Origin of the sequence: Roseobacter sp. GAI101, from assembly GCF_000156335.1 — a bacterium.
GTDB lineage: Bacteria > Pseudomonadota > Alphaproteobacteria > Rhodobacterales > Rhodobacteraceae > Sulfitobacter.
Window position 1 is genome coordinate 3,623,811 of the sequence record NZ_DS999213.1, and the last position, 57,671, is coordinate 3,681,481.

At 59.1% G+C, this 57,671-nt stretch carries 47 protein-coding genes and 1 pseudogene (1 of these 48 only partly in view); 25 read left to right on the forward strand and 23 right to left on the reverse strand.

Annotated elements, in window-relative coordinates:
- Positions 1 to 40: 40 nt before the first annotated feature.
- The 3 genes and pseudogenes from RGAI101_RS17215 to RGAI101_RS21310 form a co-directional block, all read right to left on the reverse strand.
- Positions 41 to 268: pseudogene (locus tag RGAI101_RS17215) on the reverse strand (IS3 family transposase); the annotation flags it as partial.
- On the reverse strand, positions 264 to 401 hold the full coding sequence (locus RGAI101_RS21955) for a hypothetical protein (protein WP_008226600.1): 138 nt from the start codon (positions 399 to 401) through the stop codon (positions 264 to 266). The gene RGAI101_RS21955 and the pseudogene RGAI101_RS17215, both read right to left, overlap by 5 nt.
- A gap of 288 nt (positions 402 to 689) precedes the next feature.
- Entirely contained in the window at positions 690 to 3,143 is a 2,454-nt protein-coding gene (locus RGAI101_RS21310; protein WP_050763226.1) for a methyl-accepting chemotaxis protein, read from the reverse strand.
- Positions 3,144 to 3,639: 496 nt separating this feature from the next.
- Between RGAI101_RS21310 and RGAI101_RS21315 the strand changes: the two genes are divergently transcribed.
- The 10 genes from RGAI101_RS21315 (at position 3,640) to RGAI101_RS17270 (ending at position 16,737) form a co-directional block, all read left to right on the forward strand.
- The gene (locus tag RGAI101_RS21315; protein ID WP_050763227.1) at positions 3,640 to 4,863 is read left to right on the forward strand and encodes a glycosyltransferase family 4 protein; all 1,224 of its coding nucleotides are present in this window, start codon (positions 3,640 to 3,642) and stop codon (positions 4,861 to 4,863) included.
- Between the two features lie 78 nt (positions 4,864 to 4,941).
- Positions 4,942 to 6,222 (forward strand): hypothetical protein, encoded by a 1,281-nt coding sequence (locus RGAI101_RS17230; protein WP_008225809.1) that lies wholly within the window; start codon positions 4,942 to 4,944, stop codon positions 6,220 to 6,222.
- The gene (gene wecB, locus RGAI101_RS17235) at positions 6,222 to 7,430 is read left to right on the forward strand and encodes a non-hydrolyzing UDP-N-acetylglucosamine 2-epimerase (RefSeq protein ID WP_008229365.1); all 1,209 of its coding nucleotides are present in this window, start codon (positions 6,222 to 6,224) and stop codon (positions 7,428 to 7,430) included. Before RGAI101_RS17230 ends, wecB begins: the two co-directional genes overlap by 1 nt.
- Before the next feature lie 120 nt (positions 7,431 to 7,550).
- Entirely contained in the window at positions 7,551 to 8,387 is an 837-nt protein-coding gene (locus RGAI101_RS17240; RefSeq protein ID WP_008225804.1) for a WecB/TagA/CpsF family glycosyltransferase, read from the forward strand.
- 415 nt (positions 8,388 to 8,802) lie between these two features.
- Positions 8,803 to 11,661, forward strand: a complete 2,859-nt coding sequence (locus RGAI101_RS21320; protein WP_008226315.1) for a DUF4082 domain-containing protein — start codon at positions 8,803 to 8,805, stop codon at positions 11,659 to 11,661.
- Between the two features lie 226 nt (positions 11,662 to 11,887).
- Positions 11,888 to 12,415 carry an acyltransferase gene (locus tag RGAI101_RS17250; protein ID WP_008227060.1) on the forward strand — a complete coding sequence of 176 codons (528 nt, stop codon included), beginning with the start codon at positions 11,888 to 11,890 and terminating at the stop codon, positions 12,413 to 12,415.
- Positions 12,412 to 13,431 (forward strand): Gfo/Idh/MocA family protein, encoded by a 1,020-nt coding sequence (locus tag RGAI101_RS17255; protein WP_008228959.1) that lies wholly within the window; start codon positions 12,412 to 12,414, stop codon positions 13,429 to 13,431. Before RGAI101_RS17250 ends, RGAI101_RS17255 begins: the two co-directional genes overlap by 4 nt.
- On the forward strand, positions 13,428 to 14,564 hold the full coding sequence (locus tag RGAI101_RS17260) for a DegT/DnrJ/EryC1/StrS family aminotransferase (RefSeq protein WP_008227810.1): 1,137 nt from the start codon (positions 13,428 to 13,430) through the stop codon (positions 14,562 to 14,564). The genes RGAI101_RS17255 and RGAI101_RS17260 overlap by 4 nt, the downstream gene beginning before the upstream one ends.
- Complete coding sequence (locus RGAI101_RS17265; protein WP_008228130.1) at positions 14,561 to 15,562, forward strand: NAD-dependent epimerase/dehydratase family protein; 1,002 nt, start codon at positions 14,561 to 14,563, stop codon at positions 15,560 to 15,562. Before RGAI101_RS17260 ends, RGAI101_RS17265 begins: the two co-directional genes overlap by 4 nt.
- On the forward strand, positions 15,559 to 16,737 hold the full coding sequence (locus RGAI101_RS17270; RefSeq protein ID WP_008225652.1) for a DegT/DnrJ/EryC1/StrS family aminotransferase: 1,179 nt from the start codon (positions 15,559 to 15,561) through the stop codon (positions 16,735 to 16,737). The genes RGAI101_RS17265 and RGAI101_RS17270 overlap by 4 nt, the downstream gene beginning before the upstream one ends.
- 7 nt (positions 16,738 to 16,744) lie before the next feature.
- Here the strand turns inward: RGAI101_RS17270 and RGAI101_RS17275 are convergent, their stop codons facing one another.
- A complete protein-coding gene (locus RGAI101_RS17275; protein ID WP_037228653.1) occupies positions 16,745 to 17,380 on the reverse strand; it encodes a DapH/DapD/GlmU-related protein in 636 nt (211 codons plus the stop codon).
- 449 nt (positions 17,381 to 17,829) lie between these two features.
- Between RGAI101_RS17275 and RGAI101_RS17280 the strand changes: the two genes are divergently transcribed.
- Positions 17,830 to 18,591: a response regulator transcription factor gene (locus RGAI101_RS17280; RefSeq protein WP_254655287.1), complete on the forward strand. Its 762-nt coding sequence runs from the start codon at positions 17,830 to 17,832 to the stop codon at positions 18,589 to 18,591.
- A 10-nt stretch (positions 18,592 to 18,601) separates the two neighbouring features.
- Here RGAI101_RS17280 and RGAI101_RS17285 read toward each other — a convergent pair whose 3' ends face one another.
- The 5 genes from RGAI101_RS17285 to RGAI101_RS17305 all read right to left on the reverse strand — a co-directional run bounded on the left by RGAI101_RS17285 (position 18,602) and on the right by RGAI101_RS17305 (position 25,410).
- Entirely contained in the window at positions 18,602 to 20,050 is a 1,449-nt protein-coding gene (locus tag RGAI101_RS17285; protein WP_008224952.1) for a lipopolysaccharide biosynthesis protein, read from the reverse strand.
- Positions 20,047 to 21,309 carry a glycosyltransferase family 4 protein gene (locus RGAI101_RS17290; protein WP_050763228.1) on the reverse strand — a complete coding sequence of 421 codons (1,263 nt, stop codon included), beginning with the start codon at positions 21,307 to 21,309 and terminating at the stop codon, positions 20,047 to 20,049. Before RGAI101_RS17290 ends, RGAI101_RS17285 begins: the two co-directional genes overlap by 4 nt.
- Positions 21,310 to 21,383: 74 nt before the next feature.
- Positions 21,384 to 22,427, reverse strand: a complete 1,044-nt coding sequence (locus RGAI101_RS17295; protein WP_008227637.1) for a UDP-glucuronic acid decarboxylase family protein — start codon at positions 22,425 to 22,427, stop codon at positions 21,384 to 21,386.
- A gap of 60 nt (positions 22,428 to 22,487) precedes the next feature.
- Positions 22,488 to 23,939 (reverse strand): sugar transferase, encoded by a 1,452-nt coding sequence (locus RGAI101_RS17300; protein ID WP_008229119.1) that lies wholly within the window; start codon positions 23,937 to 23,939, stop codon positions 22,488 to 22,490.
- A 163-nt stretch (positions 23,940 to 24,102) separates the two neighbouring features.
- Complete coding sequence (locus tag RGAI101_RS17305) at positions 24,103 to 25,410, reverse strand: O-antigen ligase family protein (protein ID WP_008228248.1); 1,308 nt, start codon at positions 25,408 to 25,410, stop codon at positions 24,103 to 24,105.
- Between the two features lie 247 nt (positions 25,411 to 25,657).
- Between RGAI101_RS17305 and RGAI101_RS17310 the strand changes: the two genes are divergently transcribed.
- The 6 genes from RGAI101_RS17310 (at position 25,658) to RGAI101_RS17335 (ending at position 33,917) form a co-directional block, all read left to right on the forward strand.
- Entirely contained in the window at positions 25,658 to 26,968 is a 1,311-nt protein-coding gene (locus RGAI101_RS17310) for a polysaccharide biosynthesis/export family protein (protein WP_008228257.1), read from the forward strand.
- The gene (locus tag RGAI101_RS17315; RefSeq protein ID WP_008227064.1) at positions 26,965 to 27,927 is read left to right on the forward strand and encodes a glycosyltransferase; all 963 of its coding nucleotides are present in this window, start codon (positions 26,965 to 26,967) and stop codon (positions 27,925 to 27,927) included. Before RGAI101_RS17310 ends, RGAI101_RS17315 begins: the two co-directional genes overlap by 4 nt.
- Positions 27,928 to 28,195: 268 nt before the next feature.
- Positions 28,196 to 29,317, forward strand: coding sequence for a glycosyltransferase family 4 protein (locus RGAI101_RS17320; RefSeq protein WP_037228656.1), 1,122 nt, complete (start codon positions 28,196 to 28,198; stop codon positions 29,315 to 29,317).
- Positions 29,314 to 31,464: a GumC family protein gene (locus tag RGAI101_RS17325; protein WP_037228659.1), complete on the forward strand. Its 2,151-nt coding sequence runs from the start codon at positions 29,314 to 29,316 to the stop codon at positions 31,462 to 31,464. The genes RGAI101_RS17320 and RGAI101_RS17325 overlap by 4 nt, the downstream gene beginning before the upstream one ends.
- 329 nt (positions 31,465 to 31,793) lie before the next feature.
- Positions 31,794 to 32,912 (forward strand): GDP-mannose 4,6-dehydratase, encoded by a 1,119-nt coding sequence (gene gmd, locus RGAI101_RS17330; RefSeq protein WP_008225222.1) that lies wholly within the window; start codon positions 31,794 to 31,796, stop codon positions 32,910 to 32,912.
- A 33-nt stretch (positions 32,913 to 32,945) separates the two neighbouring features.
- Positions 32,946 to 33,917 carry a GDP-L-fucose synthase family protein gene (locus RGAI101_RS17335; RefSeq protein WP_008228967.1) on the forward strand — a complete coding sequence of 324 codons (972 nt, stop codon included), beginning with the start codon at positions 32,946 to 32,948 and terminating at the stop codon, positions 33,915 to 33,917.
- 84 nt (positions 33,918 to 34,001) lie between these two features.
- On the opposite strand, the gene RGAI101_RS17340 is transcribed toward RGAI101_RS17335, so the two are convergent.
- The 3 genes from RGAI101_RS17340 to RGAI101_RS17350 all read right to left on the reverse strand — a co-directional run bounded on the left by RGAI101_RS17340 (position 34,002) and on the right by RGAI101_RS17350 (position 40,021).
- Positions 34,002 to 34,823, reverse strand: a complete 822-nt coding sequence (locus RGAI101_RS17340; protein WP_037228662.1) for a glycosyltransferase family 25 protein — start codon at positions 34,821 to 34,823, stop codon at positions 34,002 to 34,004.
- Positions 34,824 to 37,070 (reverse strand): FkbM family methyltransferase, encoded by a 2,247-nt coding sequence (locus RGAI101_RS21325; RefSeq protein ID WP_008227943.1) that lies wholly within the window; start codon positions 37,068 to 37,070, stop codon positions 34,824 to 34,826.
- Between the two features lie 284 nt (positions 37,071 to 37,354).
- On the reverse strand, positions 37,355 to 40,021 hold the full coding sequence (locus RGAI101_RS17350; RefSeq protein WP_008226235.1) for a Hint domain-containing protein: 2,667 nt from the start codon (positions 40,019 to 40,021) through the stop codon (positions 37,355 to 37,357).
- 362 nt (positions 40,022 to 40,383) lie between these two features.
- On the opposite strand from RGAI101_RS17350, the gene RGAI101_RS17355 reads away from it, so the two are divergent.
- The 4 genes from RGAI101_RS17355 (at position 40,384) to RGAI101_RS17370 (ending at position 44,660) form a co-directional block, all read left to right on the forward strand.
- Positions 40,384 to 41,124, forward strand: a complete 741-nt coding sequence (locus RGAI101_RS17355) for an FkbM family methyltransferase (RefSeq protein ID WP_050763229.1) — start codon at positions 40,384 to 40,386, stop codon at positions 41,122 to 41,124.
- A gap of 172 nt (positions 41,125 to 41,296) precedes the next feature.
- Entirely contained in the window at positions 41,297 to 41,950 is a 654-nt protein-coding gene (locus tag RGAI101_RS17360) for a protein-L-isoaspartate O-methyltransferase family protein (protein WP_037228665.1), read from the forward strand.
- Positions 41,951 to 42,010: 60 nt separating this feature from the next.
- On the forward strand, positions 42,011 to 43,450 hold the full coding sequence (locus tag RGAI101_RS17365; RefSeq protein ID WP_008226788.1) for a TolC family outer membrane protein: 1,440 nt from the start codon (positions 42,011 to 42,013) through the stop codon (positions 43,448 to 43,450).
- A 73-nt stretch (positions 43,451 to 43,523) separates the two neighbouring features.
- Positions 43,524 to 44,660, forward strand: a complete 1,137-nt coding sequence (locus RGAI101_RS17370; RefSeq protein ID WP_008227299.1) for a hypothetical protein — start codon at positions 43,524 to 43,526, stop codon at positions 44,658 to 44,660.
- A gap of 133 nt (positions 44,661 to 44,793) precedes the next feature.
- Here RGAI101_RS17370 and RGAI101_RS17375 read toward each other — a convergent pair whose 3' ends face one another.
- Entirely contained in the window at positions 44,794 to 45,114 is a 321-nt protein-coding gene (locus tag RGAI101_RS17375) for a DUF6280 family protein (protein ID WP_008228933.1), read from the reverse strand.
- A 217-nt stretch (positions 45,115 to 45,331) separates the two neighbouring features.
- Here RGAI101_RS17375 and efp point away from each other — a divergent pair, with 217 nt between their 5' ends.
- Complete coding sequence (efp, locus tag RGAI101_RS17380) at positions 45,332 to 45,895, forward strand: elongation factor P (RefSeq protein WP_008228211.1); 564 nt, start codon at positions 45,332 to 45,334, stop codon at positions 45,893 to 45,895.
- A gap of 88 nt (positions 45,896 to 45,983) precedes the next feature.
- On the opposite strand, the gene RGAI101_RS17385 is transcribed toward efp, so the two are convergent.
- The 8 genes from RGAI101_RS17385 to RGAI101_RS17410 form a co-directional block, all read right to left on the reverse strand.
- On the reverse strand, positions 45,984 to 46,955 hold the full coding sequence (locus tag RGAI101_RS17385) for an ABC transporter ATP-binding protein (protein WP_008229361.1): 972 nt from the start codon (positions 46,953 to 46,955) through the stop codon (positions 45,984 to 45,986).
- Positions 46,952 to 47,926 carry an ABC transporter ATP-binding protein gene (locus RGAI101_RS17390; RefSeq protein ID WP_008226589.1) on the reverse strand — a complete coding sequence of 325 codons (975 nt, stop codon included), beginning with the start codon at positions 47,924 to 47,926 and terminating at the stop codon, positions 46,952 to 46,954. Before RGAI101_RS17390 ends, RGAI101_RS17385 begins: the two co-directional genes overlap by 4 nt.
- The gene (locus RGAI101_RS17395; RefSeq protein WP_008227191.1) at positions 47,923 to 48,801 is read right to left on the reverse strand and encodes an ABC transporter permease; all 879 of its coding nucleotides are present in this window, start codon (positions 48,799 to 48,801) and stop codon (positions 47,923 to 47,925) included. The genes RGAI101_RS17390 and RGAI101_RS17395 overlap by 4 nt, the downstream gene beginning before the upstream one ends.
- A 70-nt stretch (positions 48,802 to 48,871) precedes the next feature.
- Complete coding sequence (locus RGAI101_RS17400) at positions 48,872 to 49,849, reverse strand: ABC transporter permease (protein WP_008225988.1); 978 nt, start codon at positions 49,847 to 49,849, stop codon at positions 48,872 to 48,874.
- A gap of 72 nt (positions 49,850 to 49,921) precedes the next feature.
- Positions 49,922 to 50,176, reverse strand: coding sequence for a putative ABC transporter oligopeptide-binding protein (locus tag RGAI101_RS22455; RefSeq protein WP_008224909.1), 255 nt, complete (start codon positions 50,174 to 50,176; stop codon positions 49,922 to 49,924).
- The gene (locus tag RGAI101_RS22460) at positions 50,173 to 50,694 is read right to left on the reverse strand and encodes an ABC transporter substrate-binding protein (protein ID WP_008228717.1); all 522 of its coding nucleotides are present in this window, start codon (positions 50,692 to 50,694) and stop codon (positions 50,173 to 50,175) included. The genes RGAI101_RS22455 and RGAI101_RS22460 overlap by 4 nt, the downstream gene beginning before the upstream one ends.
- Positions 50,691 to 51,476: an ABC transporter substrate-binding protein gene (locus RGAI101_RS22465; RefSeq protein ID WP_008227244.1), complete on the reverse strand. Its 786-nt coding sequence runs from the start codon at positions 51,474 to 51,476 to the stop codon at positions 50,691 to 50,693. Before RGAI101_RS22465 ends, RGAI101_RS22460 begins: the two co-directional genes overlap by 4 nt.
- A 109-nt stretch (positions 51,477 to 51,585) precedes the next feature.
- On the reverse strand, positions 51,586 to 52,521 hold the full coding sequence (locus tag RGAI101_RS17410) for a LysR family transcriptional regulator (protein ID WP_008225427.1): 936 nt from the start codon (positions 52,519 to 52,521) through the stop codon (positions 51,586 to 51,588).
- A 98-nt stretch (positions 52,522 to 52,619) separates the two neighbouring features.
- On the opposite strand from RGAI101_RS17410, the gene RGAI101_RS17415 reads away from it, so the two are divergent.
- Positions 52,620 to 54,245, forward strand: a complete 1,626-nt coding sequence (locus tag RGAI101_RS17415; RefSeq protein WP_008225955.1) for an amidohydrolase — start codon at positions 52,620 to 52,622, stop codon at positions 54,243 to 54,245.
- A complete protein-coding gene (locus tag RGAI101_RS17420) occupies positions 54,242 to 55,117 on the forward strand; it encodes a CobW family GTP-binding protein (RefSeq protein ID WP_008225158.1) in 876 nt (291 codons plus the stop codon). Before RGAI101_RS17415 ends, RGAI101_RS17420 begins: the two co-directional genes overlap by 4 nt.
- A gap of 38 nt (positions 55,118 to 55,155) precedes the next feature.
- Here the strand turns inward: RGAI101_RS17420 and ygfZ are convergent, their stop codons facing one another.
- The gene (gene ygfZ / locus RGAI101_RS17425; RefSeq protein WP_008228018.1) at positions 55,156 to 55,899 is read right to left on the reverse strand and encodes a CAF17-like 4Fe-4S cluster assembly/insertion protein YgfZ; all 744 of its coding nucleotides are present in this window, start codon (positions 55,897 to 55,899) and stop codon (positions 55,156 to 55,158) included.
- 66 nt (positions 55,900 to 55,965) lie between these two features.
- Here ygfZ and RGAI101_RS17430 point away from each other — a divergent pair, with 66 nt between their 5' ends.
- Positions 55,966 to 56,640 (forward strand): TIGR04283 family arsenosugar biosynthesis glycosyltransferase, encoded by a 675-nt coding sequence (locus RGAI101_RS17430; protein ID WP_008226879.1) that lies wholly within the window; start codon positions 55,966 to 55,968, stop codon positions 56,638 to 56,640.
- A 12-nt stretch (positions 56,641 to 56,652) separates the two neighbouring features.
- Here RGAI101_RS17430 and RGAI101_RS17435 read toward each other — a convergent pair whose 3' ends face one another.
- On the reverse strand, positions 56,653 to 57,671 hold the 3' portion of the coding sequence (locus RGAI101_RS17435) for an ABC transporter ATP-binding protein (RefSeq protein WP_008225360.1). The gene runs 844 nt beyond the window's last position; the window shows 1,019 of its 1,863 coding nt (coding positions 845-1,863); the start codon falls outside the window, past its right edge — the gene reads right to left on this strand; it ends in the stop codon at positions 56,653 to 56,655.

Here is a 57,671-nt window from a genome sequence, read left to right on the forward strand (position 1 = left end):
AAAGAAACAGAGCGAAAATATCGCTTGTCCAAGATGGATACTTCTCCTTGAGAATGCGGTTCTCGCGTCGAAGCTGGCCATTCTTTTTGGCGATGCTCAAACCTTCTTTCGAAACAACATCGTTGGCCCGATGGACCGTGATCGACTTGTTCATCGCCGTCATGCCTATGTTAAGATCATCAGCCGCCTGTCTATGTACTAGCCCGCTGTTCAGAGCTATCCGCACGGCATCTTTGAGAAATTCGTCCACCTGTTTCGGTCGCCTAATCAGCTTCCTTCGTTGTTGCAGTCAGCGCTTTCAAAGGAACGGCATCAAACCGCGATAGATCCATCGGGCCTTCCAGATCGTGCAATCCCCCACAAGCCAGATAGGCACGCACATCAGTGCCCGGATCAATCATAAGGCTTCCAATGCACATGTCAGAAACATCCGCGCGGGCGGGTCAATGGCGCTGCGCCACCTGCGTCACACTCGCCGCGCAAATACCTGCCAACGTGACAATTACAAGCGTGTCTTCGCCATGGCAAAAAACCTGCGTTCCATACCGTATTTTTGACGACGCATAATGAACTCAATCTGAGATACGTCGCTAATGTCGTTAAACACCGATCTTGGATCAAAGGCAGAATTGCAGGCAAGCGTTGCCGATCATGCGGTTACGCAATGACACGTCCGAATCTACAACTGATCAAAACTCGTCCCAGCCGCTATTGTCGGAAATTCTGCCGCCAGCACCGACGGCAACCTTTTGTCTTGGGTCTTGCGATCTGCTGGCTGGCCCTTTCTGTGGAAAATTCTGGACTTCGGCTGATGTTTTGAAAAGGGACGTTGATTGTTGCAGCGCCTCGGCCTGACTTGCCAGCAGGCTGCCTGATGCAGTCACTTCTTGATATGATGCCGCCTGCCTTTGTGTGCTTTGATCAATCTTGCCAACTGCACTCGTGATTTCCTGGATGCCCAATGATTGCTGGGAAATCGCGACCGAAACTTCGTCCACGCCTTCGGAAATCTTGATAACCCTTTCGGCAATTGCCTCGAGTGAGGATTTCGCGGCGGTAACTTTTGTAACCCCTTCGGAAACTGCCTCGTCGCTTTGTGCTATTACTGTTGCAATTTCCTTGGATGCTTCGCCTGCGCGTTGCGCCAACTGCCGAACCTCTGACGCAACAACTGAGAATCCCCGTCCGGCATCGCCGGCACGGGCGGCTTCGACGCCAGCGTTGAGAGCCAGCAGGTTTATCTGGAATGCGATGTCATCAATAACGCCAACCACCCTTATGATTTCCTTGGATGCATCAGCAATGCGATCCATGGAGGATGCGGCATCGGTCGCAATTTTCTCACTCGATTGGGCGGTATCGCGTGCCGCTTTGGCATTATCTCTTGCGTCCGATACGTTTTCGCTTACCTGTCTGATGCTCGCCGAGAGTTCTTCAAGTGCGGCTGATGTCTCTTCAAGCGATGCCGCGTTCAGTTCAGACTGGCGGGAAAGTACGTCTGCGGTATCGCGAAGCTCGCCCGAGGATGATGCGAGTGTGACGCCGCTTTCCGAGATATTGCCGATCAGGGATGTCAGGGACACAATCATCTGGTTCACGTTCTCCTGGAGGTCGGCAAAATCCCCTACAAACGTGCCATTCATGTTCTTGGTTAAGTCGCCTTTCGCCAATTCGGTGATAACGCTGGCCATCGCGGCAATCCCCTTGTCGACTTCCGACATCAGGGTATTCGTGCCTTGCACAAGCGCATCAAGGTTTGGCTCTTGGAATTTTGTCTCAATGCGTTTGTCGAATTTGCCTGCGGATGCGCGCTCGACCACGGCACCAAACTCTCTCGCAAAGCGGTCGGCTGACGCTGCACGTGCCATCGTCTCCTCGCGCTCCCGTTCCGCAGCCTGCCGGGCGGCATCTGCCTCTTGCCGTTGGCTCTCTGCGGATTTTCTTTGTTGGTCTGCTTCGGCTTTTTCTTGCTCGGCCACGCGCTCGAGTCTTACCTGTTTCATCAATGCATCTCGAAGCTGATCGACGCTGTCGCGCAAAATGCCGACTTCATCTGTACTCCGCCACGTTGGCGGTTCAACATCTAGGTCCCCGCCAAGCAAGCGCTGCAAGACTTTTGAAAGCTGAGTCAACCGCTGGCCCAAGCTCCTGTCAAGCCAGACGAAAGAGGCGAAAATCGTTGTCAAAAGGATGATAGCTGTGACTGCCCCCACAACCAACGCAACCGTTTGGCCTGCCTTGACGCGCTTGATCCCTAGTCGCATCTCTTCCTGAACCAGCGTCTCGGCCTCATCTGCGATTTTGATGAACTGCGCAAACGTCTCGTCAAACACAACATCAGCGTTTTCCATAAGCCCGACCTGCTTGGACGTCAGTGCAAACCGAGCCTTTGCAAGGTCAGCAAACCTTTTTGTTTTTGTTTCCAGCGCTGTGATCTCTGCAGCGGCAGACGGTTCAGCTTGCCGAATTTCCCCCAACGCGACTACTGCGTTCTCAAAGGCAGCGATTGCATCGGAAAATTCTTCTCCCGTGTCCCCGCCAAGTGCTTCTTCGACAAGCAAATGCCCATGAGCCATTGAATAGCGTGCATCGCCCGCAAGCTGTTGCACAGCCGCCGATCCCCGATACCTGGCCGACAAACCAGCAACCTGAGATGAAATATCATCATAAAGAGCATCAAATTCTATGTCGGCATCGCTTCCGACCCCCTGATCACCCTGCAACAGTGCATACCTGTCAGCGACCGCTTGACGAAATAGGTCGAGTTTGGACAAAACTGTCGACACAGCGTCACGGACCCGGGGATCTTCCACCGCGATGAACGTACCCTCATCGTTCACGCCGCCGTTCAAGATAGCTTCGGCATAAAACTGTGAGTCATCTAGAAACGCGTAGAGATCATCGATCGATTCCGCAGTATCGCCTCCCATGATCTCTTCTACCAGAAGATGTGCATTCGTCGCGGTGAGTTTGATCTCCATTGCGGCATCAACAAGCGGTGCGAGACGTTCACCGATCCTGACACCCTGGGTGGACACGTTCAGGATCGACCAGACCAAAACAGTCGATCCAATCAGAACGACCAATAGAAACGCGGTGAATGCGGCAAGTATCTTGCGACCTGCAGGAAGATTGGCAAGCATGAATATCCCTCGAAATTTCAATGCTCTTACACCCGAACTCCTTAAGCTTCGGTGAACCTTGATGGATGGACCGGCACGGCTTCATTTCACGCGAACATGTCGGTGCCGTCGCGCCGTGCATGAAAGGTCTCTTCAGCCTCGGCCGGCGGGATATTCCTATTGGGCCGGACAGTTGCCAGCAATCGAACCAGCCGGGCCATCCTCCAGATCCTGCATGCTGCGACAAGGCCCCCCGGAAATGAACCGGCATGCCTTTGCCGTTCAGCAATCGCCGTGGGGCGAATGCAGGATATGGCGTCTGGCCACGTTCAGGCCGCTTGAGTGTCCGATTGGACATCAGGCACGCCCGAATGGGGAAATTGCTGCAAATACCGGACTTCCCTAGGTTTTTGATACCCGTCCGAAGCTGAGGCACCCCCAGTTCAAACAAGTCCCACGCGCTGTTTGAGAGCCTCCTGCCTTGGGCGGGCACCCATTCAAAGGCTGTTAAAAAAACATGAAAATTATTTGGAGTATCCCTGTCTGGGGCGAGACGCTCAGTTCCACCCGAGGCGATATCGTGCGTGCCCGTCACCTTATCATGGCGCTCCGGTTGGCCGGCCACGATGTTAAGGTCGTCGAGCGGGGGCAGGGGGCCGGGACCGGTCTGATGGTCGCCGGATACCGTGGCGTTCTGCGCCGGATGCTTCCGCGGCATTTTGCGCTGGTCCTGCGCGACATCAGCCGTCTTGGTAATTCTCTCGCATTTGGAAGGCGTCTTGCGAAAGAAGCCCGGAAACATGACGCTGACCTCATTGTCGAAACCCAGATGAATGGGGCGGCATCGGGTGCGACCGCGGCGCGGATTTCCGGACTGCCGCTCGTGCTTGATGACTGCTCCCCGACGTCGGAGGAGGATGTCCTGGGCGCGGGGCTTCCCTTGCTTGCCCGCAAGATCCTGCTGTTTCAGGCCGGTGCGGCGGCGGTTGTGATCGCCACTTCACGCTCCGTCCGGGATCGTTTGGTGGGCGAGGGGGTCGCGGCCGACAAGATACATATCGTCCGAAATGGCGTCAGCCTAGACCGGTTCAAGGCTGCCGACGGCCGTTCTATACGTGCCCGGCTTGGCTTGGCCGATCGCTGCATCATCGGTTTTGTCGGCTCTTTTCTGGATTGGCACCGTGTTGATCTGCTGGTCGATGCGGTCGGGCGCATCCCTGCCGCGATGAACGTTCATCTGGTCCTTGTCGGAACGGGTCCGAACCTTGCTGCAGTGATCCGGCAAAGCGAACGCATCGGCATCAGGGACCGCGTCACCTCGGTCGGCGGGGTCGCCGCTTCGGACATACCTGACCATCTGGCCTGCTTTGATATCGGGGTTTTGCCGGACACGCTGGACTACGGGAACCCGATGAAACTGACCGAATATGCCGCCGCCGGTGTGCCGACAGTTGCACCGAACCGCCCGTCCGTTCGGGAGGTCATCGAGAACGGCCAGACCGGGCTTCTGTTTCCCCCTCAGAATGTCGACGCGCTTGCCGGAGCCTTGATGCGGTTGGCGCAAGATCCGGCCCTGCGCGCGGAAATCGGTGGCAAAGGCCGCGTGCGCATTGCAGCGAAATCATCCTGGCCCGTGCTGGCGCAAAGCCTGATCGGCGCGCTTGACAGTCAAAGCATACAGGGCGCGGCACCGTCCGTCGATCCTTTGGAAACGCAGCAAAACGCCCCCGTCGCGGAATGATGCGTGGTGGCCTGCGAGAGACGCAAAAAACGGGCGACGGCACTTGGGCCACGCTGATCGAAAGGGAGACGTAAGAGCATGGGAACACCTGGGGATGTACCGCTGGCACGGACGGTTTACCGGATCGCCTCATCAGGGCGGGTGGATCTTTGTCGACAGACCATCAAGGAACGCAAGGCCTGGCCCGCGCCGGTGCCGTCATCCACCGCCATTGCGGACCGGCCAGAGATCGTTTCGGCGGCACGGGCGGTTCTGGGATGGGTTGGGCGCGGGCAGGACTTCTGGGCCTGCGGGGGCATTCCCGCCAGCTATAACGCCCGCAAGCGGCGGTACGACGGACCATATCCCGAAACCACCGGTTACAGCATCCCCACCTTGATCGAACTGGGGTCCCTCACGGGGTTCCGAGAGGCTGATTTGATGGCCCGCAAGGCCGCCGATTGGCTTGTCTCGCGGCAAAGCAACGCGGGCGGTATCCGGTGCAATATCGAAACACCGCCAAGCGGAGATAACGGTGCCGATCAGATCGTATTGTTCGATTGCGGGGCAATCCTGCAGGGGTTCACAGCGATGGCCCGCCGCTCCGAATACTATGCGGAACCGACAGAGCGGCTTGCCCGTTTTGTGATGGCCGCGCAACGGGACGACGGTCTTTGGGACAGCCATCTGGCATTCAAGCATTTCGGCAGCCACAATGCGCTGGTCGCCTATGCCCTGATCGACGCTGGCAGCACGCTGAACCAACCGCAGTTCAGTGACGCCGGGCACCGATGCCTCAAGGCGCTGCGGGGCCGTCTGCGCAAGAACGGTTATATCGAAGGATGCGAATTTCCCGGCGTGCGCGCAGGCGTCGCGTTCCTGCATCCTTTTGTCTACACCATCGAAGGATACCTCAAGGCGGCGGCGCTTGCCCCTGACCGCGGGTATCTCGAGGCTGTGCGCCCCGCGCTTGACGCATTACGCATCGGGATCGAACGCACGGGGCAGATCCCTGGCGCTTTCGTACAGCCGGACATGTCCACGTCCTGTTCCTTTACTGCCCTGACGGCCATTGCGCAGCTTGCTGACGTGGGCTTTCGGGCCGACCAGCTGAGCGGTGAGGGCACCTATACCGCCATGTCCCGGCAGCTCATGCGCTTCTTGCGGCAGGTGTTGGGCGGCACGCTCTCTGACGTGGCATGGCAGGGCGGTTTGCCCTCCGCATTCCCGATTGACGGAGATTACCTGCCATTCTGCGTCAACAACTGGGGGGCCAAGTATTTTCTGGATGCAAGCATGGGAGAACTGACGGCCCTCCACCCCGTGCTGTCCAGCATCCCAACTGCGCAAAGCGCGGCAATCCCCCAAGGAGTAACGTGATGAAGAAAGTCATGCTGATCGTAGGCACACGCCCCGAGGCCATCAAGATGGCACCCGTCCATATGGAGCTGGCTGCGCGCCCGTCCGAATTCGACGTCAGCGTTTGCGCGACAGGGCAGCACCGGCAGATGCTTGATCAGGTCTTGCGGATTTTCGGCATTCAGCCGGATTTCGATCTGGATGCGATGCAGCCGGGGCAGTCGCTGAATGGTCTGGTGCCGACGGTGATGCGCGGGCTGGGCGCGGTGTTCGAAAAGACAAAGCCGGACGTCGTGCTGGTTCAGGGGGATACGTCCTCTGCCGTTGCCGGTGCGATGGCGGCCTTTCACCTGCAAATTCCGGTGGGTCACGTCGAAGCGGGCCTGCGGACCTATAATAAACACGCACCGTTCCCCGAAGAGGTAAACCGCAAGCTGATTTCCTCGATCGCCGATCTGCATTTTGCACCGACACGCCATTCGGAGGCAAACCTGTTGAGGGAATGTGTCGCCCCACAGGAAATCGTGGTCACCGGCAATACGGTGATCGATGCGCTTTATTGGGTCCTCAAGCACAAGACCCCGGACATGGAGCCCTATACCGGCACCATTCCGAAGGGGTCTGGTTGGATCCTCGTGACGGGCCACAGGCGCGAAAGCTTTGGCGATGGCTTTCGGAACATCTGTCTTGGCCTCAAGGAAATTTCGCAAAAATATCCGGCGCACCAGATCGTCTATCCCGTCCACCTCAACCCCAAGGTCCGCGATACGGTGAATGCCATGTTGGGCGATTTGAAGAACATTCATCTGATCGAACCGATGGACTATGTCCCGTTCGTGCATCTCATGCAGCAGGCAGCCTTCATCATTTCAGATTCCGGCGGCATTCAGGAAGAAGCGACAGCCCTTGGAAAGCCGGTGCTGGTCATGCGCGACGTCACCGAACGCCCCGAAGCGGTGCAGGCCGGGGTCTGCAAGCTGGTCGGGACCGACCCCAAAAAGATCGTGGCCGAGGCATCGGCACTGATCGACGGCCGGTCCTTGGTCGGCGGACAGATTGATGCCGCGCGCAAGGTCTATGGGGACGGCCACGCGGCACGGCGCATTGCGGATGCTCTGGCGGAAGATGAACGTGCGGTGAATAACTTTGTCACCCGCCCGCCTATGGGCAAGGGACGTGGCGCTGCCCTGCGTGCCGACGCCGCGCCTGCACCCGCGGTGCCGCGGTGATCGCTGCGCCGGCCAAGCCTATCTTGCGCGATCCGCGAAAAGCGCCCGATGGGACGGTAACCGCCAGGACCAGGCTCCCTGCAAGAGTTTCCTTAACAAAAACCGGATCGGAGGTCTTTGATGACATATCAGTTTAGCAGTCCTGAAAGGCTTGCCCCTTCAGGTCCGTGCATTGATTTGCTGGGCGTACGGGTTTCGGCACTGAACCTGATGTCGGCGTCCGACAGGGTGCATGAGGCTGTGCGTCAGGGGCAGCGGGGGTATGTTTGCCTGTGTGGTGCGCACGGGCTTGTCGACAGCCAGTCCGCGCCTGCTTTGCGCACCGCCTATAACAAGGCATTCCTGAACACACCGGATGGCATGCCGCTGGTCTGGGAACTGCATCGGCAGGGTCATCCTGATGCCGGGCGTGTCTATGGCCCCGATCTGATGCTTGAAATGTTTGCACGCGGGCTGCGCCACTACCTATACGGCGCGTCGCCCGCGACGCTTGCGCGGCTGGAAGCACGGCTGAGAACGCGGTTTCCCCACGCTGAAATCGCCGGTGCCTATTCGCCCCCATTCCGGGCGTTGACGGTGCAGGAGGACGACGACGTTGCCGCCCGCATCAATGCCGCCAAACCCGATATCGTCTGGGTCGGCCTTGGAGCCCCCAAACAGGAGCTTTGGATGGCACGGATGCGGGACCGGCTTGATGCACCGATGCTGGTCGGCGTCGGGGCCGCTTTTGATTTCCACGCGGGTAAAAAACCGCAGGCCCCGGCCATCTTGCAGTCGATGGGTCTGGAGTGGCTGTTCCGGCTCGCATCCGAGCCGCGCCGGTTGTGGCGCAGGTATCTGCGGGTCGTTCCGGGGTACCTTGCGCTGCTTGCACTGCAACGCACGGGGCTCAGGCAATTTCCAACCGCGACACCGGTTGGCGCACCGGGGATTCTCGTTGGCAAGGAGGAGAAATAGGCGAAAATTACGGCAAAGACGCCCGGCCGAACTGTGGGGCTGACCTTTCAGGCGAAAGTTCGCCCTTTTGTGCCGAACCTTGCTGACCCCGGATAAGCCTATGAAATAAAACATGATTTCAAAAATAAAGGGCTATACTCTTTGGTTGATCCTCTTACTGGTAGCATCATCCTTTAGGTTAAGCGGATACGCCGAAAGTAGTAGTCAATACAGCTTAAGTTCAAGCAAACAAACAGAAATTTCAGATACCTGCTGGCAGGGTCCCGAAAACCTCTCCTGCGAGGTAGGCAATTTGCTGCCCCGGGGTATACAAACCCCCTTGCGCTTCCGTAGCAGCACCCAACCCGGCTGGGTTATTTCTTCCGATGTCCTCGAACGTTTCGAGGAGTTTGTAACCATCGGAGGCAACAGCCCAATGACTATCTACTACGTCGCGACAAGCGGCAGTAACAATGCCAGCGGCAGTGCGACAGAACCGTTCGGTTCGATCCAGCAGGCGCTCAACTCAGGCTTGCAACCCGGAGACGAAGTCGTCGTTCGCGCCGGTACCTATCAAGAAGCGATCTACATCAATGACGGGGGCTCTGCCGCCGGAAACGTGGTGCTGCGCGCCGAAGAACCCGGCACCGTGACCATCGCGCCGCCATCCAACAGCTGGAATGCGATCAGCGTCGATGCCAACTACGTCACCGTAAGCGGGTTCATCGTCAGCAATGCCACCGGGGACGGTCTTGAAGGCAACAATGTGCACCACATTGAGGTTCTCAACAACGTGTTCCACGGCAACGGAGAGTCAGGCATCCAGTTCAACGGATCCGACTTCATCAAGATCGACGGCAACGTCACCTACGATAACGCCTCGGACGGGTGGTATTCAGGTATTTCGGTTTACCAGAACCGCAACATCACCGGCGATACATCCACGGATGAATTCCGCACGATCATCAGCAACAACATCTCGTATGACAACGTCACCAAGACGGGGGATCACACGGACGGCAACGGCATCATCATCGATGACTTCCAAAGCACCCAGACCAGCGGTTTCCCCAGCTATGACTTCCCGACGCTCGTGGAAAACAACCTTGTCTACGGCAACGGCGGCAAAGGTATCCAGGTGGTCTGGAGCGACGGTGTCACCGTCCGCAACAACACCGCTTACCACAACAACAACGACGATCTGAACGTCGGAACCTGGCGCGGCGAGATCAGCAATTCGCAATCCAGCAACAACACGTTCATCAACAACATCGCGGTCGCCGACCCGGGCATCAATTCGCTCAACACGGCAATCGATAACACGTCCTATGGCAACTACACGAACGACAATGTCGTGTGGATCAGCAACCTGACCTTCAACGGCCAGACCGGGACGGCTTCGGTTCGGACGGACGGCAACAACGACGTGCCAAGCACCGCAGATGGTAACTTGCTGGGTGTTGATCCGGGCTTTGCCGATGCACCGAACGACTTCCGCTTGTCGGATGGTTCAGTCGCGATTGATGCCGGATCAAACGCCTACGGTTTGCCCGGTGCAGATCTGGATGGTCTGGCGCGTGCCATCGGTACCGTCGACATGGGCGCATACGAAGCCGGTTCAACCGGTGCCCCAACGCCGACCGCGCCAACACCCGCGGAGCCGACCGATCCTGTCCCACCAACGGACACCGTCGAACCCGTGGCACCTGCGGAACCGACGGATACTGTTGAACCCGTTGCGCCCACAGAACCGACCGACACCCTTGACCCGGTAGCGCCAACAGAACCGACGGACACCGTTGAACCGGTTGCGCCGGAAGGCCCCGATGCGACAGAAAGCTTCAACATCTGGGCTGACGCAACGCCGGAAATGGCCGCTGCTTCGGATACCAACCCGGTCACGCTGGGGCTGGAATTCACGGCAGACGAGGATGCGTCGCTGGAAGGTCTGCGGCTTTACGTAACCGAGGCAAACAGCGGTCTCGACTCCATCGATCTGTGGGGTGCTGACGGCACGCTTCTGGCCCATGCACAGGTGAAACCTGCGGGCGGCGAAGGCTGGCAGATGCTGACCTTTGATGAACCGGTCCAGTTGAGCGCTGGTGAAACCTATGTCGCGTCCTACTTCACGACCAGTGGCGGCTATTCGGTCTCGCAAGGCTTCTTTACCGGTGCGGAAGACAAGGGCCCGGTCAGCTTCGGAGAGAATGCGGGTGTCTACAGCTATGGTTCGGAATCCGGTTTCCCGGACCAGACCTATCTGGCCAGCAACTACTGGGTCGACCTTGTGCTGACGACCGGCGCGTCCGGTGTAGAAGCAGAAGCCCCGGTTCAAGCGGAGACGGAAACTCAAGTCCAGTTGGAAGCCGAGACCCAAGTTCAAGTGGAAGCCGAAGCCCAGGTTGAAGCAGAAGCTCAAGTGGATGCCGAAGTGGCTTTGCCACCTCTCGCTGCGAATTCGATCATCGGCGAAGCCGGGGTTGTGACGCAGAACCAGGCTGACAGCGACACTTGGCACTCGGTCACCTTCGAGAACCCGTTGGTCGATCCTTCGGTCGTGATGGGCGGAATGACAGGAAACGGGGCGCAGCCCTATACTGTCCGCGTCCGCGATGTGACGTCTGACGGGTTTGACTATCAGATCGACGAGTGGGACTACCTTGACGGGAAGCACACCACGGAATCGATCAGCTGGCTTGCCGTCGAAAGCGGGACACACCGGTTGGAAGACGGGCGGACGATCACAGCAGGCAGCACGTCTGTCGGGGATAGCTGGAAAGCCGTTTCTTTCGACAAGGGCACTTTTGATCACGATCCGGTGGTGTTTGGCCAGTCGTCCAGTGACGGCAATGCCAGCGCCGTGGTGGACCGGATCAGGTCCGTCACATCGGACGGGTTCGAAACATGCCTGTTCGGCGAGGAAGGCTCGGAAGCGCAGATCAGTTCTGATGCGTTCGACTGGATCGCGGTTGAAAGCGGTGGCTCTGCCTCAGCTGGATCGCTTGCGGGAACCACCGGCAGGATGGTCAACCACAAAGGGTCCGCCGTCGACTTTGACGGAGCGTTCGTGAACGACGCCTTTGTCTTCATGACTGAACTGCAAACCACCAACGGGGCTGATCCGGCAACGTTGCGGACCACTTCGGTGGATGAGGATATGGCCATGCTGGCGATTGTTGAAGAACAGTCCAGCGACAGCGAGATGAACCATATCTTTGAAGATGCAGGCTACGCCGGTTTCGATGCAGCGCCGATCTATGGCATGAGCGTCGAGCTCGAAGACGGTTTCTTCTAAAAAAAATCCGTGGCACCGCGATGCTTTGGCGTCGCGGTGCCGCCCCCCATTATTCCCTGTACTCCTAAGGTGCGGGGGTGGGTGCGGCGTGCCTAAAGGCACTCTCGCTTTCGTCCGATTGAATAAGCAGCGCGGCCATTCGGACAAGTTACGCGACTCTGCGATCTCCCTAGTCTCAAGGTTGGCACGCCCCGGTGTGACGATGCCATGACCAGCACAAAGGGAGATGACTGCTTTGACCGTCAAGAATTGCCTTATTGCGCGCGGCGCGCTGATATATCAACACGACCTCGTCAACCTGTATGGATGCGAGATCGGTGCCGACAGCCGCATCGGACCCTTTGTCGAAATCCAGGAAGGATGCGTCATCGGCGAAAGGTGCAAGATTTCTTCGCATAGTTTCCTTTGTGAAGGGGTGACGCTTGAGGACGAGGTTTTTGTCGGCCATGGCGTCATGTTCACGAACGACCGCCATCCTGCCAGCACAAACGCCGATGGCAGTTTGAAGGACGCGCAAGACTGGACCTGCGAACGGACCCACGTCGGTCGCGGTGCGGCAATCGGGTCGAATGCGACCATTCTGCCGGGGGTGACCATAGGCAAGGGGGCCGTCGTTGGTGCCGGTGCCGTCGTGACCCACGATGTTCCTGAAAACACGACCGTGATCGGGGTTCCCGCCCGCGCTGTTGGCACCGCGAAAGCGGGGGCAAAGGCCGCGCGGCACGGTGATGCACAGCACAAGGTGATGTCATGATCGGCATCGGAATCATCGGTTTCGGCTACTGGGGTCCGAACCTTGCCCGTGCCATCAGCGAAAGCGTTGTGTCGCGGGTGGAAATGATCGCTGACGGATCGGAAAAGGCCCGCGATCGCGCTGGGCTCAGGTACCCGTCATCCCGCGTCGTCGCCAACCCGTCCGAGATGTTTCGGGACCCGGCGGTGGATGCGGTCGTCATTGCCACGCCGGTCCATACGCATTTTGAACTGGCCATGGCAGCCCTGAAAGCTGGCAAACACGTGCTTGTCGAAAAGCCGATGACCGAAACGGTCGCGCAATCCCTTCGGCTGGTCGAAGAAGCGGCACGGCGTAACCTGACCCTGATGGTGGATCACACCTTTATCTACACTCCCGCCGTGCAAAAAATCTCGGGGCTGATCCAGTCCGGAGAGCTGGGCGATGTCTATTACTACGACTCCACCCGCGTGAACCTTGGTCTTTTTCAGCGTGATGTGAATGTCATCTGGGATCTTGCGGTGCATGACCTTGCGATCATGGATCACCTGTTGGACCAGCATCCGGTGGCAATTTCCGCCACTGCGAACGGGTTTCTGTCGGGCAGTCCTGAAAACATGGCACATCTGACTGTGCAATACGACGGGGGCGCGGTCGCACATCTGAACGTCAACTGGCTGGCCCCGGTGAAAATCCGGCAGACCCTTGTGGGCGGCAGCCGCAAGATGGTCGTCTACGATGACATGCAAACCAGCGAAAAGATCAAGGTCTACGACCGCGGCGCGTCCTGCGGTGACGGACCTTACGAACATCTCGTGTCCTACCGTCTGGGTGACATGTCGGCCCCGGCCTTGTCGTCTAAAGAGGCGTTGTTGACCGAGGTCGAGGAATTTGTCCGCAGCATCGAAAGCGGTACCGTGCCGCTTACCGATGGCCACGGTGGTTTGCGCGTTGTCGAAATGCTGGCCGCAGCCAGCCAGTCCACCAAGTTGCGCGGCCATCCCATAGATCTTGTAACATTGAAGGAAGCGTCATGATCCCATTTCTGGACCTCAAGCGTCAGTACGCGAAGATCGGCAAGGATATCGAAAGCAAGGTGGTCGATACGCTGCGCAGCGGGCATTATGTGCTGGGCGACACGGTGGAGCGTTTCGAGGGGCATTTTGCGGCCTATTGCGGCACGCGCCACGCCTTGGCCGTCAGCAGCGGTACATCCGCCTTGCACCTGGCCTTGCTGGCCGCGGACGTCGGCCCGGGTGACGAAGTCATCACGGTGCCCACCACATTCGTCGCGACCGTTGCCGCGATCCTGTACTGCGGGGCCACGCCCGTTCTGGTCGATGTGGACCCCGACACGCTGACCATGGACCCCGCGCAATGCGCCGCCGCGATCACGGCGCGGACAAAGGCCATTATTCCCGTGCATTTCCACGGACGGATGGCGGATATGGCGGCGATTTGCGCCATCGCGGAAGAAAACCAGTTGACAGTCATCGAAGATGCGGCGCAGGCCCACGGGGCCGAGCGGGACGGAAAACGCGCCGGCAGTTTCGGACATATGGGGTGTTTCAGCTTCTACCCCGGCAAGAACCTAGGCGCGGCAGGCGAGGGGGGCGCGGTCACGACCGACGATCCGCAGCTTGCCGCGCGCATCCACATGCTGCGCGACTGGGGGCAGGAACGCCGTTCGGTACACAGCTGTCTTGGATATAATTACCGTATGGATGCGGTGCAGGGCGCGGTGCTGGACATCAAGCTGGCCCACCTCGAGGATTGGAACAAGGCGCGGCGTCAGGTGTCGCTGGCCTATGACGCGAGCTTGACCGATCTGGTCGGAAAGCCGCCCGGTGCGGGGCAAGCGGACCATGTCTTTCACGTATATGCCATCACATCGGCCCACCGTGACACCTTGCGCGCGGCGCTCGACACGGCTGGCATCGGCACGAACATCCACTATCCGCGGCCCGTTCACCTGCAACCGGGATACGCAAACCTTGGCTACGGACCGGGCAGCCTGCCGGTCGCTGAATCCTACGCCACCCACACCCTGTCGCTTCCGATCTTTCCCGAACTGAAGCCGGACGAGGTGGCACAAGTCATATCTGCGGTAAACGCCTTTGCGGCACAGACCCCGCAAGATGCAGTTGAAGAAATGGAGACCGTATCATGATCGGTGAGAAAACCCTTGAGGATGCGCGGGTGCTTGTGACCGGGGGCAGCGGCTTTGTCGGATCCCACATCGCCGGCCTGCTGTTGGATGAGGACGTGCAAGAGGTCGTCGTGGTGGACAACATGGTCCGCGGGCGTCCCGAAAATCTTGGCGATCTGCGCAAGGACCCGCGGCTGCACCTGATCGAAGGGGATATTCGCGACCGGTCCCTGATGCGGGATCTGGTCGGGCACAGTGACGTGGTCTTTCATCAGGCCGCCCTCAGGATCACCCATTGCGTGGCCGAACCGGAGGAAGCGATGCAGGTCATGGTGCAGGCCACCTTTGACATCCTGCGCGACTGCGTCGAACACAAGGTGCGCAAGGTGGTGATGGCCTCCTCCGCGTCCATCTACGGTATGGCCGACCAGTTCCCGACCCCCGAAACCGGTGCGCCCTACGCCAACCGCACGCTTTACGGGGCGGCAAAGACCTTTGGCGAAGGCTTGCTCAGATCCCTGCATGATACCGACGGGCTGGATTATGTCGCTTTGCGGTATTTCAATGTCTACGGACCACGCATGGATCTGCATGGCAAATACACCGAAGTCATGGTGCGCTGGATGGAACGCCTTGCCGCCGGGCTTCAGCCTGTGGCCTTTGGGGACGGGCATCAGACCATGGACATGATCCATGTCCGTGACGTTGCACGCGCCAACATCCTTGCGGCCAAAGCGCCTGTTACCGACCGTGTCTACAACGTTGGATCGGGGACCGAGACATCGCTGCTTGAGCTTGCGCATCATCTTGCGGCCGGCATGGGCCGCCCCGATATCAAACCGGGCCACGCGCCGGAACGGGCGGTAAACCCCGTGCCGCGGCGGCTGGCTGACGTGTCGGCAGCGACAAAAGATCTGGGCTTCTCGACCGAGATCGGCCTGGAGGAAGGCCTTGCGGATCTCATTTCCTGGTGGCGCGCTGAACAGGGGGCCGTACGCCCGACAGAGGCCGCAGAATGATCCCCATCGCAAAACCCTGTTTAGGCCTGCTGGAGGCCAAGGCCGCCGAGCAGGTCATCGCCTCCGGCTGGGTATCGCAAGGACCGCAAGTCGCCGGGTTCGAGGCCGACTTTGCCGCCTTTACCGGGGCAAAACACGCCTGCGCCGTATCAAATTGCACATCGGCCCTGCATCTGGCGCTGCTGGGCGTCGGGGTACGGCCGGGGGACGAGGTTATTACCGTCAGTCATTCGTTTATCGCGGGGGCCAACACGGTGCGCCAATGTGGTGGCATGCCGGTTTTCGTCGATATCGAGGCGGGCGGCTACAACGTTGATCCCGACCAACTGGCTGCGGCGGTCAGCAGGCGCACGCGGGCGATCCTGGTGGTGCACCAGATGGGGATGCCCTGTGACATGCGTGCCATCATGCAAGTGGCAAACCACGAGAGGATTGCCGTGGTCGAAGATGCCGCCTGCGCCGTCGGGTCGGAAATCCAGTTCGGGTCGGGGTGGCGGAGGATTGGCCGCCCGATGGGCGACGTGGTGTGTTTTTCGTTCCATCCGCGCAAGGTGATCACCACCGGCGAAGGCGGGATGCTGACGACCGACAACGTCGTGCTGGATGATAAATTCCGGCTGTGGCGGCAGCACGGCATGTCCGTTTCGGACACCAGCCGACATGCCAGCGCGCAGGTTATTTTCGAAGACTACCCGGTTCAGGGCTACAATTACCGGATGACCGACATGCAAGCGGCGATCGGGCGCGAACAGCTCAAGCGGCTGCCGGACATCGTGCGCCGCCGCAGGGAGCTGGCAAACCGCTACCGGCTGGCGCTTCAGGATATGGACGGTGCCCGCCCGCCCGCCGAACCGGTCTGGGCGCGGTCCAACTGGCAAAGCTACTGCGTGCGTCTTGAAGACGGTATCGATCAGGTGGCGTTGATGCAGGCGATGCTGGATCAGGGTGTGGCGTCGCGTCGGGGTATCATGAACATGCATCAGGAGGATGCCCAACGGGACGTGCCGCTGGCCTTTCCCTTGCCGCGGTCAGAGGCAGCGCGCGACCGCTCTGTCTTGTTGCCGCTTTATGCTCAGATGACGGATGAGGAACACGATACCGTGCTGTCCGTCTTTTCCGACGCATTGAAAACAGCCCGTCAGCCCGCCCGGATAAATCTGGTGCAGGCTGTCTGATCCCTGATCAGGCAGGGCTTTGGGGCAGGACGCGGGCAGGATTGCCCGCGACCACAGCCCCCGCCGGGACATCGCGCACCACGACAGACCCCAATCCGACCAGCGCGCCGTCCCCCACGGTCACGCCGCTGATGGCACTGCCGCTGCCGATGTAGCAGCCGTTGCCGATCCGGGTGCCGCCCGCGAGGATGACCCCTGCGCCGATCAGCGAAAAATTCCCGATCGACACATCATGGTGAACGATGCTGTGCGGCAGGATCAGGACGTGATCGCCGATCTGTCCGTTGGACGTCACCAATACCCCGTCATAAAGCACGGTTCCGCACCCCAGCTGGGCAAAGCGCGACACGGACGCTGAGGGATGTTCAAAACAGACAAAGCGGTCCAAGGGCAGGCCCAGGCGGTGTACGATATCCGCACGGGCGCGAAAGCTGCTTGGCGATCCGATCAAAAGCAGGAATTGCGCATGGGGAAAATCATCGGCGCTGGAAAGCGGCAGGATAGGGACCCCTTCGAATGATGTTCCTTTGTATTGCGCACTGTCGTCAAGGATTGCGACAATTCGGTATTTGTCTGAAAGAGCGATAAAAGCTTCAATACAATTTCCGCTCATACCAATTAGGATAAGTGAAGAACGCGCCATTTTGCCACCGCCCTGTTACCATTTTCTTTGTCAGATTGATAAATATCAATATTTTTATGCGAATGTATTACACCATATAACCTATATGGAGATAACACCATGTTATCACACACTTAACCGGTTTGATATCTTTGATTCCGTAAATGGAGTTATCGGATAGGTTGTTTGATGGCCCGCTTATTATCCAACTACGAGTTGCTGCATATACTATTGCTGCAACTACTACGCCTCTTGGCTGAGGTAATACGGCGAAATGCCGAATGAGGAGGGGACGTTCCGGCGTCTTTGAGTAGGACGAAAATATAAACTGGGGAACAAATGACGCCATTTGAGCAAGGGCTGACAGCCTTTTGGAAATGGACGCCAAGGGTTTAGGCCTTTGCCATATTCCATGCTCGTAAGTCGATCGTTCCAAACCCCATTCATATATTGAAAAGGGTTGAGAGAAAATGACTAAGATTTCTAAGATGAGCCAACCGCTCGCGATAAACGTGCCACGGTCCACCAGTGCGCGCACCAACAGCCACGTGCCTGGCATTATCAGTATCGTCTGCGAATTACCGTTCGAACTGGACGTGCTTGGCAATTTGCTGCGACGTGTCTTTCCCGAAGCGGACATAAGATGCTTCAAGACAGCAGCGGAATGGGACGACGCCCCCGACTGTGACACAAGCCAGGAGATTTTGCTCTACAGCCTTGGTGACAATCAGATTTCCGACAATGCGGTCAAGGCCGAGCTTCGGAAATTCATCTCGGATGCAGGCACACGGCGCGTGATCGTGACATCGCATAGCAATGACACGATGTCTGTGTTCGAAGCCATTGAATGTGGCGCGGCAGGCTTCATTCCGGCAAATGCCGGGCTTGATGAATTGCTGGAAGCCATCAGCGCGGATTTTGCAAAATGCGTCGTGATCCCGCGCGCCAGTCTGGAAGCGCTTCGGGCTGAAATGCCGGTCACGGCACCGCAGAACCCCGGTCTGGAACGCTTCTTTACCGAAAGGCAGCTTGATGTTGCCCGCGCGTTGCAGCGCGGCGATGCCAACAAGATCATCGCCTACGATCTTGGGGTCTGTGAAAGCACGGTCAAGGTCCACATCCGCAACATCATGCGCAAACTTTCCGCGACGAACCGGACCCAGGCCGCCTATAAGCTGAACCAACTGGCCAATGGTGATCCCGAGCTCGAGAAAAACCTGAACGATGCGTGAAACGGATGCATCATAGCGCCTTGGACCTTTTGGCTCTCATGGGCCGAAAGGACCAGGCGCGCGAAATTTCGGCGACGATCGGGCTGGACATCAGGACCAGACCCATCAACCAGCCGACTGCCGCACCCGCCACTGCAACGCAGGATCCGACAACGCCAAGTTCAGGGCCTTGGACAAAGACAGTTAAAAGAGGAACCAGGGTAGAGGCGAGTGTGATGACAAGGCATTTCCAAAGCATCCGCGCGACATCCGCGCCTTTCAGCGGGACGTGGCGATGGACCGCCAGCATCATTCCGATGGCCTGTATCGGATTCACCAGCAGCAGGCTCCAGGCGACGGCGATCAGGCTGATCTGGCTGGCCCCGTAGATGATCGAAGTCGATATGACGAAAAGGATCAGGCTGACGATGGCCATGTCCCGGATCTGTCCCATCGCCACCAGAACCGGAAGTGTCAACGACGCGGGAAACAGTGCCATGCCCGCGATTGCGACAATCTGCAATATCGGGATCACCTCAAGCCATTGTGACCCGAGCAAAAGGCGCACGATGGGATCGGCAAGTATCGCCAGACATGCCATCGCAGGCCATTGCAACGTCGCGACCAGCTCGAGCCCGGTCAGATAGCGCTTGGCCAATTGTTCACCCGACCGGAACCGCGCGGCGAAATCGGACATAATCACCGGCTGAACGGCGCTCAACAGGGTTTTTTCGACCAGTTGCGACAGCGACAGCGCGCGCGAGAATATCCCGACGGCCGTGAACCCCAGGATCCGCCCCAGAATGAACCGGGGGAAGCTTTCGAAAACCATCCCGAGGATCGTCACCAGCGTGGTCCAGAAACCGAAGGGTACGACCCTGCGCCATTCCGCCAGCGTCAGCCGGAATACCCACAGATCAGGCCGTGCCACCAAGGCCACGACGCAGGCGATAAAGGCGGCACCGACCGACCCCCAGATCAGGCTGAACGCGCCGTACCCTGCCAGCGCGAGGCCAATGGACAGGCCGGAGTTCACGATCGTGGACAGTATGTTGGTCCATGCCACGGCCCCGAACGCCATGTCGCGCCGCATGAGGGCCAGCAAGGGATTGCTGATCGGGGCCGCGATGAAGGCCAGACAGGCGATGCGGATCATCAACGTCATTTCAGGTTCGTCAAAGAAGGCGGCGATCCAGCCGGCGGCAAGGAAAATCATCCCTCCAAGCACCAGCGACAGCAGTGTCATGATGGTGAAAGCGGTCTGGACGAATTTTTGGGTCAGGTCCCTTTCCTGCACGATACAGGCGGCAACGCCGAAGTCGCGAAAGGCTTCGATGAGAAAGACCAGCGAACTGGCAACAAGGAAAACACCGATTTCTGCTGGGGTGAGGATGCGGGAGATAACGGCCATGGACAGAAACGCCACAACCGTGCTGATCGCCCTGTCTGAGATGGCGAACGCGAAGGACCGGCGGATCATGAAAATTCCTTTGTTTCCGGGGCCGAGGGGGCGGCGGTGGATCGCGTTTCCCCGCTTACGCCATGCCCCGCCGGGTCATCATTCCGGTCCCGCGAGGCTGTCTTGAACCGTCGGTCGCGCAGATAATAGAAGGACGACCGTGTGACATCGGCAACCCGCAGGCCCGGCGGCGCGGTCGCAGCCTCTTCGCAGTAATCCGCCAGATCGCCGCTCAGCTTTTCAAGGGCGTGGTTTTTGGTCACATAGTCCTGTCCGAAAGCTCCGATGGCACCGCGCAAGAGAGAATCCCGCGCGAGGCCGCGGATCATGTTTTCAAGATGATAGGTCTCTCCGTCGCCGCGTCCGATGCCGTAGAAACCGGTGGTCTCGAATGTAACGACAGATTGTGGGCAGAACGGGCGCGCAAACCCTTTCTCTCCGGCGACAATGACCGGCTTGCCAAAGGCCATGCCGCGCAAGGCCGATCCCCCCATGCCAAGCACGATATCGGCTGCGGCATAGGCGGGGCGCGGATCGGCAAGCGCGCCGGTCAGGAGGATTGCCTTGCGCCCAAGCGCGGTATTGGCGGCCTGGGCCTGGCGTTCAATCTCGGGGCGGGCTGCGCCATCACCGACGATCAAGAACTGGATCGGCACATCGCGTCCGATGCGGCGGATCGCTTCGATGGTTTGAAAAATATTTTCCGATTTCATCACATGCGAAAGACGTGACACGGTGACAAGCGCCACATGATGCGGTTCCAACCCCAACTGGGCCCGCGCGGTCTCTTCGAAAGGCAAGCCCGGCGCATTGAATTCAACATCGACCGGTGGCGGCAGCAGCAGCGCTTTTTCCCAGCCTTTGCGCGATGCCTCTTCCTGCAGGCCCCGAAAGCCGAAGGTGGTGGGCACCCCCTTTGGCAGAACGCGTGTGAGGGTCATCATCATGTCGCTGATCAGCAAGGGCACCTTGAGCGGAAGATAGGCCCCAAGATAGGCCTCCAGCCCCTGCCACCAATCCCAGGCATGGATCAGATCGGGTTTTTCGTCCCGGATGATTTCGCGCAGCGTCCGCATCCGGGAATAGGACGGGTGGTACCGGGCGTCCGGTGCCGGCAACAACGACAACCCCTTTTCCTTCAAGACCGTGTCCATCGGTCCGGGTGTGGCGTGAAATACAATTTCGAACCCGTGTCGATCGCGCAGCGCCGCAGCAAGTTCAATCGCGTTGGTCTGCGTCCCGCCAAGTTCAAGGCGGTGCGCAAAAACAAGCAGTTTCATATGTTACCTTTCTTTCCTGACGGGGCCCGGCGCTGCCGCCTGACCCTGCTGCCGACATCTGCCCTGCGCGGGTCTTACAGCGCAGCCGCGTGATCGACGCCGTTTGCCCTTTGGCGGCGGGTCCAGGGAATGGCCTTGGCACTGGCACTGGCGCTGCCGAGGTCGATGTCACGTGTCAGCAGGTCATCGAAATAGGCAATCGTCGCCTGAAGCCCCTCGCGCAGGGCGATTTTGGGTTCCCAATTCAGGTGGTCCTTGGCCCGCGAAATGTCAGGTTTGCGCTGTGTCGGATCATCCTGGGGCAGCGGCCGGAACACCATCGAGGACTGCGCGCCCGTCAGGTCGATCACCAGTTCCGCCAATTCGCGGATGGTGAATTCACCGGGATTGCCAAGGTTGACCGGCATCGGCACGTCGTCAGGGGCGTCCATCAGGGCGCGGAAACCGGCGATCAGGTCATCGACATAACAGAACGACCGCGTTTGCAGCCCGTCCCCGAACAGCGTGATCTGCTCTCCTTTCAGGGCCTGTACGATGAAATTCGACACCACGCGCCCGTCGTCCTGGCTCATCCTTGGTCCATAGGTGTTGAAGATGCGGGCGACGCGAATATCGATTTGGTACTGGCGCTGGTAGTCAAAGAACAACGTTTCGGCACAGCGTTTACCTTCATCATAGCAGGCGCGCGGGCCGATCGGGTTGACGTTGCCCCAGTAGCTCTCCGGTTGGGGGTGCACGAAGGGATCGCCGTAGACCTCGCTGGTGGACGACTGAAAGATCTTTGCCTTGTTGCGCCGGGCAAGCCCCAGCATGTTGATGGCCCCCATCACATTTGTCTTCACCGTGCGCACGGGATCGTTCTGGTAATGAACGGGCGATGCCGGACAGGCGAGGTTCCAGATCTCGTCGACCTCGACATAAAGCGGGATCGTCACGTCATGGCGCAAAAGTTCAAAGCGGGGATTATCCTGCAAATGCTGGATGTTCTGACGCGATCCGGTCTGGAAGTTATCGGCGCAGAGCACCTCGTGCCCGTCAGCGAGCAGGCTTTCGCAAAGGTACGAGCCGAGAAAACCCGACCCTCCGGTGACCAGTGTTCTTTTGATGGTTGAAGACATTGCTGTTCCTTTCTTAATAAGAGTGTGCGCGTTCACGACGCTTTGAAGCGGAAGGGCGGATTAATAAGCGCCCCGTCGTCCCAGCACCGCCGCGAAGGTGCGCAGGAGGATCGACACATCGCCCCAAAAAGAGCGTCCGTTGATGTAGAAATCATCAAGTTGCTGCTGGCCTTCCAAATCGGCCGAGCTGCGTTCGGAAATCTGCCAAAGGCCTGTCAGACCGGGAATGACCGACGCGCGGCGGTTGCGAAAATCAAGGGGCATCGCCGCAAGGTGGTAATCGGGAAAGGGACGGGGGCCGACAAGGCTCATGTCGCCGCGCAGGATGTTCAAAAGTTGCGGCAGTTCGTCCAGACTGGAGGCACGCAGGAACTTGCCGATGTAGGGCAGGATACGCGGGTCCTTTCGCAGTTTGAAATGTGTCTCCCATTCCGCGCGGACGTCCGCATCGCGGGCCAGAAGATCCTGAAGCATTTGTTCGGCGTCCAGATACATCGTCCGCAATTTCAATACGCCGATGGTCTTGCCACCGCGTCCTTCGCGCGGTTGGACGTAAAAGGCGGGGCCGGGATCGACGCACCAGATCAGCGCACCGGCGATCGCGACAATCGGCAGGGCGATCAGGGCAAGCGGTACCGCAAAGGCAAGGTCGAACAGGCGCTTGACCGCATGTACCGGCGGTGTGGACCGGCCATGCGCCAAGGCAAGATGCAGGCCGATATCCCCGCCATGTTCTGCGGGATGCACACCGGACAGGTGCGCCCGGGGCAGGTCCGAGACAAGGATCACATCCTGCCGCCCGCGCCGCAATGCCTTGAGGGTCGCCGCACTTGGCAGGTTGTGGTCGGCCCACAGGACAATGTCCGCAGGTGTCTGGCGGTCGACGGGCCGAAAACCGATGCCGGGATGGGCGCGCAGATAGGTACGGGTCGCCTTGACGGCGTCCGGTGTGCCACAAAGATGCACCGGGACGCCCCAATTTGAGGACCGTTTCAGGACGATCCGGATGATCTTGCGCCCCAGCGTCTGCAAAAGACCGGTCGCGATGAAAGCGCCACAGAAAAGACCGAAGGCCGCCCAGCTGATTGGCACGAGATACAGGATCGCCGCGACGGAAATGCCGCCTGCACCTGCCCAGGCCAAAAAGGACCGGCGCAGCCGCGCGTCGGGATGCAGCCCGAAACCGGGATAAAGGCCAAGCGCCGTTTTCAGCCCGATCTGCACGGTGCCACCGAACAGCAGCGTCCGGCCCAGCACCGCCGACCCTGCGGCATCGGCAAACAGACCGAGTGTGAGCAGGATCACGATCCCGAGGGTCGCGAGGTCGATCACCACATAGCTGCTGCCCGCCGCCGCCGATGGCGAGATGTGTGGCTGGGCTGCATGTGCGAGTTCGGGGAAACGATGCGTGCCGGATGCATCACGGGGTGCCCACGGCGTGGCGTTTCGCGCGCCGGCGTTGCCCCGGGGCCTTGCTTCATCTGCATGGGCGTGATGCGACATGACATTCATTTTCAGTGTCCTTCCAAAGGGTGTCTTGGGAACAGTCTGTAGAAGCAGCAAATGCGTCGGAACCTGTCTGATTGGTTAAGCTGCTGCGCCAAATGGCGCATTCCGGCCCCGCCAACTGTGCATGTTGAGGCAAGGCGGTGCCCCCGGTGCCGCAATTCGGCGTTTAAGTCGCGGATGTGGCCAAATGCATGAAGCGCGGGAGCGATCGCCGCGCTTCGGCATGGTTGTAGGACGCGCTGAGCACGGCGGTTGAAAACAGGATCCAGATCATATCGTTCTGCATCAGGATGTTGCTTTCGGTCAGGTTCATCACCAGCACCGACAGGATGAGCACCACACACCAAAGCCATCCGTCCCGCGGTGCCTGTGCCGTCAGGGCGATGGCCTGATGCACCGCGCGTACCGTCACCACGGCAAACAGGCCCAACCCGACAACACCGATGCTCAGCAGCAGGTCGCGGTATCCGCTATGCGCATGCGGGGGGCCCCAGCGAAGGGTCTCCCAGATTTTCCACATGGTCAGGTTGTTGGGGGACCAGAACGCACCATAGCCTTGGCCAAGGATGGGATGCTTTGCGATCTCTATATCCAGCAGCGCCCAAAGCGGTGTCCGTCCGGTCAGGGTCACGTCCTTGCCCAGCGCGTCCAGTAGCGGGACGAAGCCGAAGGCAATGATCACGGACAACACGACAATGCCCAGAATAATGCCGAATTGAAACACCAGACGGGCAATGCCTTGCCGCCGCGCGATCATCAGGACGGCCTGAGAGATCAAGACTGCCGTGACAGCGGCAAACAGGCTGGTCATCGAGCCCGAAAGCAGACATCCGGTCCACCCCAGCACCAGCATGACCATGCCGGCACGGCGTAATCGGGTCGTCACGTCATGGCGCGCCGCGATCCCGGCAATGATCAGGATCACCGACATCCAGCCAAAGACGTTCTTGTTGAAGAACACCCCGCGCATGGTCCCGTCATAGGGTGTGAACGCCAGACTTGGCCAGGCGACGCCTGCAACAAAGGACATCACGAGGGTCGCGCCAACCGCCCAACCCACGACAATGATCTGTTCGCGCGGGGTGAAGCGTGTCGCAAGCAGAAACGCTAGACCCATGGACAGAATAAGCGCCACCGCCCGCCGCATGCTAAGAGACGGGCCCATCGACCAGAGGGTTGAGACCAATGGCAAAACCAGCAACAGGAGCAATGGCAGATTCCGAACGCCAGCCTTGATCAAGGATCGGGGCCTTATGGCAAGCAAGCCAAAGCAAAGCGCGTAAATCGGCAGATAGATAACTCTGAGTTGGGCGCGCTCGGCGTCATCAAGTATCCCGTCGGCCCCCTGCATCAGCAACGGAAACACCGCACCGGAGTTGATGAAGAGCCCCACCGTGACGGTGACCCATTCAAGACGTCTCAGCCCGACGCGCGCAGGGGCGGGCGGTTCGGCAATATAAGGCATGTGTTCCATCTGTAGTTCCCTGGCCCCCCGGTTCAGCTTCATAGCTATCTGATTGGAAACAGGACCGGATCGAAACCCGCCGAAAGGGTTATCAAAGCGCCCATTTGGAGAATGCCCATGGCACGCTATACGCCGGTCGGAGGGGGCAGGCCGTCAATTTCAGCCTAACGAGGGGATACCGGTCAGGGCTGTGACGCGGAATTCTCTGGATATGACAGGCGGCCTTCTGGCGGCTTGAATCCGAGCAAGGAATGCCATGCAACATCCACAAAATCATCCTGCGCCCTGGACCCTGCGACGCGTCGGTCTGCTTGGGGCCTGTCTGACATTTATCCTGTTGCTTCAGGCTGCTATAGGTCATGCTGGCACACCCGTCGCGCGCGGTGACGTGCTAAGGGTCGAGGTGCTGAGCGCCCCGGAATTGTCCCGCGAGGCGGCAGTTGATGTCGACGGACGGATCACGCTTCCCCTGTTGGGCGCGGTCGAGGTCGTGGACCGCGACACGGATATGATCCGCAAGGATCTTGTGACGGCCTTCCGGGAACGTGGGCTGCTGACCCGCCCGGACGTGCTGGTCGAAATTGCATCTTACCGGAGCGTGTATGTGGGCGGCAGCGTCGGGCGCCCCGGTGCCATTGATTTTGTGCCGGGCCTGACAGCACGTCAGGCGCTTATCGCGGCGGGGGGGCTGCGTCTGGGACCTGCAAACGCGACCGTCTCGCCCGAGGATATTCTTTCCGCAATGGCGCAACGGCGGGCGCTGGAATTCCGTTTCGCGCAAACCGTCGCTGAAATCGCGCGGCTTCGGGCTGAACTTTCAGGGGCCCAGACGTTGACGGACCCGACCCAGGACCTGTTGGGGATCGCGCCTGCTGAAACGGACGATGTCGTGGCGGCGGCCGCGGCCTTTCTAAGCGATGTCCGGCACCGAAAGAAGGTGCGCAAGCAGCACGGCAGCGAACTCATTGATCTGATCGGGCTGGAACTCCGCACATTGGAAGATCAGGCGTCGCTACAGATCGAGGAATCCGAAGTTCAAAAGAACGAGATTGAGAACGCCCGCGACCTTGTCGAACGGGGCCTGCTGCCCCGGCCGCGCCTGATCGAACTCTTGCGCGTCCAATCGCAACTCAGCCAAAACCAACTGGCAAACTCCGCTTTCGCAGCACGCGCACGCCAGGCGGCAGAGACGGTCCGCTTTGAACAGTTGAACGAGACATTGCAAAACCGCGAAACCGTGCGCCGCAGTCTTAGTCAGGCACTGGCCCAGAAGGCAGATATCGCATCAGACATTTCAGAAATCGACTTGCGCATTCTCGCTGCTGGCGGGGAGCCGGATTCAAGCAATGTAACGGCACGGTTGACCATCTTCAGGAACCACGATGGGACGTCGGTCGAAATCGCCGACGCCAAGCTTGACGATACGGTGCAGCCCGGAGACGTGCTGGAACTGGCCATCGACATTCCCGACGAGAAAGGGGTTTCCGCACCGAAGACACCGGCCATCGGAAAACCGGGCGGTCCCCGCGCGCAAGGATTTAATCTTGGAATGGAAATCAGGCCATGAAGGACACGTGTGACATGCCGCAGATCAGCGTCATCATCAACAATTACAACTATGGACAGTTCCTTGCCACGGCGATCGATTCGGCGCTCGCGCAGCGCGGGGTGACGGCCGAAGTCATCGTGGTGGACGACGGGTCGACGGACGGTTCCGAGACAGTCATTCGCAGCTATGGCGACAGGATCAGGCCGGTATTTCAAGCCAACGCGGGACAGGCTCAGGCGATCAACACGGGTGTTTCTTTGGCAAGGGCTCCTTTGCTGGCCTTTCTGGATGCAGACGACTGGTGGCAGGACGACAAGCTGGCAGCGGTTGCCGAAGCGTTTGATAAGGCCCCAAAAGCGGGACTTGTGTATCACAGGTTGCAGCCGGTCTATTCGGACGGGCAGTGTGCATTTTCAGCCATTCCACGGTCGCTTTGCGAGGGTGATCTTGCGCCACGGCTTTTGCGGTCTGGCGGGCTCTGGCCATTCCCGATGACATCATCGCTTTGCGTGCGCCGTTCGGTGTGGGACCGCGCCGGAGACATCCCCGAAACGTTGCGCATCTCGGCAGATGCGTGGATCGCGGGGGTATTGCCATTCATCGCGCCGGTTGTCGCCTTGCCAGATGCCTTGGGTTGCTACCGGATCCACAACAACACCTGGTACCGAAGCAAGGACGACGCCCAGATGCTGGCACGACGGATGAAGCACTGGGAAGAAACGGTTCGGATGACCAATCAGTACCTGTCTCAAGAGGGCCGCCCTGAACGCATCTGGCTCAAGAACCACTTTGACTACAGGGTGGGTCAGGTCCGTCTGGGCCGCCCCGGTGCGCCGGGCATCGTACCGCTGATCTGGCAAGGCCTGACACATGCGGGCGAACCCGATCCGCTCCGGCGGCTGCGCAATACGCTCTTCATGCTCAGGGAGCTGCGTCAAGACCGTGCCGAAAGCCGTGCGGTACCGAAATCTGCGTAAAGTTAGGTCGTCCGACCCTCCTTTCTGTGGACGCGCTGCGCATTGATTGCCCCTTTTACCACAAGCGATATCCGGTCGGATCAGGGCGTTTTCTCTACCTCCGGTTATCATTTCGGACCGACCAGAACACATCTGCCTCGCCAAGTTGATCCAAAAGGCGACGCGCTCCCCCAAAAGGATGGGGCGACTGGCCCGGCGCAGGGCTTGTTCGATTTGGCCCCCTGGATCGAAATTGGCACGAAGGTTCATTGAAAGGAAAGTTTTAGATATGACCGATGGGACAAGCGCCGTACCAGTGATCATGCATTATGTCGCTGGTGGCACCGAGAATGGGGGCGGTATTGGTCGGCTTGTCGGCTATATCCTGAACGAGAACAGCGCGCAGTATCGTCACAGTGTTGTCGATACCCGTGGACCGCGGTGGAACCCGCTGGTGTCGCCTTGGCATCTGGCACATGCCCTTTTCGGGATGACCGCCAACCAGATGCAGGCGACCCCAAGGTTGCATCATCTTCATATCGCGGGGCGCGGCAGCACGGCGCGCAAGATCATTTTGGGGGCCTGGGCGCGCCTGATCGGGGCCCCCTATGTTTTGCATCTGCATGACTACGACTACGCCAGTGATCTGGCGCGCAGGCCAAAATGGCAGTTCCGTGCCATCAAATCCTTGTTTCAGGGGGCCGCGCAAGTGATCGTTCTGGGCCAGCGGGATGCGGCAACAGTGGGCTATTCGCTGGATGTGCCCAAATCCAAACTGACCGTCCTGCGCAATTGCGTACCTGATCCCGGTGAGACGCTTGTTGACCCGCGTACGAAAAGGCGGCGCACCTCGATCCTGTTTCTGGGTCAGCTTGGCCCCCGGAAAGGTGTGCCTGAACTTCTTGCCGCGCTGGCGAGCACCGGTTTGGAGGATGGCACCTGGCAGGCCGTGATCGCGGGGGATGGGCCGATTGACCATTACCGCAGCGAGGCTGCTCTTTTGGGTTTGTCAGGGCGCGTCAGGTTTCCGGGGTGGGTTGATGCCGACGGGGCCGACCGGCTGCGCAAACAGGCTGACATTCTGGTCTTGCCATCCCATGCAGAGGGCTTTGCGATGGCTGTGCTGGAAGGGCTGGCGCAGGGGCTGGCGGTGATCACCACGCGGGTCGGCGCGCATGACGAGGTGCTGGTGGACGGGCAGAATGCCTTGCTTGTCCCGCCAGGTGACGTCCCGGCGCTGTCGGTCGCCTTGACGCGGCTGATCAACGACGAGGCGTTGCGCACCCGCCTTGGCGCAGAAGGGCGCAGGCTTTTTCTGTCGCAATTCGGCATTGATGGATATGTGGATGCGCTGGAACGGCTGCAATCCGCGCAGCTGCCGGTCTTTTCGGATGAACGGAGATCGGCATGAATACTTTGAACCACTTCACAACACCTCACCCGTTCGCCATTCCGATGCCGGATGACCAACGCGTCTTTGATGACGGGGCCGGTTGGAGAGCTGCCTTGCTTCTGGTCAGACGCAAGGCTGTGATGATCCTTCTGCTGACCGTGCTGATCAGTCTTGCAGCAGTGCCGTTCATCCTTTCAATGCCGCAGCAATACCATTCCGAAACCCGGTTCATGGTATCCCCCACGCCTGTGTTCAAATTTGCCGAAGAAGTCACCGGTCGCATGCCCAAGCTGGATGTCGAATCCGAGGTCGAGCGGCTTGCGTCACAGGACGTTGCCGCAGTTGTCATCGAACAATTTGAGATCGCGGGGCTTCCTGAATTCAATCCCACGCTGAAACCGGAAAGCGGATCACAGGATTTGATACAACGCGCCACGACGTCAGTCCGCAAGGCATTGGCTGACATGGGGATCGGCGTTTCGCCTCAGGCTGACGTGAACCCCGAGGACCCCGACCGCGTTCCGGCCAATTTCAGCAATGCGCTGTCCATCACCCAGGTGGGGGATTCGAACGTGGTGCGTGTCGGCTTTACCTCGCGCGACCCGGTTCTGGCAGCCAAGGTTCCCGGCGCGATGGTCGCGGCCTACCTTGCGCAAACGCAGGCCCATTGGACCTCAGAAATCGCTGTGGCGACCGACTGGCTGGGGTCCTGGATCGACGTGGGTCGCGCGCAGATCAAGGAAAACGAGGCTGCTTTCGAACGCTACCGCAGCCGCACTGCACTGAAATCCGGAGATACCGAGCTTGTGGCCTCAAACCGTCTTTCCCAGATCGAAGAGCGGCTTTTGGCGGTGCGGCGCGAGCGTCTGGATATCGCCGCAATCCTTAGGTCCGTCGAGGCGTCTAAGGCCAACCCCGACCTGCCGTCGCTGTCCCAGCCGCCGCAGTTCCTTGAACTGCGAAAGGAACATCAGCGCGAGTTGCGCGAACTTGAAAAAGCCGCGTCTGTCTACGGGGCGAACACAAGCGCAATCGCCTTCCGTAAATCCCGTATCGCTGCAATCACGGCTGAAATCTCGGCTGAACTGGACGCGCAGGAACATGTTCTCAATCTGCGGGATACGACACTTGCGATGGAAGAGGACGAATTGCTGGCCGATAGTGAAAAAATCCGCGAAACGCTGGCGACGGTGCAAAATGCCGGGGCGCAGCTATCAAGCCTGGCCGAAAGCCTGCGTGCGCACGACGAGGCCCTGTCGCTTCTTGAGTACCGCAAACAGTCGTTGCATTCGCAGGCCACGGTGAAGCCGATCAACCTTGATATCCTTGCCAGTGCAGAGGTGCCGATCAGGCCCGAGGGCATCGGGCGCAAGATCTATCTGGGCGGTGCCGCTTTCGGTGGATTTCTCTGCGCGCTGCTATTCGCGGGAATCTCGGAATTGCGCGATACGACCGTGCGCAGTCACGAACAGCTGTCGCATCTTGCGGGCGTCGTGCCGGTCGGGCTTTGGCCACGGCTCAGCACACCGGAGCGGCGCAGGATGTCACGGGATATTTCGTCAATGGCGGACACGACCGGCCCCAACTTTCTGCATGACATGATCTTGATGCTTGAATGTGCCAACAGAGGAGAGTTTCCCCAAGTGCTGACCGTCACATCGCCGTGCCAGTCAGACAGCGAAAGCCCGGTCGCAGCATGGATGGCCCTGCAACTGGCCGCTACAGGGCAAAAGGTGCAGTTCATCGAAGCCCGCAGGGACAGACCACCGGGGTTCCTGTCAAAGATCGCCGGGAACACCTCGGATGCAGGCGAAAATCCGCATGTGCTGTACAGATCACTGGCCGAGGTTGCCGATGATCTTGGCGGAAACCCTGACAAAGTGCTTAGCATGCTGCTGAAAAAGGCCAAGGCCGATGACATGATCACGATCATCAACGCGCCACCGCTGCTGTCCAAGGGGGGGATGCGCTATGCCCGCACCGGTGATGGTCTGCTATTGGCGATGGGGTGGGGCAGAACCCCGCGTGCGGCGTGCGATCTGGCTGCGGGCCTTCTGGCCAAGCTGGGGGTGAATAGGGTCTATTCGCTGATCACCGATGCCAACCCCAAACGCCACCGGCTGTATGGCTTCACCGACCGGTTGAGCCTTGAGGGGAGCGCCTGACCGCGGCATTTCAAATCATTGTCGGGGATCATGCCCGCAGCGCGCAACATGTCGCTGCGGGCATTCTGCGTGCAACAGGCCGAAAGCCGTCTTTCATCGTGGGTCAGCCGCGTTCGTCTTGGGCCAAAGGCGCGTTGTCCTGCATGTCGGTCCTTACGCCGTTTCGCCATCACGCCCTACCAAAGGGATGATGCGCGCACCCGATGATGACACTGCGCATCCACAGGGCCGCCAGATAGGCTTGCTGCAGATTTGCAGCCCTTAGGTAAAGTCATGGCCCTCAAGACGGGCCGTGGACCCGCATCGGGGCGAAACACAGGGAATACAATATGAAGCGCGCTTTGATCACCGGGATCACCGGTCAGGATGGATCGTACCTTGCAGAGTTCCTGCTGGAAAAAGGCTATGAGGTCCACGGAATCAAAAGGCGTGCATCCCAGTTCAATACCCAGCGGATTGATCATATCTACGAAGACCCCCATGCGTGGAACGCGCGGTTTCACCTGCATTATGGCGATCTGAGCGACAGTTCGAACCTGACCCGCATCCTGTCCGAAGTGCGCCCCGACGAAGTTTACAATCTGGCGGCCCAATCCCATGTCGGGGTCAGCTTTGAATGCCCCGAATACACGGCAGATATCGACGCCTTGGGCACTTTGCGGCTGCTGGAAGCGATCCGCTTTCTGGGGCTCAGCCAGAAGACGCGGTTCTATCAGGCGTCTACTTCGGAACTTTACGGTTTGGTCCAGCAGACGCCGCAGCGCGAGACGACGCCGTTCTACCCCAGATCGCCCTATGCCGTTGCCAAGCTTTATGCCTACTGGATCACGGTGAACTACCGCGAGGCCTATGGCCTTTATGCCTGCAACGGGATCCTTTTCAATCACGAGAGCCCGCGTCGGGGCGAAACCTTTGTCACCCGCAAGATCACCCGCGGCCTGAGCAATATCGCCCTGGGAGTTGAGGACTGTCTGCACTTGGGTAACCTCAATGCGCTACGCGACTGGGGCCATGCCAAGGACTATGTGCGCATGCAGTGGATGATGTTGCAAAACGAAACGCCCGAGGATTTCGTCATCGCCACGGGTCAGCAGCATTCGGTTCGCGAATTCGTGACATGGGCCGCCTCTGATCTGGGGCTGACACTGTCGTTCGAGGGGGAAGGCCTGGAAGAAGTCGCCCGTGTGGTGCGGGTCGCGGGGCGGTATGCGCCGGGGGTCAAGCCCGGTGACATCATCCTGCGTATCGACCCCGAATATTTCCGTCCCGCCGAAGTGGAAACGTTGCTGGGCGACGCGTCGTTGGCACGCGCGCGTCTGGGATGGGTTCCCGAAACCACGCCGCGCCAGATGTGCACCGAGATGGTCACCGCCGACCTGATGGCGGCCCAGCAGACCGCGGCATTGCGCGATCAGGGCTATGCGGTTCCGGTCGCAAGCGGCCAATAGGCGCTTGGCCTTCAACATAAGCGGAGAGCGCATATGACGACATATTTCGTGGCTGGACATCGTGGCATGGTCGGGAGTGCGATCATGAGAGCGCTGGAAAAGCGCAAACATGGGCATCCGCCGATCACGATCATCACCCGTGACCGATCGGAGCTTGACCTGACGGATCAACCCGCCGTGCGGCGCTGTCTTTTCGAGATGAAGCCCGACGTGGTGATCCTGGCTGCGGCGAAGGTTGGCGGTATCCATGCAAACTTCACCTATCCGGCCGAATTTATTCACCAGAACCTGATGATCGCCGCAAATGTCATTGATGGCGCGCATCGGGCAGGGGTGCAGCGGATGCTACAGTTCGGGTCGTCTTGCATCTATCCGCGCGCCGCACCGCAACCGATCACCGAATCTGCGCTGCTGACCGGGATGCTGGAACCCACGAACGAACCCTACGCCATTGCCAAGATTGCCGCGATCAAGCTGTGCGAAAGTTATAATCGGGAATACGGCAGGGATTACCGTTCCGTGATGCCCTGCAATCTTTACGGACCGGGCGACAACTTTAACAGTGACTATGCGCACGTCGTGCCGGCGCTGATACGGCGGTTTCACGAAGCCAAGGAAGCAGGCGCGTCAGAGGTGACGATATGGGGGTCGGGTCGCCCCCGTCGAGAGTTCCTGCACGTCGACGATCTGGCCATCGCGGCCCTGTTCGTTCTGGATGTGCCGCTGGCCATCCACCGCGCGAACACCCGTCCGATGTTGTCGCACATCAATATCGGCAGCGGCAGCGACATTCCGGTGCGCGAACTGGCCGGGATGATCGCCAAGATCGTCGGTTTTCGCGGACACATCCTTACCGATCCGTCAAAGCCGGATGGCACGCAGCGCAAGCTGCTGGACAATTCCCGCCTTGCTGCGATGGGGTGGCGGCCCAAGATCAACCTCGAAGACGGGCTTCGGGCGACGTATAAATGGTATATCGACAATGCGGCAGAGGCGCGGGTGTAAGGCAGCTGATCTGGAGGGGCAGAGGGTATTTTCTTGCGCTACGCCATCTTTCCCGTGCACGAAGCCACGTCAAAAAAACGCGGTCTATCTGTACGTCCCCAAATCATCGGCCATTGGCGGACGGCCTATCAGGCCGCCCCTGGCCCGCAACTGCCGGTCGGCCCAAAGCTTCCATTTCAGCTTGCGACCATTGCGCCGAAGTTCTTTCAAAAGGCGGTATTTTACCGGGCCACGATCTGCGGAAAGATTGATGCGGGTATCCGAGGTGCGTTCGCTTTCAACGATCTTTTCCGAACGGTTGCCCGCCTCATCCCGAATGAACATGCCCTGTACCGCAACGGTCGGTTCAAGTTGCAGCAGCATCCTGTCGTCCCGAGGCGTGAATATGAAGTCGTCCAGATGATCACAATATCGACTGGCGCGGGCCTCGAGCTTGGCAGCGCCTTCCTTGCTCAGCAAATATGCGGCGGCACTTGTGACACATTGGTGTATCGTTCGTAACCTGATCCCGCCAGTTTCAATCTCGGGTCCGAACCGGAGAACCTGATTTGCCCCATCCAGTTTGATCACATCGAAAGGCCGCGTGATCTTTGCCAAGCGTTCCAGCGTTGTTGAAAACTCGGCGCTCAGGATTGCATCATCTTCCAGAATGACGCCGCAAGGGGCTGAACCGTCCCGTATCGCGCGCCAGGCAATGCGATGGCTTTCGAAACACGCAATTTCGGAAATGGAAAGGCTCCAGCGTTCCAGCCAGCTTGCCGGGGCGTATTCTTTGGGCGGTGTCAGGTCGAACGCATCAACGGCAGGAATACGGGTCGCCGTACAACCTTGGGCCGAAAACTGGCCTTCCATGAAGGTGCGGCGTTCGGGGACACGGTCGAGATTGATATAATAGACAGGGATCATCTACGGTTTCTTCAGGCCCAATCTTTTCACCACTTGCCGCATTTTGTATTTCGTCCGCGATTTGGCGCGCTCGCTCATGTATTCCTCGCCAAGATCTTCTGCGGTGTGGCTGCGGATCATCGGGTCGGATGTCCAGGCGGAGTAGGGGACCAATTTGCCAACTTGCGGGTCCGGTCGAACGGTGAGTGCTGCATGTCTGTTCAAGGCCGTCGCCAGAAATGAGAATGTCGAATTCGAGATGGCGACAAATTTTCCTAACCGCAGTGCGTTGAAGTCATAGAAGAACCCATGTTCGACTTGGGGGAGGTCGAATTGATCTGCGGAGACCAGATTGAATTCATCAAAGTCATTGCCTGCTGCAGCCGGATCATCTGAGGCGATGTAGACCTGTAGGTCGGGTTCGTCAGCTTGAAGCTGCCGCAGCCAATCCACGTACCAGCTGTTGGGGGTTTGAAAGAACACCCCGGTCCCAAAATCGCCTCGACGCAGATGCACGACCGCGACCGGTCCATTAAGCGCATCGAATGCTGCCTTCAGGGCCTTTTCGGCCTCGAGGTAGATCCCTTTATGGGCGAATTCGGCTTGGATTTCAGCGCGGTAGGGCGCGTAGTATTTCATGTTGTATTGGAAGTACCCTTGCAGATCTGTATCTGCCAAAGGCTCTGTCGCGTTGGCGATGTTGCATTCGTCCAGCCCGTATTTCGTCTGCGATACGGTTCGCCCGACTGTGGGGAGCGTTTCAACACCGGGGTGCACGTAGTACATGTCGTCCCCTTCCCACGGAAGGTTCGCGAATTCGAACCCATGCTCGGCGGCGTAGGTCCGCAGGAACATGTATTGAAAGGCCTTGTTGGCAAAGCGCCCCATGGACCCCAAGGTCGAGTTTATGATCATCGGTTTCTTGACGTAAACCGCATCGCCCCAATCCTTGTCGTAGGGCGTTACCGTCTTGATTCGAAGGAACCCGTGGGGTTCGAGAAAAGCATCCAGATCGCTGATATGGGGGCAGCCATCATAGAGCTCATCGTAATTGATCTCGGTCTGGATAGCTTCGATGTTCTTCAGGATACGTGTGGCACCGCGCAGGGCCATCAACTCTGCCCCCTGAATGTCCATCGTCAACATATTGATCGCTTCAAAATCCAGACCGGTTTCGGTCATGGCCGCGTCCAGCGTCAGCGTGCGCACCTCGATCCGTTTTTCTACGACGATCTTGGGATACATCTCGGAATGTTTCGCCAACGGTAAAAGCGAACTGCTTTGATCCATCGATGTGATGTTGAATGTCGCCTTGCCCGCGCTGTCTGACGCGGCCCCTTCGACCAAGTATATATCGTCATCGCCTGCCGTTTTCTCGCGCAAGGCCGCGGCCAGGTCGGGGTTCGCTTCGACGAAAACGACGGGGCTGATTTTGTTGGCGCGATAGGTCGGCAGTTCCTGCCCCTTGTGCGCACCAACATGCAGCACGCCCTTGGGTTGGAACCCGTAATGTTTCATCTTGTCCAGATAGATTTCGATGTTTTCCGGTTTGCCGACAAACTTTGATCGCAGCCGCTCGTGCACGGCCAGCAGATTGGTGAAACGGTAGTCTTCCATCGCAGGGGTAAATCGGGTGATTTCGGTGAACTTGCGCTTTCCGACCTTGAAAACGACATAGCCTGATCTGCGAAGATAGGACCACACATTGCCCAGCGTATAGCCGGCATCCTGAAACGTGCCGCCATATTCGAATTGAATATAGTCGATCTGGCCTGCTTTCAGCAGCCGGTTCGCCCCCCGCAGGACATCATATTCCGCGCCTTCTACGTCAATTTTCAAAAAGTTGATCTGGCGTTTTGGGTCTGTCCAATAGCCGTCCAGCGCCACGGCGGGAACGACATTTGCGTCAAATCCCGAGGGCAGCAATTTATCCTCGACGCTGGTGCGCCGGTAGATCGAGCTGAGCCTGTCGTCATCTTGATAGGTATTGAACACGATTTCGCCGTCCGTGTGGGACACGGCGGAATGGTTGATCGTGCCACGGCCATCGAGCTGCGCCATCACTTCCGCATGGGATTTTTTCGAAGCTTCAAAAACATGAAGGTCGATATCGCCCGCATGCGCCAGCGCCGCCTTGGACCACAGCCCGTGATGTGCCCCCACATCAAACACCACATCGCCGGAAGATATGCATTTGTCGATGATCCGACGTTCCTCGGGCTGGATTATGTCGTCCGAATTCTTCCGAAAATATCTACGCAGTCCCATTCCCTTACCCCACCCGTTTTTATCGTTGTATCGTCCGCACGGCCCGCCCCAGCCTGATTCTGCGAAAAGATTTTCTAAAACATATCTCAAACCAGCCCTTTTGCGCCATAGCGGCTGACTTTTCCCGATAAAAGTGGCGATAAGGCACCCGGCTAGCGGTTTGACAGGGGCAAACCGGTGATCCTTGGGAATGAAGTTTTATAGAGTGAAGTGGGGTGCACTGATCGTAAATGCGATGACCCGGTCTTCTTAAACTGGATCATTACCGTTTCATTAAGGTGCATTCACGTCGGCCTGAATTCCCTGATGGTTCCGGGCAGGTTTGAGCGCCGCAGGTAAACCCGCGCCGGATTTCCGTACATCCGCGAGATCGACTTCTTGTCGACCGTTCTGTTCAGCTGCGGAAACAGACTGACCAATTCCTTGTACTCGGGCAAAGCCAGCGCCTTGACCGCCTGAGGGCCGGGAAAGAAGCTTTCGCTTGGCAGCCCGTTTGAGAAAACCACCTGATGTCGTTCAAACATCAAATGGAAATATGTCACGGCCTTGCACCCTCTCTTGATGCGAACGGCACCACCTTGCAGCTCTGATAGATGTTTGGCCCTGACCATGGTTTCCTCGCGGTCGAGCGACAGCAGGATGCCATGCTGGGGGGAGACGACCAATGGGCTATGATTGCCGAACGCTCCCGCTTTTATCTCGATCGGCTTGAGATGGGGCATACGGGTCAATGCATCGGCCATCAGTCGGCGCATGCCGACCCAGACCAATGGCTTGGGGCCGTTGTCGCGGGTGACGACCAGATCGCCGGGACGCAACGCTTCAATCGGAACCTCCCCTTCGGGGGTCAGAATGACCGTGCCCGCCGCAAAACAGACAACGCCGGTATTGTCGGCGGTGAAACTGCTTTGGCTGGCCCCTTGAAACGTCAGGCTGTCGGTCGCCGCAAAGCGGCTGTTGTCGGCGTAATCGACGACCCCGCCATTTTCTATCGCGTTCGACTGGTTGAGGACCCCATCATCGGCAAAATCTGCACGCAGTTCGCCCATGCTGTCGTAGAAGGTGGACAGGTCGATGAAATCGTTGTTGGCGGTGTTGCCATCACCAAGCGCGCCGGTGTTGCCAAGATTGAAGTCGGTGATCGTGTCGTTGCCGTCACCACGACTGTAGCCGAAGACATCATCGCCTGCACCGCCGGTCAGCGTGTCGTCGCCTTTGCCCCCGATAAGGGTGTCGTCGCCCCCACCGCCATCGACCGCGTCCGCACCGGCATTCGTGACGATTACATTGCCGGCACTGTCGCCAATGACGGTATCAGCCCCGTCAGAGGTTGAGATGTTTTCAAAGTTGCGGGCATATTGCGTGCCGGAAAGCCCATCGTAAACTTGCCAGTCGCCATTCCCGTCTGTGGCGGTCATGTCGATGGTGAAGCCGCGCGCGTCCCCCGGGGCAAGGATCAGCGTGTCGGCACCTGTACCCCCATCCATATATTCGATGGTGCCGTCAAAATCGGAAACGATGACAATGTCCTGACCGGCACCGGCGTCGATGCTGTCACTTCCTGTGCCGCCGTCGATGGTATCGTCGCCATCGCCGCCAAGGATCGTATCGGCCCCTGCGCCCCCGTAGAGGGAGTCGTTTCCGGCGGCGTCATTCCCGACATTGGTGGCGTTCGGGGAGTCGAAATAGACATCGGACACTGTGATCAGATCGTTGGCGGTCACCGGCAGGTGAATGATCTCGATCCGGGCGACTGGCCCCGCAATCGTTACCGTCGCCGCGCCGTCCGGGTTGCTCGGCGCAAGGTTCGAGCCATTGCCGGTAACAACGCCGCCGCTTTCGGACATGCTGCCGCCCAGCGTGTAAGTGACCGCGACGGGGTTGTTTGCCGAATCGTATGCCAGCACCTGAACCTTGTTGCCATTGTCGAGATCGGCGACATTGAACGACACATTCGCAAGCGCTTCCGAGAAGGTCAGCGTGCGGGTCATCGCGCTTGAATCCGACGTGCCGACCATATGGATGGACGAATGCGTCGATGCTTCGTTCAGATTGGCCGTGCTGTTGGCATTGGTAGAGTAGGTGGTTGCCGACCCCGCTTGCGTCGGCGCGGTCAGCGTCAGGGTTACGCCGCCTGCCTCGACGCTTAGCGGTTGGTCGGCGAGGTTGTCACCGTTATCAACGGTATCCCCGGGGACGCCGCTGGGGTCTTCCAGATCGGACCAGTGAAAGATATTCCCCGGATCGACGTCCGTGCCACCGTCACCGACGATCAGATCATCGCCGTCCGCCCCGATGATCGTGTCGCTGCCACCGCCGCCTTCGATCGTGTCATTGCCCGCACCATCATAGATGACGTCATCGCCCTCACCGGCATGGATCACGTCATTCCCGGATCCGGCCTGATCATCCATCCCGTCCACGACCGAATTGTCGATCGTGTCGTTGCCGTCTGTTCCGTCGACCTGCTCTGCAAGCTCCAACGCTGCACGGGTTTCCCCCATGACCGCCGTCGTGTTGGTCGCCGTCACCAACTGAAGGGACCGGATCGGCTGGGCCTGAAGCGCGTCGGCGATGTCCGTGTTTTCGGTCAATGTCGGGACGGCATAGGTGTGGCCCGCCGAATCCTGCACCACCCCGATATTCATGACCACCGTCGATCCGTCGGCATATGTCAGGACCGCGTCATACCAGGCAAAACCGTCAACGGTCTGCGCCGCGCCGCCGTTGATGGAAAAGCGGTCGTTGGCCCCCTGGAAATCATAGGCGTCCGCCGTGGACCCGGTGGTCGCATCTACGCTCGAAAAAGTCTGTACCTGATTGTAAAGCGGCTGACCTGCTGACCCGTAGGTGCCAAGGATGTCATTGGCACGTTCATTGTTGTTGTCGGTCTCGTTGACGTCGATGCTGGCCAGCTGACCCAGATAGAAGACTTCGAATGTCGTGGCCATGGGGCTGTCTTCCGGTCAAGCTGTCACAGTCGGCCCCTTTGAGCCGCAAGCCCTGATGTCCGGGCCTGACCGGCAGCTTATCCGATGACCGGTTAAGGCTTGCTGAAGTCGGGCCAACGACCTGCAAAGCAAGGGGGATGCCACGGGTGTCGGCTTTCGACATTGACGACTTGGTTCGGAAAACACGGGCGCAGCAGGGCACCTTGGTACCGTTTATGCCAGGCACGCGTACTGTCGCATTTTCACCATTGTGAAAACCCGAACAGACACGGCTGCGCATTCAAACATTGCGCAAACAGCCGGCGGGGTGTCTAATGTCCCAAAAGAAGACCCTGAAGGGCACAGCTGAAAAGAGCAGAGACATGATGAGCACGCAAAAAGACATTGTGGCGACCTATCACGGTATCGAGGTGCTGAATGCTCCGCATCTTGGGTCGACGATGATCAACAACATGAACGAAGGCAGCTACGAACGCCGCGAAGTTCAATCTGCGCTTCACTTCATCAAGAAAGGCGACAGGGTCGTCGAGATGGGGGCGGGGGCCGGTGTTGTCGGCGCGATCGCCGCCAAGAACTGCGCGCCTGCCAAGATCGTGTCATTTGAAGCCAATCACAAGCTTATCCCGCACGTCAAGGAATTGTACAAGCACAACAAGATCCAGAGTAAGATCGAAGTCCGCAACAAGATCGTGTTGTCCGAGCCGACCCCGCCAAAATCGGTCGAATTCTTTATCCGGGGCAATTTTCTGGGCTCTGGCATGACCATCACCAAAGGTCAGGACCGCGCAGAAAAGGTCTCGGTGCCGGTTGCAAGCTGGGATGAGATCAAAAAGAAGGTCAAGCCGACCGTGCTGCTGATGGATATCGAAGGGGCCGAGCTCGAGTTTTTCCGCCATGCCGACTTGTCCGGCATCCGCGTGATCATCGCTGAATTGCACCGCCATATCTATCACCGCCCCGGCATGCGCGAAATTCGCGACGGGATCGCGGCAAAGGGGTTCGTCGAAGACAGGGACGCGTCGGGAGGCGGCGTTTTCGTGTTTACGGCGGTTCCGGAACAGACCAAAGAAACCGGGGGAACTGACCTAGATCAATCGGCCTGATCCGATCGTGTGCTTTACTTGTACACCGAACGGCGTTTGGCAACCGCAACCGATTTGCACTAGTTCACCGGAATAAACTGCAAATTCGAGCGATCTCACTTTCTGACCGTTGCCCGGATGGGTGGGATGTGGCATTGCTCGACGCATATAATTGAACGAAAGAGAATTGCTGATGACCGACTTCACAGCCCGCCGGACAATGATGGTTGATACACAGGTGCGTCCATCGGACGTGACCAAATTTCCAATCATCGACGCGATGCTGAAAGTCGCGCGCGAAGACTACGTGCCCGCGGCACAACGCGAAGCGGCCTATCTGGGCGAGAACCTGAATTTGGGCGACGGGCGTGTCTTGCTCGAGCCGCGCACGCTGGCCAAGATGCTGGATGCGCTGGCGATCACGAATGATGAACTGGTTCTCGATATCGGGTCCGCGCTTGGCTATTCCTCTGCGGTGATCGCGCATATGGCCGAAGCCGTGGTTGCCGTCGAAGAAGACGACGATATGGCGAAGGAATCCCAGGAAACGCTGATCGCAGCGGATATCGACAATGTCATCGTCCATCACGGCCCGCTTGCCGACGGGGCACCGCAACACGGTCCCTATGATGTCGTTATCATTCAGGGTGGCGTGGAAGATGTACCCGCAGCCATACTTGACCAACTCAAGGTGGGTGGCCGGATCGCATGCATCTTCATGTCCGGTGCCTTGGGCGAGGCGCGTTTGGGGTACAAGCGTGACAATGGCGTAAGCTGGCGGATGGCGTTCAATGCAGGTGCGCCAGTCCTCAAGGGCTTTGCCCGCGAGAAAGCTTTCCAGCTTTAGATAAACAGGCCACTATAAAATAGTGCGCAGTCGGCAGAATTCATCGACGGGGTTTTTGAGATGACAATAACAAAGACAAAAGGCGCACTTCGCAACATGATCGCGGCGTCATGTATTGGTTTCGGGCTACTTGCGCCGGTCAGTGCAACAAGCGAAACACTCGCCGATGCGCTGGTGGGGGCCTACAACAACTCTGGCCTGCTGGATCAGAACCGCGCCGTCCTGCGCGCAGCCGACGAAGACGTCGCCATTGCCAAATCGGCGCTCAAGCCCGTCGTTCGGTGGACCGGGGATCTGACCCAGAACTTCAACCGGACGATCAGTGGCGGGTCGGCCTTTGCGCTGCCCGGGACCCGCACCAGCACCGACCAGCTGACCACGTCGATCAACCTGATCGCATCCTTGTTGGTCTATGATTTCGGTGCCTCGCGGTTCTCTGTCGAAGCGGCAAAAGAGACGGTTCTGGCCACCCGCGAAACCCTTGTCAGCATCGAACAGCAGATTTTGCTGCGTGCGGTGGACGCCTACATGGGGGTCATCCAGGCCGAGCAGATCGTATCGCTGCGTGAAAACAACATGCGCTTGCTGACGCAGGAACTGCGCGCCGCGCGGGACCGTTTCGAAGTGGGCGAAGTCACCCGCACCGATGTCGCCCTTGCCGAAGCGCAACTGGCGCAGGCCCGCAGCGGTCTTGCCGGGGCGCAAGGTGATTTGATCAGCGCCAAGGCTTATTACAAAGTCGCGGTCGGCCGCGCGCCCGGCAGACTTTCCCGTCCGCCCAGCCTGCCGCGGGTGTCCAGCACCATCGCCGCAGCCAAAGGGCTTGCCGTCCGCAGCCACCCCGATATCAAGGCTGTCCAGCATCAGGTAGCCGCCGCCGATCTGTTGATCCGCAGCAGCCAGGCCCAGATGGAGCCGCAAGTGTCCGTGCAGGGTTCTTTTGGCCTGACCGAGACGTTTGATTCTCAGGCATCCAGCCGGAACGGCAGCGTCAGCTTGCAGGTCGGCCAAACCTTGTATCAAGGGGGGGCGTTGTCTTCGGCTGTTCGCAAGAACCGCGCCCAGCGGGACGCACAACGCGGTAATCTGCATGTGGTGGTCAAGGATGTCGAACGTGCGGTAAGCGATGCTTATGCAGGTCTCGCATCTGCGCGCGCCCAGATCCAGGCGTCCGAGCGTCAGGTTCGGGCGGCAGAGATCGCTTTTCAGGGGATCCGCGAAGAAGCCGCCCTTGGCGCGCGGACCACGCTTGATGTACTGGATGCGGAACAATCGCTGCTTGATGCGCGGTCTTCAAGCGTGACGGCGCAAACCCAGATTTATGTCGCGGCGTATTCGGTGCTTCAGGCGACAGGCCAACTGACCGCGCGCGATCTGAAGCTGCCTGTCCAGATTTACGATCCCTCTGCTTACTACAACCTTGTAAAAGACGGCCCTGCCAAGTTCTCCAAAGAGGGCAAGCAGTTGGATCGGGTGTTGCGGGCACTGCAAAAAGATTGACAATTTTCACGGCCCCATTGTTAGAATCTGATCTCCAAGATAGACTCCCCGTGAGGAATGAGTGGTGAATAATATGTCTGACCCTGTCACAAACGCAGAGGTAGAGGATGTCTTGTCTTCAATTCGCCGGTTGGTGTCCGAAGAAAGACGGCCCTTGAATCGTGCCAAACCCGAAGCGAAGTTTGAAGACAAGCTGGTGCTGACCCCTTCCTTGCGGGTGTCGAACGATGCGCCATTGGTCGACGCATACAAGAAGCAGGCCCCGGATGTTTCGCCGACGGAGTGGGACGACCGTGCTGTGGTCGATGTTGCCGATAAGGATGTCTTGGAAGACAGGTTTGCCGAAGCCGAGACTGCGGAAGGTCAAACCGGGGCAGGCGCATTCGATGACCTGTATCCGGCACTGGACGGGGATGCGGATGCGGATGTTCAGGCATGGCAAGATCACGATGATGCGTCGGCAGGGGGGCCGGATTCATTTGATTTCAGCAACCCGTTGCATAACTTTGACCCGACATCCGATGAATTTGATATCGAACCTCTAAAGCTGCACAATCCGCGCAAAGAAGTGCAGGCGGATGAGCCGGCCAAAAGCGCAGAAAAGCCGTTACCTTCGTTCACCACATCCCGCAGCAACATCTTGAACCTTGGCGATTCCGAATTGGTCGAAGATGTGCCTCCCACGCCAGATCGGCTGAGCGCAAAGATCGCAGCGCTGGAAAGCGCGATCAGCCGGATTCCGGAGAATTGGGAGCCCGACGCGCCCGGAGACGACGATTATTCCGGCAGCGAAGCGCCGGCGATGGTTTGGGAGGATGACGTCGAATTCGACGCCAAAGGCGCGCCGTTGAGACAGGTGAAAACTCCGCAGCCGGACGAAGCGATCGAATCTGCGGTAAAGGACGTTCAGACCGACACGACCGATGATCATTCAGCAGAGGGAGCCCGCCTTGCGGAGGAGTTCCGTCTTGCAGAGGCCAGTCGTTTCGCAAGGGACGAGGATCATTTCGACGAAGATGAGGGCACCGCAGACGCCGGTATTGGTCTTGGCCCAGAGGAGTTTCTGGACGAGGCGATGTTGCGTGATCTGGTGAGCGAAATCGTTCGCTCCGAATTGCAGGGTGTTCTGGGCGAACGGATTACGCGCAACGTGCGCAAACTGGTGCGCCGCGAAATCCACCGCGCATTGACTGCGCAAGATCTGGAATAGGGCGGGGGCCTATGGCGCTTCTAGCGCTAGAGTTCTTGATGATGTACCGCAGACGGGTGGTATCACCACATTCCATAAACTAAAAAACGCGGCCCAAGGGCCGCGCTTTTTTGCGATAATCTGATGTTCAGGATTATGCGGCTTCTGCCTGCTGTGCGGCGTTGCGACGCTCGGACTCTTCGCGCGACAGGGCGACAGACGTACGGACACCTTTGCCGACGAAATCCATCAAACCTGTGACAACACGCTCGTTCGGATCAATGCCGGCACAGCTCAGTACTTCGCGGCCATCGCGCGAACGCGCCCAGCGTGCGATCTGCTCCGGACCGTTGCCATACTTCTTGTCATCGGCGATTGCATCGTCGAGTGCTGCCAGTACCACGGCGGCGAAAAGTTTGCGGGCACGGTTGCCTTGTTCATTGTTAAAGGCAGTGCCATCAACGAAATCTTTCATCTCGTCGTCCTTTCTATTATTGCTCTTGTCATTTAGGCGTGGAGTTCCTTATGACCTAATCATTGTGATTCGGATACACCTTTATTGCATACCATCCATGCGCTTAGTGCATGGCTTTTCGCGGTCGCAGCATACGCAGGTTCTATTGCTGTAACGCTATAGGACAGATATAGGTCCCTTGAATTACAGTTCAACTTTTTTGCTATGGTGGACATGCATGCCCAAGATCAATGGAAACGAAATTCGCCCCGGCAACGTGCTGGAACATAACGGTGGTCTTTGGGCTGCGGTAAAGGTCGATCACGTCAAGCCCGGCAAGGGCGGGGCTTTTGCGCAGGTCGAAATGCGCAACCTGCGCAACGGCTCGAAACTTAACGAACGCTTCCGCAGCGCGGACAAGGTCGAGAAGGTCCGGCTTGAGCAGAAAGACCAACAATTCCTGTATGAAGACGCAGGTATGCTGGTGTTGATGGACACGCAAACCTATGACCAAGTCCAGCTTTCAGCCGAGCTGTTGGGAGACCGCCGCCCGTTCCTGCAGGACGGTATGATGGTCGTTGTAGAGTATCACGAGGATGAGGCACTGAACGCATCCTTGCCCCAGAAAGTGACCTGCAAGATCGTCGAGACCGAGCCGGTCGTCAAAGGCCAGACCGCGGCCAATTCATTCAAGCCCGCGATCCTGGATAATGGGGTGAAGGTCATGGTGCCGCCGTTCGTCGGACCCGATGAAGATATCATCGTCAACACCGACACGATGGAGTATTCAGAGCGCGCCTGAACCGCTCAGGGTTGACGTAACGTCATAGCTTCGCTGCACCTGAAAGCCCCGGATCTTCCGGGGCTTTTTGCTGTCCGGGGGCCTGGATTCAGGCGGGAAAGAAGCAGGCAACGCGGGAATTGTCACTTTTTTGCAACGTCGGGCGCTGCTCCGTACAGATTTGCCTGGATTTTGGGCAACGTGCTGCGAACGCACATCCTTTGGGCGGGTTGATGGGGCTTGGCGGATCGCCCTTGATTTGCATCGCGCGGGTATAGCCCTGGCTTTTACGTCGCTTCAACGATGGTGCTGCGGCCAGTAACGCCTGTGTGTAGGGGTGACGCGGCGCGTCAAACAGCGTGGCGACAGGGGCTTGTTCCACGATTTGGCCCAGATACATCACGGCCACATCATCGCAGACGTGGCGGACCACTCCCAGATCATGGCTGATGAACAGATAGCTAAGGCCCAGTTCCTGTTTCAGCCGCGCCAGCAGGTTTAGTATCTGGGCCTGAATGGCGACGTCCAGCGCCGAAACGGGTTCATCACAGACCAGCAGCTTGGGGTTCGTGGTCAGCGCCCGCGCGATGGAAATACGCTGCCGCTGCCCGCCCGAAAACTGATGGGGGAAAAGGCTTAGCTGATCCTCGCGAAGGCCGACCAGCGTGAACAACTCGCGTACCCTGCCCATGCGTTCGTCCATCGTCCCGATGTCCATCAGATCCAGCGGTTCGCGCACGATATCCACGACACGGGCACGCGGGTTCAAGGATGAATAGGGGTCCTGAAAGATCAGCCCCACGTCGCGGCGGCGCAAGCGCATCTGTTCGGCGCTCAGCTTCAGCAGGTCATCACCGTCAAAAAGCACCTGCCCACCGGCCGCTTCGGTCAACCGGATCGCAGCCATCGCCGTCGTCGTCTTGCCTGACCCGCTTTCGCCCACAAGACCCAGAGCGCGCCCTTCCTCGAGGGTGAAGGACACCGCCCGCACGGCCTCAAGCTGGGGGCGGGCGGCGAACATCGACGGGCGCGGCAGGTCAAAGCGCACGGTCAGGTCGCGGACATCCAAAACTGTGCTCATATGCGGCCCTCCTGCACCGCATGGCACGCGGCGGGATGATGGCCATGCGCGGCCAGCTTGGGCTTTTCGGTATGGCAGCGGTTATTGGCGTGGGCACAGCGCGCGGCAAAGGCACAGCCAGCGCCCAGCAGATGCAGCGGCGGCACAACGCCGGGAATTTCGCGCAGGGCAGCGTCCCCCTTGGCGATGTTGGGGATGCAGTCGATCAGGCCGCGCGCGTAAGGGTGCTGCGGATGGTCCAGCACATCGTCGGCAGTCGCCCCTTCAATCACACGGCCAGCATACATGACGGCGACGCGGTCGGCCATCTCGGCGATCGCGCCCATGTCGTGGGTGATCAGCACAATCGCTGCGCCGAAATCTCGCTGGATCTCGTTCAGAAGGTCAAAAATCTGTGCCTGCACGGTGACATCCAGCGCGGTTGTCGGCTCATCCGCGATCAACATCTTGGGGCGGCAGGACACGGCCATGGCAATCATCACCCGTTGGCGCATGCCCCCTGACAACTGGTGCGGATAGTCGCGCGCCCGTGCGTCCGGCGACGGGATACCGACCCGGTCAAGCAAGGCGACGGCAGCGCGCATGGCCTGATCTGCGCCGACCTTCTGATGCAGCATGATCGCCTCGGCGATCTGCGCGCCCACGGTGAAAACGGGATTGAGCGAGGTCATCGGTTCCTGAAAGATCATAGCCGCCTCGGCCCCCCTGATCGCCCGCATCCGCGCAGGAGATGCCGTGGTCAGCTCTTCACCATTCAGCCGGATCGACCCGCCGGCAATCCGGCCGGGTGGCGAGGGGATCAGCCCCATGACGGACAGGGCCGTGATCGACTTGCCGCAGCCGGATTCGCCGACCACCCCCAGGGTTTCACCCGCATTCACATGCAATGAAACGGAATCCAACGCCGTAACGGCACCGTAGCGCGTGTTGAACGTCACGTTCAGGTCTTCGATCTCCAGAAGGGCGCTCATCTTTCTCTCAGTTTCGGATTGAAGGCATCATTCAGACCGTCGCCCACCAGCGATACCGCCAGCACGGTCAGGAAAATCGCAAGGCCGGGAAAGGTTACCGGCCACCACGCATCCAATAGCTGATCGCGGTTGGCTCCTATCATCAACCCCCAGGACATCACGTTCGGATCCCCAAGGCCCAGAAATGACAATCCTGCCTCGAACAGGATCGCGACGCCGATGGTCAACGCCGCGGAAACGATCAGCGGCGGCGCGGCATTGGGCAGGATGACCTTCCAGATGATCCGCGTGTTCTTGGCCCCGATGGCGCGGGCGGCGGTGACGTATTCCAGCTCTTTGATCTTCATGAACTCGGCCCGCGTCAGACGCGCGGTCTGCGGCCAGCTGACCACCCCGATGGCAAAGGCAATTGTCCAAAGCGATGGCGAAAACAGCGTGACCAGCACCATCGCGAATAACAGCGCGGGAAGCACCTGAAAAAACTCGGTAAATCGCATCAGCGCCGTATCTATCCAGCCGCCATAAAAACCGGCCAATGCGCCCAGGCTGACCCCGATCACCATCGTGATCAACGCGGCCGCAGCCCCCACTGCCATGGTCGGCCCGCCGCCCTTCAGCATCCCGGTGACAATATCGCGGCCCAGATAATCGGTGCCCAATGGAAACTCCGGCGTGACCATCGGCGGCTCGTGTGGGGCCCAGACAATGTCATAGGCATCGCCAGCATAGAAAAACGACCCATAGAAAGTGATGGCCAATATGACAAAAAGCAATCCAAGCCCGAACAGCGCAGTACGGTTGCGGCTGTACATGCGCCACGCCTCGCGCCCCGGACTCTCGGCGACATAGGGTTCTGGAACGGTTGGCTCGGTCACGCTGCCGCTCCTTCATTTTGCCAGATAAACTCCGGGGGTTTGGGGGCTGGCCCCCAAGTCGACATACGCATCATTCACGCCCTCTCAGTCTGGGATCCGCCCAACGATAGCTGAGATCGGTCAGAATATTGGCCGCCACCACCATGGCTGCGGCAAAGAACAACACGCCCAAAACCGTCGGATAATTACGCCGCAGGATCGAATCGAACGCCAGCCGCCCCATGCCCGGCCAGTTGAACACCGTCTCGACCAACAGCGCGCCCGAAATCAGGTTGCCAAATTGCAGCCCCGCCACCGTCAGGATCGGCAGCGCCGCATTGCGCAGGGCGTGTTTGAACAGCACCGACTGCTCTGTGGCACCCTTGGCCCGCGCCGTGCGGATGTAATCTGACCCCAGAACATCCATCATCGACGCGCGCGACAGTCGGGCATATTGGGCCAGATAGATGATCGCCAGCGTGAAGGCGGGCAGAACCAGATGATGCGCGACGTCGAAAAACTGCGCTATCGGCCCCGCGTCGCGCAGGCGGACGGACCGCATCCCCTCAACCGGAAATATTGGAAAGACCGAGGCGAACAGGATCACCAGCATGATGCCGGTCCAGAACACCGGCACAGCATATCCGATGGTGGCAAAGACCGATACGAAACCCGACAGCGGGCCGTTTGGCTTGCGCGCCGCAATCACGCCCAGAAACATCCCGATCACGATCGACAGCACTTGCGCCGTCAGCACCAGCAATATCGTCGGCCCGATCCGTGCCGAAATCAGCGTCGCAACCGGTTGGTTGAAAAAGAAACTCTCGCCCAGATTTCCCTGAACGACATTCGACAGATAAATCCAAAGCTGCGTTGGCAGCGGTTTATCGAGCCCGTAATCCGCCCGGATCGCCGCCAGCATCTGTGCGTCGATACCCCCCATTTCACCCGCGATCACCACCGCTGGATCGCCCGGTGCCAGCCGGATCAAAAGGAAATTCAGGATCACGACGCCCAGCATCAGCAAAAGCCCGTAGGCAATGCGGCGGATGAAGAAAGAAGCTGTCATTGAGGGATCTGTGCTTTCGCAGGCTTGTTGCGCGCCTTCGGGGCGACCCAGGCCGCCCCGAACCGTGTTGGCTCACTCGGAGATTTCGACCATATCCATCGGGTGCATGGTGCCCCATATTCCTTTGGGCGGGTTCACCAGCTTTGAATTATAGGCTGTGTGATAGGGCGTCGCGTTGATCCAGTAGATCGGCAAATCCTGCGCGACGACCTGTTGAAATTCGGCGTAAAGGGCCTTGCGCTTGTCCAGGTCCAACTCGACCGCCGCTGCATTCAGCAGTTCATCGACCTTGGGGTTCGCATAAGATTGCGTGTTCGACCAGATCACGCCCTTGACGATGTTGTCGCCAGATAGGTGCGGTGCACACCGATCACCGGATCGCCCCAATTGAACACGACATCCATCGACAGTTCGAAATCCTGGCCCGCAACACGGCCCGCCCAAGTCGGAAAGTCCGGTGCCGCACGCACAGTCACGTCAATGCCGATCTTTTTCAGTTGCGACTTCATGTATTCCGCAACCGATTGCTGCTGCTCTTTGGGGCCGGGGATATAGTCGATGGTCAGGTCCATCCCGTCGCCGAAACCGGCTTCGGCCATCAGCGCATTGGCCTTGTCCAGATCCACATCGTAGGCTTCGATCGTGTCGTCAAAGAACGGCGAGCTTTCGATGATCGGGCCACGCTGCGGCGTCGATACACCACGGTGCAGCGCCTTGGTGATGAAATCGCGATCCACGGCATAGCCAATCGCCTGTCGCACCCGCACGTCGCTCAGCTTGGGCGACTCCGTGTTGAACGCCAGCCAGTTGATCGGACCCACGGCGGCATAGCCTTCGGCGGTCACTCCAGCCCGTCCACTTTGCCCAGACGGTTGATTTCCTGCGCACCGGCCATGAAGGGATAGATGTCAGCCTCGCCGTTTTCCATTGCGATCAGCAGGGCAGAGGGGTCTTTGATGATGCGTATGATGATCTCGTCCAGCTTCGGGCGGCCTTCGATAAAGAAATTCGGGTTCTTTTTCAGCACGATCGCTTCGCCTGCGGTGAATTCTTCCAGCATGAACGGGCCAGACCCGACAGGCGCGGCATTCGCCGGATGGCTTTTGATATCCTGTCCGTCGCCGTACACATGTTTGGGCAGGATCGGGGCCAGCGCGGGCGACATGGCCAGCAGCAGGGCAGGGTGTGGTTGGCCAAGCTTGATAATGGCGGTCAGCGGATCGGGGGTTTCAATCGCCTCGACCGGGGCGAACATGGACTTGAAGGGATGGTTTTCCTTGATCGTCATGATCGAAAATGCCACGTCCTCGGATGTGACGGGTTTGCCGTCATGGAACGTCGCATTGTCCACCAGGTTCAGCGTGACGCTCAGGCCGTCCTCGGACACCTCCCAGCTTTTGGCAAGATAGGGCTGAGGGTCCCAGTTTTCGTCATAGCGCATGGGGGATGCAAAGATTTGCGTCGACGGGACGGCGGTTGCGATTCCCGATTGCACGGCACCGTTCAAATGGCGCGGCACCTGGCTTGACGCGATGACCAGCGTGCCCCCTTCAGCATGAACGGGTGCAGCGCCAAGCGCTGCGGTGGCGATGGCAGCGGCCCCCACCAGACGGGCAAAAATGGACATGTGTTGGACTCCCCAAGAATGATTTTGGATTATTATGCTTGGAAGGCTAGCCAGAACCTTTAGTACAGAAAACAGTGTTTAATGTGCTGGCTAAGTGCATTCTATGCATTTAGCCCGCGGTGCGTGGACGCAATTCCAGACTGTCGAACTGCCCTTCGCTTACCAGATCATCCGAGATTTTCAGCACCGCCTGCAACACGGCCGATTTCTCGTTCCCGGCACTATATGCAAGGCCAAAATCAGGTTCTTCGAGGTCGCCCAACAAGGGTTTGGTGACATATCCTGACAGGTCTTGAGCATCCACACGGCTATGAATATTCATCAACGTATAGCCCAATCCGGCCGCTACCATGCCGCGCAAGACAGAAGATGATTTTGAGGTGTGCACAATTTTCGGGCGCAGGCTTTGACTGCTGAACAGCCGGTTGAAATAGCTTTGTGATGCCGGCAGATCCAGCATCAACATGGGCAGGTCGGCCATATCGGCCAGGGTCAGGTTGGGTTTGGCCGCCAAGGGCCAGTCAGCGGGCAGCAACGCAAAGGGCCGCGCAAAAAACAAGGACCGAAACGGTTGATCTGCAGCCAGCCCGACGTTGTAGGTCAGTGCCATGTCCACCCCCCCATCTCTCAAGAGCTGCGAGATTTCCTGCATGTCCCCTTCTTTCAGATCAATCCGGATGGACGGGTAAAGCGCCGCAATCCGTTTCAGGATCGGCGGCAGGACATAGGGGGCCGAGGGTTCGAAACAGGCGACGCGCAAGGTGCCGGTGGGGCTGCCTTGTAGGCTCATCAACTCGCTTTCGAAATGGCGGCATTGCTCTAGAAATGCGACGACCCGCTGGCCGACTTCGCGACCCGCATCCGTGGCGACGATCCCCTTGGCGGGGATGCGGCGGAACAGGGTGCTGCCGATATTGCCCTCCATCAGATCAATCGCCGCCGTGATAGAGGATTGCGAAATGTTCATTTCTTCCGCCGCCCGCGCAATCGATCCATAACGCAAGGCGGCATCGAAATACCGCAGTTGTTTGAAGGTAAAGCGCATCGGTCATTCCCCTAAATTTACGGGCTTTGCACGACAGTAAATCTATTTTTCCGCTCAACCAAGCTGCGATAGCTGTTGACCGGAACATAGGGGGCGTCATGTCGGATATCGTTGTTTTTTCAGCCAAAAAGATCATCACAATGGACCTGAACCGGATGGAGGCGACGCATGTCGCCGTCCGCAACGGTGAGGTTCTGGCGGTCGGTGATGCGACCTGCGCGGATCAATGGGGCGCGGTGACCCATGATGACAGCCTGAAAGACGCGGTGTTGATGCCCGGTTTCATCGAAGGCCACGCGCATATGATGGCGGGCGCGATGTGGGAATACGCCTATGCCGGTTTTCACGACCGGATCGACCCGGATGGCAAAATGTGGCCGGGGTTGACGGATATTGACGCGGTGATTGGCGGGCTGTCGGAATACGCTAAAACACTGGAGGACGATGCCCCGTTGGTCGGGTGGGGGTTTGACCCGATCTTTCTGACGTCCGAACGGCTGAGCAAGACCCATCTGGACCAGATCAGCACGACGCGCCCCATCGCGATCATGTTCTCGAATTTCCACCTGATGTGTGTCAACTCGGCAGCGCTTGATCTGGCCGGGTTCGACCAGACCACCAATGCCGAAGGGGTGATCAAAGGCGCTGACGGACTGCCCACGGGGGAGCTGCAGGAAATGGCCGCGATGTTCCCGGTCATGCGGCGTTTGGGGATCGATTTTCGCGGCCTCAGCCAGAAAGAAGCGTCCATTCGTGCCTATGCAGATGTGTCCCGCCGCGCAGGCGTGACCACGGTCACCGACCTTTATTCCCAGATGGAGGAAGACGACGTGACCACCATGCTGCGCGTGACCGGTGCCGATGATTTCCCTTTGCGTGTGGTGCCTGCCTTGGGCGCAATCGACGGGCCGAAAGCGATTGGTGACAAGGCGCAGGCGCTGGCCAAACGCAGCACCGACAAGCTGCGGCTGGGGGCGGTCAAGCTGATGACGGACGGGTCCATCCAAGGCTGGACGGCGCGGGTGAAATCCCCCGGATATGTCGGCGGGCAACCCAACGGCATATGGAATACACCGCCGGAAACGATCTTTGCGCTGGTCGAGGAACTACACGGTCGTGGCATACAGATGCACATTCACGTCAATGGCGACGAGGCGGCAGAGGTGTCGCTGAACGCGATCGAGGCGGCACTGCGCAAACACCCGTGGACCGGGCACCGCCATGTCTTGCAGCATTGCCAGATGATGGGCCGCGACCTGTTCACACGGGCCGCTGACATGGGCGTGTGCTGCAACATCTTTGCCAACCACATCTATTATTTCGGCGATCAACACGCAGCCCTTACAATCGGGACAGACCGCGCCGAGCGTATGGACGGGTCGCGCAGCGCGATTGACGCGGGCGTGAATGTCGCGATCCATTCGGATGCCCCTGTGACGCCGATGGCACCGCTGTTCACCGCTTGGTGCGCTGTGAACCGGCAGACCATGTCGGGCCGCACGCTGGGGACCGCGCAGTGCATCGACGTCGAGGAAGCGCTGTTCGCGATCACCATGGGGGCCGCCTACACGCTGAAACTGGATGGCGAGATTGGCAGTATCGAGGCTGGGAAACGCGCGGACTTTGCCGTGCTGGGTGATGACCCGATGGCGGTCGAGCCCATGGCGCTTAGGGATGTGCCGGTCCTGGGCACCGTCTTTGGGGGGCGCGTGCATCTGCTATGAGGGACCGTTTGCCGCTGACGGTCATCTCGGGGTATTTGGGGGCCGGGAAAACCACCTTGATCAACCGGGTGCTGGCCGAAAACCATGGCCTGAAGCTGTTGGTTATGGTCAATGACTTCGGGGCGATCAACATAGATGCGGATCTGCTTGCCTCGGCGGATGATGACACGCTGACCCTGACCAATGGCTGTGTGTGCTGCACCATGGGGGCCGATCTTTATATGGCCATCGGCGATGTGCTGGACCGAGGGACGCGGCCGGATCATCTGGTGATCGAAGCATCTGGCGTGGCCGATCCGGCGCGGATCGCGCAGGTCGCACAGGCCGAACCGGAATTGGCCTATGGCGGGATCGTGACGGTGGTGGATGGTCAAACCTATGCCCGCTTGTCGCAGGACCCGCAGATCGGCGCGCAGGTGGCGGGGCAGGTGAATGTGGCCGATCTGGTCCTGATCAGTAAACTCGCGGTGCCCGATCCGGCAGTGCAGCTTCGTCTGGGCGTTCAGGCCCGCGCGGCAGTCCTGGATTTGACGCAGGTGGATGTCTTGGCACCGCTTTTATTCGGGGCCGGTGGCAAAGACATCCCAACTGTCTCGCAGAGCCGCCACGCACCCTATCTAAGCTGGAGCGCACAAGGCGATCTGGCCCTGAGCTACGAGGCGTTGAAAGACCGTCTGAAAACGCGGCCCGAGGGATTGTTTCGCTTCAAAGGCTTCGTGGGGCATGATGCAAATAGCGGCTGGGAAGTCCAATGCGTCGGCCCGTCGGTAAGCATCAAACGCCTGAAGCAGCCCCGACAGACCAAAGTTGTCGGGATCGGGCTGCGCAGCCAGATCACAGCAGATCAGATCGATGACTGGTGGCACCGCTAAGGCCGGGCGCGGAAGCTTCCAAAACTCTGTTGTACGCGTCAGCCGTCGGACTGCAACGTGATCGTCGCGTCTTCGGCTTGCATGGCCTGTTTCGCCCGGTCAAATCTAAGATAGGCCAGCGCGCTGGTCCCCGATTGGGTAAGGACCGTGCCAGCAGGTTTCCCGTCGGCGGTGATGTCGGCCCCGACAGAGACTGGTGCACTGATGTTGATCTGCGCCAGACCCTTGCGCAGCTCCGTCTTGTGTTTCATCCGCGCGGTGACTTCTTGCCCGACATAGCAGCCCTTGCGAAAATCCACCCCGTTCAACCGTTCAAACCCCATCTCGAGGATGAAGCTATCTGGGGTCAGTTCGATGCCGTTCTCGGGGATTGAGTGCGCGACACGCAGGGCGTCCCAATCTGTCGTATCATCGCTTTGCGGCACATCCCGATAGGCGCGCCAACCCATCTGCGCATCACGCGGGTCGCTGTAGCCATCGTCGGGTGCCGCGCCCAAACTGCGGTGCAGGTACAACTCTGTCGCCGCGATCTGCACATCAGCGCGCAGCCGATACATGTTCAGACGCTGGACCAGAGCATCGGCAAACGGCTCCGCCACATCCAGCAGCACGGCTTCGCCCGCCGCCACCAAGAAGAAATCCACCATGAATTTGCCCTGCGGCGTCAACAGCGCCGCATAGATCGGCCCCTGTTCCAGCTTGCGAATATCGTTTGTTATCAATCCCTGAAGGAAGTCCAGAGTGTCTGCGCCTGTCAGCTTCAGGATGCGGCGATCGTTCATAAAGCTTGTCCTTCTAATCGTTAACATGACATATAGCACCCCAAAGCCAAGCCGAAAGGGGCAACCATGCGTGCGCCCATATCTGTGATCATCCCGACGTTGAATGCCGCGGCCGATCTAAGCGGTTGCCTGACCGCATTGATGGAAGGATTGGACGCCGGGTTGATCCGAGAACTCATCATATCCGACGGTGGGTCCGAAGACGCGACCCTGGCCCTGGCCGATGCATGGGGGGCAGAAATCGTGACGGGTCCGGCCTCGCGCGGGGGGCAACTTAGGCGTGGCTGCGCCAAGGCGTCGGCGGACTGGCTGCTTGTCCTGCATGCTGACACCACGCTTGATCCCGGATGGACTGGGCCGGTGATCGCCCATCTCAAGGGGAAAAAAGCGGGCTGGTTCCACCTGCGTTTCGACAGTGACGGTTTCCCTGCCGGTTTTGTTGCGGGCTGGGCCAATCTGCGCAGCCGTCTCGGGCTGCCCTACGGCGATCAGGGCCTGCTGCTACCGCGCGCGCTGTATCAATCCGCCGGCGGCTATCCCGATGCGCCCCTGATGGAGGATGTGTCCCTTGCGCGCGCCCTCAAGGGCCGGCTGGTAGGCATTCCGGTAGACGCCGTCACCTCGGCCGAGAAATATCAGCGCGCCGGCTGGCTGCGCCGGGGGGGGCGCAACCTTTGGACGTTGATCCGCTATTTTGCCGGTGTCGCGCCCGCCAAGCTGGCGGCTGACTACGCCAAATAACGGGGCAATGTCCTAGGCCTGCCCGAACAGCCGCTGCCCGAACCGTTGCAATATGTTGGGCCGGTTTGGTTTAAGACCCTTTTCACGCACCCGCAGATCCCGTGCATGGCGGCTGTCATAGACGGTTTTGCCATCCTCGAATTGCAGCCGGTAGAGATCGGCGTAGATGCCGCCGCGGGACAGCAATTCATCATGGTTGCCCTCGTCCATCACGCGACCACGGTCCATCACGATAATCTTGTCCGCGCCGCGAATGGTGGCAAGACGGTGCGCGATCACGATGGTGGTGCGGCCTTTGGACAGACGGTCCAACGCTTGCTGCACGACCTTTTCGGATTGGGCATCCAGCGCGCTGGTCGCTTCGTCAAGCAGCAGGATCGGCGTGTTGCGCAGCAGGGCGCGCGCAATCACGACGCGCTGGCGTTGCCCGCCCGACAGGGCCGACCCGCGCGGGCCGACAGGGGTTTCAAGCCCGTGTTCCAGATTGGGCAGGAAATCGGCGACATGGGCGGCTTCGAGAACCGATTGCAGTTCGGCATCGCTGACGTCTTCGCGACCCAGAACGATGTTCTGGCGCAGGGTTTCGTCGAACAGCAACGCCTCTTGGGAAACCACGGAAAACAGGCCGCGCAGCTCGGGAATATCCATGTCCTTGATCGAGACACCGCCAATGGTGATCGCCCCTTCTTGCGGGTCGATCAACCGGGTCATGAGATTGAAGATGGTCGATTTCCCCGCCCCCGAGGCCCCCACCAGTGCGGTGGTCTGGCCCGCTTTCGCGGTCAGGTTCAGATCGTCCAGCACCTTTGCATCCCCGTAGGACAGGCTGACGCCTTTCAGTTCGATATCGGGCAGGCCTGTTGGGACCGGCATCGGTTTGGCCGGTGATCTAAGGTTAACAGGCGCATCCATCAGTTCCTTGATCCGCTCAAGCGCAGCCGCCGCAGTCTGCCAAAGGCCGCTGATCGCCCCAAGGCGGCGCAGCGGGTTGAAGGTAAAGCCCATCGCGGTGAAGAAGGTCATGAACTGGC

Bases quoted from the DNA above. Each gene is read 5' to 3' on its own strand.
- RGAI101_RS21955 (WP_008226600.1), bottom strand. From the start codon at position 401: ATGATTGATCCGGGCACTGATGTGCGTGCCTATCTGGCTTGTGGGGGA.
- RGAI101_RS21310 (WP_050763226.1), bottom strand. From the start codon at position 3,143: ATGCTTGCCAATCTTCCTGCAGGTCGCAAGATACTTGCCGCATTCACC.
- RGAI101_RS21315 (WP_050763227.1), top strand. From the start codon at position 3,640: ATGAAAATTATTTGGAGTATCCCTGTCTGGGGCGAGACGCTCAGTTCC.
- RGAI101_RS17230 (WP_008225809.1), top strand. From the start codon at position 4,942: ATGGGAACACCTGGGGATGTACCGCTGGCACGGACGGTTTACCGGATC.
- wecB (WP_008229365.1), top strand. From the start codon at position 6,222: ATGAAGAAAGTCATGCTGATCGTAGGCACACGCCCCGAGGCCATCAAG.
- RGAI101_RS17240 (WP_008225804.1), top strand. From the start codon at position 7,551: ATGACATATCAGTTTAGCAGTCCTGAAAGGCTTGCCCCTTCAGGTCCG.
- RGAI101_RS21320 (WP_008226315.1), top strand. From the start codon at position 8,803: ATGACTATCTACTACGTCGCGACAAGCGGCAGTAACAATGCCAGCGGC.
- RGAI101_RS17250 (WP_008227060.1), top strand. From the start codon at position 11,888: ATGACTGCTTTGACCGTCAAGAATTGCCTTATTGCGCGCGGCGCGCTG.
- RGAI101_RS17255 (WP_008228959.1), top strand. From the start codon at position 12,412: ATGATCGGCATCGGAATCATCGGTTTCGGCTACTGGGGTCCGAACCTT.
- RGAI101_RS17260 (WP_008227810.1), top strand. From the start codon at position 13,428: ATGATCCCATTTCTGGACCTCAAGCGTCAGTACGCGAAGATCGGCAAG.
- RGAI101_RS17265 (WP_008228130.1), top strand. From the start codon at position 14,561: ATGATCGGTGAGAAAACCCTTGAGGATGCGCGGGTGCTTGTGACCGGG.
- RGAI101_RS17270 (WP_008225652.1), top strand. From the start codon at position 15,559: ATGATCCCCATCGCAAAACCCTGTTTAGGCCTGCTGGAGGCCAAGGCC.
- RGAI101_RS17275 (WP_037228653.1), bottom strand. From the start codon at position 17,380: ATGGCGCGTTCTTCACTTATCCTAATTGGTATGAGCGGAAATTGTATT.
- RGAI101_RS17280 (WP_254655287.1), top strand. From the start codon at position 17,830: ATGACTAAGATTTCTAAGATGAGCCAACCGCTCGCGATAAACGTGCCA.
- RGAI101_RS17285 (WP_008224952.1), bottom strand. From the start codon at position 20,050: ATGATCCGCCGGTCCTTCGCGTTCGCCATCTCAGACAGGGCGATCAGC.
- RGAI101_RS17290 (WP_050763228.1), bottom strand. From the start codon at position 21,309: ATGAAACTGCTTGTTTTTGCGCACCGCCTTGAACTTGGCGGGACGCAG.
- RGAI101_RS17295 (WP_008227637.1), bottom strand. From the start codon at position 22,427: ATGTCTTCAACCATCAAAAGAACACTGGTCACCGGAGGGTCGGGTTTT.
- RGAI101_RS17300 (WP_008229119.1), bottom strand. From the start codon at position 23,939: ATGAATGTCATGTCGCATCACGCCCATGCAGATGAAGCAAGGCCCCGG.
- RGAI101_RS17305 (WP_008228248.1), bottom strand. From the start codon at position 25,410: ATGGAACACATGCCTTATATTGCCGAACCGCCCGCCCCTGCGCGCGTC.
- RGAI101_RS17310 (WP_008228257.1), top strand. From the start codon at position 25,658: ATGCAACATCCACAAAATCATCCTGCGCCCTGGACCCTGCGACGCGTC.
- RGAI101_RS17315 (WP_008227064.1), top strand. From the start codon at position 26,965: ATGAAGGACACGTGTGACATGCCGCAGATCAGCGTCATCATCAACAAT.
- RGAI101_RS17320 (WP_037228656.1), top strand. From the start codon at position 28,196: ATGACCGATGGGACAAGCGCCGTACCAGTGATCATGCATTATGTCGCT.
- RGAI101_RS17325 (WP_037228659.1), top strand. From the start codon at position 29,314: ATGAATACTTTGAACCACTTCACAACACCTCACCCGTTCGCCATTCCG.
- gmd (WP_008225222.1), top strand. From the start codon at position 31,794: ATGAAGCGCGCTTTGATCACCGGGATCACCGGTCAGGATGGATCGTAC.
- RGAI101_RS17335 (WP_008228967.1), top strand. From the start codon at position 32,946: ATGACGACATATTTCGTGGCTGGACATCGTGGCATGGTCGGGAGTGCG.
- RGAI101_RS17340 (WP_037228662.1), bottom strand. From the start codon at position 34,823: ATGATCCCTGTCTATTATATCAATCTCGACCGTGTCCCCGAACGCCGC.
- RGAI101_RS21325 (WP_008227943.1), bottom strand. From the start codon at position 37,070: ATGGGACTGCGTAGATATTTTCGGAAGAATTCGGACGACATAATCCAG.
- RGAI101_RS17350 (WP_008226235.1), bottom strand. From the start codon at position 40,021: ATGGCCACGACATTCGAAGTCTTCTATCTGGGTCAGCTGGCCAGCATC.
- RGAI101_RS17355 (WP_050763229.1), top strand. From the start codon at position 40,384: ATGATGAGCACGCAAAAAGACATTGTGGCGACCTATCACGGTATCGAG.
- RGAI101_RS17360 (WP_037228665.1), top strand. From the start codon at position 41,297: ATGACCGACTTCACAGCCCGCCGGACAATGATGGTTGATACACAGGTG.
- RGAI101_RS17365 (WP_008226788.1), top strand. From the start codon at position 42,011: ATGACAATAACAAAGACAAAAGGCGCACTTCGCAACATGATCGCGGCG.
- RGAI101_RS17370 (WP_008227299.1), top strand. From the start codon at position 43,524: ATGTCTGACCCTGTCACAAACGCAGAGGTAGAGGATGTCTTGTCTTCA.
- RGAI101_RS17375 (WP_008228933.1), bottom strand. From the start codon at position 45,114: ATGAAAGATTTCGTTGATGGCACTGCCTTTAACAATGAACAAGGCAAC.
- efp (WP_008228211.1), top strand. From the start codon at position 45,332: ATGCCCAAGATCAATGGAAACGAAATTCGCCCCGGCAACGTGCTGGAA.
- RGAI101_RS17385 (WP_008229361.1), bottom strand. From the start codon at position 46,955: ATGAGCACAGTTTTGGATGTCCGCGACCTGACCGTGCGCTTTGACCTG.
- RGAI101_RS17390 (WP_008226589.1), bottom strand. From the start codon at position 47,926: ATGAGCGCCCTTCTGGAGATCGAAGACCTGAACGTGACGTTCAACACG.
- RGAI101_RS17400 (WP_008225988.1), bottom strand. From the start codon at position 49,849: ATGACAGCTTCTTTCTTCATCCGCCGCATTGCCTACGGGCTTTTGCTG.
- RGAI101_RS22465 (WP_008227244.1), bottom strand. From the start codon at position 51,476: ATGTCCATTTTTGCCCGTCTGGTGGGGGCCGCTGCCATCGCCACCGCA.
- RGAI101_RS17410 (WP_008225427.1), bottom strand. From the start codon at position 52,521: ATGCGCTTTACCTTCAAACAACTGCGGTATTTCGATGCCGCCTTGCGT.
- RGAI101_RS17415 (WP_008225955.1), top strand. From the start codon at position 52,620: ATGTCGGATATCGTTGTTTTTTCAGCCAAAAAGATCATCACAATGGAC.
- RGAI101_RS17420 (WP_008225158.1), top strand. From the start codon at position 54,242: ATGAGGGACCGTTTGCCGCTGACGGTCATCTCGGGGTATTTGGGGGCC.
- ygfZ (WP_008228018.1), bottom strand. From the start codon at position 55,899: ATGAACGATCGCCGCATCCTGAAGCTGACAGGCGCAGACACTCTGGAC.
- RGAI101_RS17430 (WP_008226879.1), top strand. From the start codon at position 55,966: ATGCGTGCGCCCATATCTGTGATCATCCCGACGTTGAATGCCGCGGCC.